This window comes from Pseudomonas sp. NCIMB 10586 (assembly GCF_023127895.1).
GTDB classification, from domain to species: domain Bacteria; phylum Pseudomonadota; class Gammaproteobacteria; order Pseudomonadales; family Pseudomonadaceae; genus Aquipseudomonas; species Aquipseudomonas synxantha_A.
This window is the reverse complement of sequence record NZ_SPKQ01000043.1, coordinates 1-57,176: the sequence shown is the minus strand read 5'-3', so window position 1 is coordinate 57,176 and position 57,176 is coordinate 1. Positions and strand designations below refer to the sequence as shown.

Sequence of the window (57,176 nt, the reverse complement as noted above, 5' to 3'; positions counted from 1 at the left end):
ACCTCTCGCTTACACCGAAGATGAAGAGGCTTTGATACAAGAAGCCATTAGCATCCTTGAGCGCCACGTATTCCACCCGGGGCCTGCTCTAGAATCTCCCGACGATGTTCGCCACTTCCTACAATTGAAACTGGGCCGTGAGAATCATGAAGTGTTTGGCGTGTTGTTTCTCGATACTCACCACCGGCCATTGGCGTTCGAAACGCTTTTCCATGGCACGATAAACGCCTTGAGTGTTCATCCCCGACGTATTGTGCAACGCGCACTGGCACACAACTGCGCAGCCATCATCCTCGTCCATAACCACCCTTCAGGGGTGACTACACCGAGTGCTGCGGATCGACAGTCGGTTATCAGAGTGAAGCACTTGTTGGCCGAGATGGATATTCAGTTGCTTGATGAATTCATCGTTGGCCAGAGCGATATCTATTCGTTTGCTGAACATGGCCAGCTTTAACCGTTGCCCAACGCAAAGCATCTCACCTTTAAACCACTCCACCTCGGCGCAGCAAGCATCCTTGTTGCGCCGTAACTGTGCCCTTGGCAAATGAGATATCGGCTATCCCGGTTTTCCAAATGCCTGTCGAGCCTACGTTTGTTCAACTGAAAGCCTCATTCTTCAGGTGCAAACGATGACCCTCCCCAACGTTAAAAGCTGCCTGCGTCTAGGCATGGCAATGATGGTGTTCAGTTCATATTCTCTCGGCGCAATGGCACTTAACAGCGCGGCCATTACCGCCTCGGTGCTTTCAACAGACTGCCTGCATTACCGCATTGTGGGTCTCTGCTATTGGCTTCGCTGCACGCCCTTCGGCTGCGCTGTGCGCACCTCGCCCAAGGTTGGCCACTACGTCCCCGACGCGGTGGTTTCCAGCTACAGCAACACGGGACAGAATCCTTGGCTGGAGTTGGGCCCGCTGAGCCTCCCCAATCCGACCGCCCGAGGCGGTGGCGACGGGACGAACGCAACCAGCCAGGAAAACAACCTGAGCAAGTTCAAAAATGCTGACGTGATTGGCCACCCTGCCGGAGCGTTGTTCAACCAGTTTGTCGGCCAGTCCGGTTACGCGTGCCCAGGCGCCGGCAAGCCATTGATGCCCTATCTGCTCAGTACCTTGGACACCATCGCTTGGCGCTACAACATCCCTGAAGCCGTGTATCCCGAAGCCTTGACTCCTGGACGGCGCGAGGTGGGTAGCCGCTTCGGCCTCGATCTATGGGGGACGATCTACCCGAGGGGTGGCTTTCTGCATCAAGTGGATGACCACAAAGCCGCAGCGGTTGTGGCGCAACGGGCAGGCGATATAGTCACTCGCACTGGCCAACTGCATGTCTATCAGCCGCTGGTTGCCGCGCCACGTGCCGGTTACTGGCCGGCCGGTGCGCTGCTGGAAAGTGACAGCAACACCGGCAAGTGGCAGGCGCTCGCACCGAGCCCCTCAGCCAGTTGCACTGTGTTTCCGAACAATCTTCCTAACCCCCAGGCAGAGGATGGCGGCTACGCCTGGGCGCTATGGCGACCGTACAGCTGCTGCAAACGCCAGGGGCAAACCTTTCTTGGCAGCACTGATTTCACACGAGAAACGCCATGAGACGCTATCAGCCAACACTCTGGGTCAGCGCACTACTCCTCTCCATCAACTGTGCCCTGGCCAACCCCGCCCCTCGCGTCAACTACAGCGGCAGCGTGATCGGTGACGACGTGCTCTACAGCATCGGTGGCGGCAGCGCGGTGTCGATGGGCGGCGCGGCCAATATGAAGAGCATAGGCGTCGGCGCCGGTTGGAACAGCAATCTGATCTGCGGCGATATGAGTTTGGAGACAACCCTGCAAAACCAACTCAACGGCATCACCAAGGGGTTTCAGTCGATCATGAGCAACGTGATCCAGAACGCGACCAGTGCCGTTGCCTCCCTGCCCGCGTTGATCATTCAACGGGCGGACCCCGGGCTGTACAATCTGCTAACCAACGGCATTCTCCAAGCACGGCTGGACTTTGATCGTTCAAAGTCGACCTGCCGAGCGCTGGCTAATCGCATGGCAGACTTGGCCGGCGGCCAACTCGGTTGGGGTCAAATCGCCGAGGGTATGGCGTTGACCCGGTCCGTCGGCAGTAGAGATGCGGTCGCCGCAGTGGATCAGGCCGAACTGGACAGGGGTAATAAAGGCGTACCTTGGGTCGGCGGGCAAGCTGCTGGTGGTGTCAGTCAGGCGCCTATTCTAGTGATTGCTGACGTCACACGCGCAGGCTACAACCTAGTCAATGGGCGCGAAGTAGACGATCTTTCCCCTATTCCTTCCAGCGTTTGCGCCGATCAACTGAGCTGCCAGACCTGGCCTTCACCGCAAGCCGCCACGCGATGGGCAACCCGTGTGCTGGGCGAACGCGAGCAACGTACCTGCGACAGCTGCACTAAAACCCAAACCACACCGGGAGTGGGCCTGACCCCGCTGATCCAGGAGGAGTACGAGATCAAGCTCGAGGCGCTGCAAGCGCTGATCAATGGCAGCCAGCCCACCACCTTTGTCAATTTGCAGGGTGCCAGTAGTCAATCGTTGCCCATCACGCGCGGCGTCATTGAGGCACTGCGCGATGAGTCGGACCAGGATCTGCTGGCCCGTCGCCTGGCTTCGGAAGTCGCGCTCTCCAGCGTGCTGGAAAAAGCATTGTTGCTGCAGCGCACGTTGCTGACCGGCCGCAACGAACCCAATGTGGCGGCCAACCAGTTGGCGCAGGAGGCCATCTTCGCTGAGAGCGATACGCTGACGCAGGAGATCAACAACCTGAAGACTGAGCTGGAGTTACGTCGCACCCTGGCGAGCAGCTCGCCGTTGGCACTGATACAGCGCCACAGCGCGCGTAGTGATGGATCCAGGGGGATCTATCAGGGTGATCCGATCCGTAATCGTGTGGATGAAATCCAGAAACCACCCGTAACGCGGGATTAACCATTAAAGGCGGTGGGTGTGTCGCCCTGCCCCTGCCGGAAACCCTCAGCCTAAACCGCTGAGATGAGGCCCGGGAACATGACGCTCTACACGGATGACTACCTTGAGTACTACCTCACGCTGGTAGCCTGGATCATCAATAACGGGGTCTGGGAGCTGCTGATTGCGAGTGGCGTCATCGCTCTGCCTTTCTTCGCCATCATCCTGCAAGAATGGCTGCGTGCCCGCACCGAAGGCGCAGATGAAGGCAACAAGGGAGTGCTGTCGACGTTGCGCGTGGAAAACCGCGTATGGGTCGCCATTATCGTCGTGATGTTTGCTGGCATCCCGTTTATCCCCGTCGACTTGAGCACGCTGACCTTCGATGACAGTCGCTCGGCACAATGCCAGATCAAAGTTGCGACGCCCCAGGAGACACGCTGGTCCACTGCCTTCACCGTGCTCAACAATCAGAGTGCCTATGTACCGGTGTGGTGGTTCCTTATGCATTCAGTGTCCAAAGCCGTGACCAGTGCCGCCGTGGCCGCAATCCCCTGCGGCACTGACCTGCGGCAGATGCGTATGGACATCGACGCCACGCGAATCAACGACCCGGTGTTGGCACAGGAAGTCGCGGATTTCAATCATGACTGCTACGGACCTGCCCGGGCGAAGTTGTTCATGAGCCGGCCCGATCTGGATGAAAGCCAGATGGAAGACATCAACTGGATTGGCTCGAATTTTTTCCTGAGAAGCGCTGGTTACTACGACAACTATCGCGCCAAGACGCCGCGCAGTGCCTGGCCCTACGACGCCAATCGGGATGCCGGTTTAGCCCAGGTACCCAGTGGTGGCGGCTACCCGACGTGCCGGCAATGGTGGTCGGATAGCGATACGGGGTTGCGTTCACGGTTATTGGCACAAGTGGATCCGGAGTTGCTGGCCAGTTTTGGCCGCTGGGCGGGTTTTCTCAGTAAAAACCAGGTTGACGATGAGCTGATTCGCGCCATCGCGGCGCCACGCCAGCAGACGTTGAATCAGGGGCAGGTGTACACCGATTACGGCGGGCAAGTGGACATGAAGACTTCCAACATTGCGGCGCGCGGAGCAGCGGACCTAGGGCTGACGATGGGGTCGTTGGGGTTTTTCCCGGCCATGGATGTGGTGCGTCAGGCGCTGCCGATGGTGCTGTCGTTCCTGAAGATGGCGCTGACGATCTGCATACCTTTGGTATTGGTTATTGGTACCTTTGAGCTGAAGGCACTGGTGACCATCAGTTGCGTGCAGTTTGCGCTGTTCTTTGTGGACTTCTGGTTTCAGCTGGCGCGGTGGATCGACAGCACGATTCTGGAGGCTTTGTATGGGTGGAATTCGCCGCAGAGTAATTTTAATCCTTTGATGGGGTTGAATAATTCGTTTGGGGATATGTTGTTGAATTTTGTGATGGCGATGATGTTCATCATACTTCCGGCCTTCTGGTTAGCCGCGTTGACGTGGACCGGATTGCGAGTGGGCAACCTGGCGCAAATGTTGAACACTGGTGTTGACGATGCAAAAGCCGCTGGTAGCAAAGGAGGTGTATCGGGTATGAAGCTGAGCCGATAGAGCTAATCATCCGGAGAACCTGGATCAATACGGATTCCGCCTCGATACAAGCCGTATCCGCTAAGCCCATTCCTCCACTCTGGTTGTTCTTCGCATGGATCAAAGTCTGCTTTCAGAATGCACCAGGCAGCTATGGTAACCGCACAAGTGATTAAGGCGATCCAAAATGCCACATATAAAAAGATGCCTAACACGGTGAGCTTGATCATCCAGAAGACTGTATTCGTGAGTAGCTTCGGCACGCCCTGTCCGTACAGACGTTGCGACAATCGGCGTTCATGGGAGAGGTAACCTCGGCACACCCGCCCGAGCCACACACCTAGTCGCATTGACATTGCACTTCGATGATCTTGTCCCATGAGATTTACTCCAAACTGCCACCTCTAAAAGGTAAGCAGCCCAAAGGGCAAAGGCCAAGGGAAAGGTCACCAAAGGGAAAGGTCCTACCTAAAAAAGGGAAAAGACTCTCACGCCTATACCGTCGCCAGGTCGTAATCATGCTTACTTTTTTCCGACGTCCAAAGAAGTGTCTCGCAGCGGAGAATGGGCCCCTTCCGTTACGTCCCTCGTCTGAACTCACCCTCCCACTGTCCGCCCAAACCCTGCTCGCCACCCCGCGCCGGAAACACATGCTCGACCAAATATGGCAACGCACCTCGCTCTCCCGCAGCCAATTCAAAATCCTGTACCTGCTACCGATTGAACGCTACGCTGCTCTGGTGCAACTGCTTCCTGCCTCCGAAAGCCATCATCACGCCTACCCTGGCGGCACGCTGGACCATGGCCTGGAGGTCGTCGCCTGCGCCCTCAAGTTGCGCCAGTCGCACCTGCTCCCCTACGGTGCCGCGCCAGAAACTCAGGCTGCTCAATCCGAAGCCTGGACAGCTGCAGTCGCTTACGCTGCCCTGCTCCACGACCTGGGGAAAATCGCCGTCGACCTGCACGTGGAATACGGCGATGGCCGCCTCTGGCACCCTTGGCACGGACCGCTAACTCATCCCTACCGCCTACGTTACCGCAAAGATCGCCAGTATCGTCTGCATGGTACTGCCTCCGGCCTGCTTTACACCCAAATACTGGATCCCGCCTTGCTCGATTGGCTCAGCGGCTTCCCCGAACTCTGGCGCGCGCTGCTGTACCTGTTAGCAGGCCATCATGAGTACGCCGGCGAACTCGGAGAACTGGTAATGCGCGCAGACCAAGCCTCCGTAGCGCAAGCCCTCGGTGGTGATCCCAGCAAAGCACTCAGCGCGCCCAAACACGCACTCCAGCGCAAACTACTGGACGGCCTGCGCTACCTGCTCAGCGAAGAGCTCAAACTTAACCAACCCCAGGCCTCCGATGGCTGGCTCACCGATGACTCCCTGTGGCTGGTCAGCAAAACCGTGTGCGACAAACTGCGCGCCCATCTACTAACCCAGGGCATCGAGGGCATCCCGGAAAGCAATACCGCAGTGTTCAACGTGCTGCAGGAACATGGCATCGCCCAACCTAATCCAGAAGGCAAGGCTATCTGGAGCGCAACCGTCACGAGCGATAACGGCTGGTCACACCGATTCACCTTTCTTAAACTGGCGCCGGCACTCATCTGGGAATCCAGTCAGCGACCGCCTGCGTTTGTAGGCACCGTCAGCGTAGAAACCGGTGCGCTTTCAGAGCCAGCGAGCGACCCTTCTAACGAGAACGAGCTCCCTACATCCGATCCACCGGACGACTTATGGGACTTTCTGAGCAGCGAAGATGCGCAACCCCAAAATTCGGGCCAAGATCATCAGAACTCCCCTGGACAACACTTTATGGATTGGCTGACCCTGGGCATTCAGAACCAATCCCTGCGTATCAATGATGCCAAGGCCCTTGTCCATACCGTGGACAACACGCTGTTTCTGGTTACCCCTGGCCTGTTCCAGCGCTACGCCCAGGCACACCCCCACCTGGCCCGTCAGGCCAAACGAGACAAGCTGCCTGACTGGGAGTGGGCACAAAAACACTTTGAACAGTTAAAGCGGCACCGTAAGCAGCCCAACGATCTGAACATCTGGACCTGCAACGTTCAAGGCCCACGTAAATCCAGTCAACTGCACGGCTACCTGTTAATCGATCCTGGCGAGCTGCTCGGCGAATTAACACTGAACAATCCGTATCTGCAGCTCGTCATCACAAACAAGCAGTAGGAAATTACACACAACGATTGCCGAACAATCCGTCAACACGCAGTGCCGCTTCTGGATTGACCGGTCAACCTATCACTTTCACATTTGCAGGTGTGCCTGGCTGATTTGCTCAGCCACATAACCAGCAGCCCGGATCTTCAGGTTGCGCTGCGGTTTACCGCAGAGATCCCGCCCATGATCGCCGCACTTCCGGTGGCGCGATCAATCGATCTTGATCGATGGAAGCCGTTTATCTCCCAACCCCCTACGGGCCTTCCCGTACGGGGTCGGCCTTTGTTACTTTGGAGGTCATATGAAACTCGAAATTGCTCTGTACCAGGCGTTAATGGCAATTAACGTCCCCGAGCAAAAAATCAACGCGGTAATCGAAGCGATGGAGTCAGACTTGAATACGTATCTCGCTACCAAGGTTGATATCGCAAACCTGCACAATCAACTGCAGTCGGAAATTTCACAGCTAGAGGTCAAGTTGACCATTCGCATGGGCGTCATGCTTTCTGCAGCCGTCGGCGTCATGATGGCCTTCATGAAACTCATGCAGTAACGACTTCAAGCGTTGTCTTCTCTGCGGGGGTCACCAGCCATCAAAGGATGGTAATTCCCCGCGTCACCTCGACTTTCCAGAATCAGCCGTTAGCCATCTGCATCAATGCATCTGCAGTGATTTGAATATACTCACGCATCCATACCCTGCCCAACCAATCACCCGGAATACCTTGCACGCCATAATACGCACCGGCTACCTGCCCAACGATTGCCGCCGTAGTGTCCGCATCATCCCCCAGATTCGCAGCCATCAGCACGGCCTCGGCAAAGCTATCTATCTGATGGAAACACCACAGAGCTGCTTCCAATGAAGCAACTGCATAACCTGAGCCTACAATGTCAGCGCGTACCTTTTCCCGATAAGTCCCTTGAGCAATCGCTACCACTTTTGGCTCGATCAAATCGGAGCTGTCCACCTGCAGCACCTGAGCTTTCGCCTCTCCACGTAATGCATTGGCGATCACCTTCGAAAGTACCAAACAGCACTCTACCGCCTCTTGAGCGGCGTGTGTCGTACGGGAGCTAGCGACAGAAAAGTTATGAATTCGATTGGTATCAGGGAAGTAGAACAGCACGACCGGGGCCAGACGCATGATAGAGCCATTGCCGGCCGAGTAACGGTCCGTCGAGCCCGCGTAGGGATCACCTTTACTTTGAAAGTCAGCCAATGCCTGGCGCACCGTCAGACCTATATCGAAGCACACCCCGGTAGAACTCAAATATCCCGATGTCCACCAGTTCAGATAGCGCTCCATCTGATCGACAGCGTCAAAGCAGCCCTTTTTCAATAGGCTTTCCGCCAAGCACAGCGCCATGGACGTGTCATCGGTCCACTTGCCAGGCTAAAGATTGAAAGGACCGCCACCTATCATGTCCATGACAGGAAGAAACGAGCCACGCGGCATAAACTCAACAGAGGTCCCAACGGCATCACCACAGGCCAGGCCTAGCAGGCAGCCCCGAAAACGATCCAACGCAGAGATAGGCATTTGTGATCAGCTCATAGACATCCTAGGTCGCAGCACTATTCCAGCTCTGCCCTACTTGGTATATAGGAAGCGACTGACTGTGGCAGTGAGAATGGGCCCGAGCCATAGCTCATCAGCACAAACAATAATTGCTATGAGGAATAGTGTGACGTTCCGGGCCTAGAACATGTGTCTCGATAAAGCATGGTCATGGTCTTATCGTTGCGCAGAAACCAATACCATCATGGGGCGCTCCGTTTCTTCGGCTAGCGCCGGGTTTGTTTCGATCTGATCCGATGCTGGTCCCCATTCATTGACATGCCGAATAGTAAAACCAGCAGCCATCAGCGCGTTCAGTGTGGTGCCCAAGGTCCGGTGGTACTTGACCACCCCGTCAGCCAGCCAGTTGCTGACGCGCTTACCTTCGTTTTGATAATTGTTGACAGCCCATGACCGTTGACCTTGATCATCAATGAGCCAGCCCTGACGGGCCGGACAGGTGTAGATCGGGTGTTCAGTCGTAAAGACAAACCATCCGCCAAGTTGCAACGCCTGATAGATGGCGGCCAATAACGGAGCGAGGTCAGGAAGGTAATGCAGAGTCAATTGGCTGTACACCAGGTCGAACGCTTGGCTCGGCAGTGTGAGCTGTTCGAGGTCGCGGCGTTGGTAGCTTATGCCGTTGTCATTGGTGAGTTCCCGTGCCCGGGTCAGCATTTTTTCAGACAAGTCCACGCCAAGCACCTCGGCGGCTCCTGCTGCTCGCGCACTGCGGCAAAACCAACCGTATCCACAGCCTAGATCGATGATCCGCTTTCCAGAAAGATCCGGAAGCATAGTCTGGATAGAGGCCCACTCCGGGGCAGCTTCTAAACCGAACTGAGAACGTGGTAGTTGAGCATAACCGTCGAAAAAGGCCTGATTGTCGTAGATATTTTGAGACATATTGAACTCCGAAAGTAATTGAGATCACCTCAAGCAACGGTGTCAGGAAGGCGTGTTGCCCGCTTACGTTTTTTGAATAAATAGACAAATAATTTGGAAACGACATCAGCGATGCCAGATTGAAGATACCGTAACGGCGGAAATGACCTACTAAAAAAACTGGGGCAACTGTCATATTGGATGAGCGCCAGTTACCTGCAGCCTTTTGTCCATTGGACAACAGGCCACAGGTGACCGTGTGGTGTCGGGTTATAACACGTCATCCTAGCCCTGCATTTTATGCCTGCGCGGGCTGCATGAGCCACAGCGAATATTCAACTGTCCCTCGACGTTCAACAGCCCGACTCACGTATTAATCGAGCTCTTATTGAACACGGAGTGGATGATGGATCTACTCAGTAACCCAATTTATTCAGGTCTTCGCGAAAGCATTTGGTTGCCAACTGCCGCGATACCCGAACGAAAAGAATGGGGACTATGACCAGCAACCCAACAAATACAGCAGGGACTTTCGGGCGTAGCCATGTCGCGCTAGCATCCAAGAAATCGTAAGCGCCTGGAATCATTTTTTCTAACATTTGATAGGGTGCTGGAAAGGACCACTGGAACTGCATCGCCGTAGCCGCGGCAATAATTGCAAGCACAATGGCGAGAAGGGTCAGTTCCAATACCAGCACAAGAATGACCTTGGCACGCTGCCACGCTTTGCGCCCGGGGTCATTGATGGGCACGATCTGCACATCCTTGATACGTAAGACATCACCTTCACGAACGGTATCGCTCTGTTTCCACACTACATCACCGAATTCCTTGGAGCGGTATTGGCCGAGAAATCGCTTGTAAAAGGATAACGTCCAACAGGTGTGAGGCGAAAATTTGGTGAGCGCTGCATCGGTAAACAAAAGAGCGCTACGAGGCGTGAGAGCTTTGGTAATACCGACCTTTAGCGGATTGTTCACCCCAATGGCATACAATCGCCCCTGGGTTTTAACCTTGAAATGCCCATTGGGGATATCAAACGCATCAGCCTCAGCTGTTGAATAGTGGATTAATGCTCGCGGGGTTTTAGGTGTGCTCATCTGTCTGCCAATCGTAGATTCACGGGACGCAGTGCTCGTAACGAACAACTGCGACATGGCGAATAAATCGGCCAAGCAACACAAAACTTTATCCAGCGAAGCAACCAGCTAAGACTTAGTCGGCCTAACAGAAAGGTAAATCAGAGCCCCGCATTAACACGGTTCCTCTGACGCAGATAACGCTTATCGAACCAGAATGGCTCGATATGCTCAACAAGGCGTGTCTGCGCCTGTGGGTGGCCCGCATTGATCAAGTAATTGGTCGCATGTGGAATCAACGCAGACGGCACCGGCAACAGCAGCTCCCCTCTTCCGTCCAACCACCTGCGAAGTCGGCTCGTTAGCCTGCCAAGCAACGGGGAACGCAGGTGAAGCACCCATCGACGCCCCTGGCGCAACGTCGATGCGGATCAACTGCAATGTAGAAGGAATATTCGCCAGGCTCAGGCGCATATGCGCCAGCACCTCCACCATTGCCAACGCAGGATGTTCAGCGGCGTAGATGACCGAACGTGGCAAGGTGTGCCGGCGACCGTCAGTATGATGACCACCAAAGCCGCTCAATCCTGGGAAAGCTGAAATACGCCACAACTGCATCAGAAGATGCCGTGCGCAGTGCGTCGGATGTGGGATTCTATCAAGCGTGCGCCAGAGTCCATCACCGACAACTGCATGGGCGAAATTGCAGGTTGGTCGGGCAAGTAATCAGCCGGAGTGTTCAACCATAACAACGCTGCAGCTTCGTCGCCACCGAACAACTCGACTGCCTCGGCGTACACCCGCGTCAAGCGCACCACTCGCTCGGATTCGGCTTCGCTGAAGCGTGTATTGCTGCTCAGTCGGTGCCGGATGGTGCTCTCTGGCGCTACCAGTGAGGACGATAACTTCAGCTTACTGGCGACACGTTTGTAGCTGTGGGTGGAAATACCATTGCCTACGATACGAACGGCATCAGACTCTGAGGTGAGCTTGATATCCAGCAGGCGCGCCATTCGCCCGAAGACGGTTTCCGCAGAGGTTTTGGGTTGCAATACAGCACTCATAAAAATCCCTCCATATGATCGAATTTATACGCCAAATGGCTGTTATCGTACATGGGCAAACCCAGGTAGCGCTCCCAGCAGGACGAGCGGTTTGACGCTGCCAGAATCAATGCTAGTCACGACGCTGAGAGGCTCCAAAAGGCGTCCCAAGGCCCCTTAGCTGTCGCCAGAACTGTTTGCGCTTGTGCCAGCCTCACAGCATCCAACTGCCAATCCGGCACTCTCAACCCACGGTTCCCCAACCCTATCGCCAACAACCGCCCCGCCTTGATCTCCCGACTGACCTGCTCCCGCGACTTACCCGCCAATCGCGCAAATTCTGGCACCGTCAAGTTAGTCGGCGCCTCATACGCCGCCAGCATCGCCAGACGCTCACGCTGAATATTCGAAACCACAGATTCAGCTTCCTTCACCGCCCCCTCCTCCACCGCAACCAGGCCCGCAGCAGCAACCGTGGCATCAGAGGACGCCACGACCTCTTTCGGTACAGCAGCTATGTCATAGACCAACGAAGCGCTAGCCGCACCTACCGCCTCCGGCAGTGAAGCCGTCCCCTCTAGCCGAATCGTCAGCGGTGAACTCGCTGCCTCATGCTTACTCTGTGCCCACAGATCCAACCGATTCGCCCAATCCTGCATCATAGTGCGGCGCTGCTCGATATATCTGGCGTGGTTATAGGTTGCACTGACCTGGTCTGGATCCGCATGGGAAAGCTGCGCATCAATCCAGTTTTTGGGGTAACCAATTTCATGCAGCGCTGTAGAAATGGTGGCGCGCATACCATGCCCTGTTAGCTGGTCAGCGTAGCCCATTCGGTGCAGGGCATTGTTCAAGGTGTTTTCGCTGATTCGCAGTTTTAAGTTGCTGCGATGCGAGAACAGAAACTTCTGTGCGGGCACGACCTGGTCAAGTAGATAGCGGACGATTTCAAGCGCCTGCACGGAGAGCGGGACGACGTAGGGCGGGATATCCCCGGCTGGGGTATTTCGCTTACGCATCTTTAGCTGGAGCTGCTTGACGACTTCCGGTGGAATGACCCACAGCTGTTTCTCCATGTCGAATTGGTCAGGGGTGGCGTAACGCAGTTCGCCTGTGCGAACACCGGTCAGCAGTAGCAGGCGCAAGCCCAGCTTGGTTTGAAGGTGGCCACCGTATTGCCGAATCGCCTTTAGCAGCTCAGGCAGTTGCTCCATCAGTAGATAAGGGTTGTTCGTCACCGGGGGTTTGGGCTGCGCGACAACGTCCAGGTCCGAGGCAGGATTGAGTTCCATACCTTCTACTTTCACCAGAGCATAACGAAAAAGTTGGTTGAACCAAGTGCGGCATTTTTCAGCCATGGTGAAAGCTCGGCGCTGCTCGATGGCACTAAGGATGGCCAGTAGATCGTGCCGAGTGATGCTTTTGATGGGGCGCTCAGCGAGGGTCGGCAAGATGTCTTTTTTGAAGACCCTAATAATTTGCGAGAGCGTGGTTTGGCGTCCTTCTTTCAAGCTCAGGCGACGGAAGTCGATCCAGTCGTTGTAGACCGCTTGAAAAGTGTACTTCTCTTTGGTCTCAACTTCACGGCGCTGCTGCTTACGGTGCTCGCAGGGGTTGATGTTTTGGGCCAGCAGCTTGCGCGCTTCATCACGACGTTCACGCGCCTGTTTCAGGCTGACTGCTGGGTAGCTGCCAAGGGACATGCTGGATTGCCGGCCAGCCCAGTAAAAACGGAACAACCATCGTTTTTTGCCAGCAGCCGTCACCATCAGGGACAGGCCGTCGAAATCACCGATGGTGTAGTTTTTATCGGCAGGTCGGGCGTGCCGAATTGCGATATCTGAGAGAGGCATGGCGAGCTCCTGTTAGAGAGTCAGCACCCGATGCTCATCTTGTGACCTGGGAGAATCCAGCAACAATGCGAATTCGAGTCTGTCCGTTAGACAGTACTTAAAACGATACTTAAACGTACCGGATTACCCTGGATTCCAGTGGCTTTCCGCAGCAACGAAAAGAGACGCCGAAGCGTCTATTTCGTGGATCCCAGCGCCCAGTGGACAGCTGCGGATCAAATTTTGGAGCGGGAAACGAGACTCGAACTCGCGACCCCGACCTTGGCAAGGTCGTGCTCTACCAACTGAGCTATTCCCGCTTGGTGATGCGCATTCTATAGAATCCTCAGCACCCGTCAACCCCTTGATTCAAAAAAGTTTTATTTCTTTTCAACCGTGGTTCGCAGATGAGGCCAGGCGGCGCGCAGGTATTGCAGCATGGACCACAGGGTCAGGCCGGCGGCGATGAGCAGCAAGGCGTAGCCGGTGAGTACCCAGAATGTGAAGTCCGACGGGTTGGCCAGCAGGATGACCAGCGCGAGCATCTGCGCGGCGGTTTTCCATTTGCCCATGTTGGAGACGGCGACGTGGGCGCGGGCGCCGATTTCGGCCATCCACTCGCGCAAGGCCGAGACGACGATCTCGCGGCCGATGATCACGGCGGCTGGCAGGGTCAGCCACAGGTTGCCGTGTTCCTGTACCAGCAGGACCAGGGCAACGGCCACCATGAGTTTATCGGCCACAGGATCGAGGAACGCGCCGAAGGGCGTGCTCTGCTCCAGGCGGCGTGCCAGGTAGCCGTCGAGCCAGTCGGTGGCGGCTGCGAAGGCGAATACCGAGCTGGAGGCGACGTAGCTCCATTCATACGGCAAATAGAACAACAGAATGAAAATCGGGATAAGCAGGACGCGTAGAACGGTAATCAGATTAGGGATATTCATCGGCACAACTGGCTACGAGGTGAGAAGGCATTCTATTCGCTGTGCAGGTTTGCATAAATCAGCTCAGCGAGCTTTTTACTGATACCGGGTGCTTTGGCTATCTCGTCAATGCTGGCACGGGACAGCTCCTGCAAGCCACCAAAATGTTTAAGCAAGTCGCGACGGCGGGTCGGGCCTACCCCCGCAACCCCTTCCAGGGTTGAGGTTCGCCGGGTTTTGCCACGGCGGGCGCGGTGGCCGGTAATGGCGAAACGGTGCGCTTCGTCGCGGATTTGTTGAATCAAGTGCAGTGCGGGTGAGTCGCCCTTCAAAGTGAACTCATGGGCGGCATCATTCAAGTACAACGTTTCAAAACCAGCCTTGCGCGTGGTGCCCTTGGCGACGCCGAGCAGGATCAGGTCGGGCACCGCCAGTTCGTTGAGCACGTCACGGGCCATGGACAACTGGCCCTTGCCGCCGTCTACCAGCAGGATATCGGGCAACTTGCCCTCCCCGTCCTTCAACTTGCTGAAACGCCGCGTGAGCGCCTGGTGCATGGCGGCGTAGTCATCGCCTGCGGTGACGCCTTCGATGTTGTAGCGCCGGTAGTCGGCCTTGATCGGCCCTTCCGGCCCGAATACCACGCAGGAGGCCACGGTGGCCTCGCCGCTGGAGTGGCTGATGTCGTAGCACTCCAGGCGCTGGGGCGGCTCGTCCAGGTTGAGGACTTCGGCCAGGGCGTCGAAGCGTGCGGCAACGTGCTGTCGATTGGCCAGGCGCGCGCTCAGGGCCTGTTCGGCGTTGGTCACGGCCAGTTGCTGCCAGCGGGCACGGGTGCCGCGTACGCGGTGGCTGATGTCCAGCTCGCGGCCGCGCAGCTCGTGAATCGCTTCGATCAAGGTGGGGAAGTCTTCATGCACCACGTTGACGATCAGCTCCGACGGCAGATCGCGCTCAGGGCTGCTGACGTAATAGTGGCCAAGGAACGCAGCCATGACCTCTGCCACGTCTTCGTCGATACCAGTCTGCGGAAAGAAGTTCTTGCTCCCCAACACCCGCCCGCCACGCACGCTGATCAGGTGCACACAGGCGCCGCCCGGGTTGACGAACGCGGCGATAACGTCGACGTCACCGGTGCCGCCTTCCATGCTTTGCTGGTCCTGGACGCGACGCAGCAGAGAGATCTGGTCACGTAGCTCGGCAGCCTTTTCGAAATCCAGGGTGCTGGCCGCCTGCTCCATGGCCCCGGACAGCTCATCAGTGAGCGCATTGCTGCGCCCTTCGAGGAACATCACCGAGTGGCGCACATCCTCGGCGTACTCTGCCGGCTCAACCAGGCCCACACAGGGCGCCTTGCAGCGCTTGATCTGGTATTGCAGGCACGGCCGCGTGCGGTTCTTGTAAAAGCTGTCTTCGCACTGGCGCACAAAAAAGGTTTTTTGCAGCAGGCTCAGGCTTTCACGGATCGCCCCAGCGCTGGGATAAGGCCCGAAGTACTTGCCCTTGAGCTTTTTAGCCCCGCGATGAATGCTCAGGCGCGGGAAGTTGCCATCCGATAAAAACACGTAAGGGTAGGATTTATCGTCACGCAGCAGGATGTTGTAGGGCGGCCGCCATTCCTTGATCAGCGTCTGCTCAAGCAGCAGCGCCTCGGTTTCATTGGCGGTAATGGTGGTTTCGACCTGGGCGATACGCGCCACCAGGGCGGCGGTTTTCGGCGCAAGGCCGGACTTGCGAAAATAACTCGCCAGCCGGTTCTTGAGGTTCTTGGCTTTGCCCACATACAGCAGGCGTGCCTCGCTGTCGAACATGCGGTACACGCCGGGGCGGCCACTGCAGGTCGAGAGAAAGGCACTTGGATCAAACGGCGTAGTCATGTCAGGCGCTGGCGTCCACCATGCCGTGGCGCACCGCGAGCAGGGTCAATTCAACATCACTGCTGATGGCGAGCTTCTCGAAGATGCGATAGCGGTAGGTATTGACGGTCTTGGGCGACAGGCACAGCTTGTCGGAGATCGACTGCACTTTCTGGCAACCGACGATCATCAAGGCGATCTGGATTTCCCGCTCCGACAGCGTATCAAACGGCGAATCGCTGGTGGGCTGGAAGGATTTGATCGCCAACTGTTGGGCGATCTGCGGGCTGATGTAACGCTGGCCGGCAAAGACCAGGCGAATGGCCTGCACCATCTCCGCCAAGCCCGCGCCTTTGGTCAGGTAGCCCGCAGCACCGGCCTGCAGGAGCCGCGTCGGAAACGGGTCTTCCTCGCACACCGTCACTACCACGACCTTGATGTCCGGGTGGCTGCGCAACAGCTTGGTCGTGGCACCAAGACCGCCGATCCCGGGCATCTTGACGTCCATCAACACCACATCGGGTTTCAATTCCCGAGCCTTGATCAGAGACTCCTCCCCTGACTCAGCCTGGCCGACTACTTGCAGGCCGTCGATGTCAGCCAGCATTCGTGTAATGCCTGTACGAACGAGATCATGATCATCGACTACTAGCACCCTAATCAAGCAGACACCTCGCGATATGGTCTTATAGATTGCTGAACACCTTAGCAAAAAAGCTGGGCGCAGACCTAGCCGCAAGCGTCATATATATGGAGTTTGCCTGCTCGGTAGTCGTCCACCGGCTGGCGGACGACCGGATTTATTGGGCAAAAGGTCAGGAATCCTGGGGCGCACGCCCGCCGTTTTCATATTTGCCTTGAGCGTTGGCTTCAACGCCTCCGATTTCACCAAAAACTTTTTGCGGCAGGCCGAGTCGCTCTCTTTCTTGCCTTAAACGCGAACCGATTCCACTCATTTGGATGCATGATCCCATTTTGCACACATCAAGAGGTGACACACTCATCTCTTCGTTGAACGAACTTGAGCGGTTTTGAACCATGCCCGGAATCCGCACCGCTGCACAAGCCAAGGCCTGGCTGGAACATCAAGGGAAGTCGGTTCCTGAATCAGTATGCGCTTATTAGGATTTTGTACAGGGTTTAGCGTACGCGACAGACACGCTCCATCCGCCAGAAACCATCCTCCTCGCCAACAATGCTGAACCCCATGCGTTGATAGAGCCTTCTGGCCGGATTGGTCTTGAACACGGTCAACCGCAACAGCCCCAGCGCCTGTGCCTTCAGCGCTATTTGCTCCAGCACCCAGGTGCCTGCGCCCTGCCCGCGATACGCCTGGAGCAAATGCAACTCGCGGATGTATAGAGCGCCACCATCACGGCTCAGGCTGATAAACCCCAACGTGTGGTCATCTCGGCAAATCAGCCAGTTTTCCCGACCGGCCCAGGCCGTGTCGAAGCCGGCATTGGACCAAATCAGTTGGTTTTGCACGTAGTAGCGGTTCATCGCCTGGTGGGTCAGGGCTCGCGCAAACGGCAGGTCCTGTTCTGTGGCAGCACGCAGGTGAAAAGCCATTTACACGGCCACCACTTGGCCCACCCAATGCTCGTCGTCGCGGCGGGCAATCACCAGCGCTTCGCCGACACCGGGCACCGCTGCAAGCAAACGGCCATCCGCGGCCCAGATCGCACTGCGACCTGCACAGGCCCAGCCACCCGAGGGGCCACCGTGGTTAGCCATCAGCACCAGCAGACGATGCTCCGCGGCATAGCCCTGCAGCAGCGCGCTGTCTTTTGCGTAGCCGCCTTCGCTGATCAGTACGCCTGCTGCGTAGACATTGGCGCCCGCTTGCGCCGCATGACGTGGATGACTGGCGTGGGAGAAGTCGGCGCAAACCGCCAGGGCAATACGGTCATTGCCCCATTGGAGTGCCTCACCACCCTGCCCGGCCGCAAACGCCACGTCTTCGCCTGGATGCAGATGCTGCTTGGTGTACACCGCCAGTGAGCCGTCGGCCCCCAGCACCAGGGCGCCAATCAAAACATCCGCTTGCGGGGCCAGTCGGATCGGCATACCCACCACTGCCGTCAGCTGCAACTCGCGCGCCATCTCGCGCAGGCGCGCCAACACTGGCGCATCGGGAGCGATGGCCAAGTCAGCGGCCAGCGTGGGTTCATAACCGGTCAAAGACAGCTCCGGAAACACCAGCAATTGCACACCCTGCTCTGCCGCAGCCTGCATGAACACCCGGTGCCGTGCGATATTGGCTTCAACGTCGCCGGCAATGGAAAGGGTTTGCGCCGCAGCAAGGGTCAAGGCAGTCATGGTCGCGTCCTGGCAATCATCGTTTATGAGCCACCAGCATAGCGACACTCACCCCATAGCCGTAAGTACCCTCAAGCAATAGAAATTACTGATTGAATCCACCCGTACGCCTCTAGTAAGCTCCCCCCATCATTTGGAGAGCCACCATGTTGCAACTCACCCATACTCAGGTTTGCCCTGCTGCCAGCGCCTTGCGCTCGGTGTCGGCTACCCGCGTGAACGGTTCGAGCGCACTGGCCGGCTTTTATTTTGGGTATTGGTTTAGCCACTGGCGCGCCTGATACCTGAAATCGGCGCCCACTACTCAAGGGGTCGCCTACCAGAGAAATCTAAACCCCCGGTCGGCTCCCCGACCGGGGGTTTTGTTTTTCAGCCGCTAACCATTTTGTTTGTTCAAGAACACTTAAAGGAATCACGCCATGAACTACGCCACTTATTACCGCTTCGACACTTGCACTGCATGGCGATTTAGCCAGCTCCGTTCGGGACAGCCTGCCGCCTCCGATCGGTCACCTATTGGTGGCAAACCAACCCACGTCGCCAGTACGGCCAATTGTCGAACACCCCAGTAGGCCAAGCGCGCGGGAACAACCCGCCGCTTGCCCAGGAAGCCTTGAATATGAACTCCTCCGTCGCCGCTTTGCCCGTCTGCACCCTCAACAGCGCCAATGAAGCCCTGACCCAGCGCCTGCCCAGCTCCCTTGAGCTGAAACACCAGCTGCCCCTCAGCCCGTTCCTCCATGAACAGATCCACGCGCATCGCCAGGCCGTGCGTGCCATCCTCAATGGCGAAGACTCGCGCTTACTGGTGATTGTCGGCCCGTGCTCGATCCACGATCCGCAATCGGCCATGGAATACGCACGCAACCTGAAGAAACTCGCGCTTGAAGTCAGCGACCAGATGCTGCTGGTGATCCGCGCCTACGTCGAAAAACCGCGTACCACCATCGGCTGGAAAGGCCTGGCCTACGACCCGCACCTGGACGGCAGCGATGACATGGCCGCCGGCCTGACCCTGTCCCGCGAACTGATGCGTGAAATGCTGCGCCTGGGCCTGCCAGTCGCCACCGAGCTGTTGCAACCCATGGCTGCCGGCTACTTCGATGACCTGCTCAGTTGGGTCGCCATCGGCGCACGCACCACCGAGTCGCAGATCCACCGCGAGATGGCCAGCGGCCTGGGCATGCCCGTAGGGTTCAAGAACGGCACCGACGGCGGCGTCGCGATTGCCTGTGATGCAATGCGCTCAGCGTCCCACCCGCATCGCCATTTCGGTGTCGACAGCCAAGGCCATCCCGCCATCATCCAGACGCCAGGCAACCCCGACACACACCTGGTACTGCGCGGCGGTCACCGTGGGCCAAACTACGATGTACAGAGCGTGGTCCAGGTGAAACATGACCTGGCCAAGGCCAAAGTGGCGGCGCGGATCATGGTCGATTGCAGCCACGCCAACAGCGGCAAGGACCCACTGCGCCAACCGGCAGTGTTCAATGACGTACTGGAGCAGCGCTTGCAGGGTGATACGTCGCTGATCGGCATGATGCTTGAGAGCCACTTGTTCGAAGGCTGTCAGCCGCTGAGCGCGTCAATGCAATACGGCGTGTCGGTAACCGATGGTTGCCTGGGTTGGGACGGAACCGAGCAGTTGCTGCGCAGTGCGGCCGAACGCCTGCGCGAATCTCACAAAACCAATTGACGGGTGCGGATCAACATGCGGCAGCAGCGTTGAAGCGAAGCTAGGCCCGGGCCACCCGCGCCCGGGACAACTCCCGTAGCCACGGCAGTACCCGCAGGCCATGGGCAGCCTCGGATGGGTCGACGATGTCCATGAAGTGTTCGAGGCTGACGTTGTCCGGCACGCCCGGCAGACGCACCCGCACCGCTGACGTCGCACCGGCAGGCTCGCCCAGGTCGATGTGCTCGTATACCAACACGTGGTGCACTGACTGCTGGAGCCCAATGGCATGGTCCAGCAACCCGGCATTGATGATGAGCGCATCGAAGGGTTCGGCTGGAATGGAGGTCAGAATCTGGACTTCTTCGAGCGTTTGCACCGGCACGATCCGGTAATACCCCAACTGGTTGAGCATTTTCTCGATGTACAGGCGTTGCAGATGCTGTTCATCGGCAATCAGGATGGTCAGTGCTTTGTTTGGCATGGCAAACCCCTGGGGCAGGCAGTGCTCGGCAGTGAGCGTCGCCCATTTTCCAGACATATGCCGACGACAAAATCAGGCATTTTCCCCGTTTACGTAAGAGTTTTCCCAAATCGCCTGAATGGTGATCAACCGCGGTCAAGGCCGATTGCAATACGCGTTCAAGCCTTGCTGCAAAATACCAATCGCTTCACTGACGCCATCAACCGCAGGGCCCAATGCCAGGCGGTCCCGCTGTTCACACACCGCCTCCAATGTTTCACAACACGCGACCAACCCCTGCGCCTTTACCATCCGTGCGCCACCCTTGGCGCGATGGGCCAGGTCGTGCAGCTTGGCAAAGTCGGCCTGGCTTGACAGCTGTGAGAGCAAGGCACGGTCCGTTTCCAGGCTGTCGAGCAACGGCACCAGCAACTCGATAAGCGCGGGGCGATCATCCCCCGTCAATGCGACCAGGGTGCTCAAGTCAAACGCCTGCATTTGTGGCGGGCCCAACTCGGCTGAACGCGAAGCCAATGCCGAGCGCAAGTCGTCCAGCCCGGTGGGTTTGAACAGGCAGCCGTCCATGCCGGCTTGCCGACAGCGCTCGGTTTCCTCCGGCTGGGCGTTGGCGGTGAACCCCAACAGCAGGCAAGGTGCCTGACCCCGTTCACGTTCTTGCGCACGAATCTCGCGCGCCAACTGGTAGCCATTCTTGAACGGCATATTGCAATCGGTGATCACACCGTCGAATTGTCCCGCCCGCCACTGCTCAAACCCTTGGACGCCATCTTCGGCCGTAGTGATCTGGTGGCCCAGGAAGGTCAACTGGCGCGCCAGCAGCAAGCGGTTGGCCGGGTAATCATCCACCACCAGGATGCGCAGTGCGCGGCCCTCTGGCACGGCATCAGCAGTGTGTGCGGCATGGGTCGGCAAGCTGTCCGTCAGGGCCAGCGCCAGTGTCACATCCACCCGGGTGCCCTGCCCCAACACGCTGCTCAAGTGCAACTGGCCGCCCATCATTTCGCACAAGCTGCGGCTGATCACCAACCCCAGGCCAGAACCGCTGCGGGCCGACTGCTGGTTATTGCTGCCCTGGATAAACAGGCTGAACAATCGCTGCTGATCTTTGACGCTGATCCCAATGCCGGTGTCTTGCACCCATAGCTGCACATTCAACCGGTCGCCCTCGACTAGCGCCCGCGCCCCGAGGCTTACCTGGCCGCTGGCGGTAAACTTGATGGCATTGCTCAACAGGTTCGACACCACCTGTTTGAAGCGTAGCGGGTCGACCAGCACCGTCCGCTCAACCAAGGACTCCAGCTGGACTTGCAGCGCCACCCCCTTGGCTCGCGCCAATCCCTCGAACACGCGCGCCACCGATGCCAACAGCTCACGCAGATTGGCCGGCTCCAGGGTCAGCGACAAATGCCCGGACTCGATCCGCGCGATATCGAGAATGTCGCCAATCAACTCCAGCATGCCGCGCGATGCCACGGATGCCACTTCCAAGGCATCCCGGTCGGCCCGCCCCTGTTCGGCATTTTTCAAGGCCAACTCGATCATGCCGATCACGGCGTTCATTGGCGTGCGGATTTCGTGGCTCATGGTCGCCAGGAAGGTAGTCTTGGCGCGGTTAGCGGCGTCGGCATCGTCCTTGGCTTCCTGCAATTGGCCCAGCAAGCGATGACGCTCGCTGACGTCCACCCAACCGGCAATCATGCCCACCACCTTCTCGTCGCCGTCGCGATACGGCAGCATCCATTGGTAAATGGTCAGCACGTCGCCGTTGGGTACCTTGAGTATCCGGTCATGAATCTGCGGCTCGCCGGCGGCCATCAAGCGCAGGTAATCCTCATGAAACGACTGGGCCTGTGGAGGATTGTTGACGTCGGTTTCCATCACCGTCTTGCCGATCACGTCTTCAAGCTTGTAACCAAACACATCGAGGTACGCATTGTTACAGGCCATCAACCGACCCTGGCGGTCGCGTACATAAATCGGATGCGGGGTGCCGTCGATCAATACGCTCATGAACCGCATCTGATCGCTGAGCGCCCGCTCGGCCTGCACGCGCTTACGAATCAGGCTGCGCAAGTAGATGATCCAACCCAGCGTGACCACCAACAACAGTGCGGCCAACCCGAAGCCCTGAATGATCACGTTGCGATAACGCAGCCAGTAGCTGTCCTCGATGATGACTTCGCTGCGCCATTGGCCAATCAATTCATCCATTTCCTGCGGTGTGATGCTCAGCAGTGCCTTGTCCAGGATCGAATACAGCTCCAACTGACTGCGGTTGACCCCGAAGGTCACGCGCGCCGGTTCAGTGCCGACCGTACTGGTGATACGCAAGCGGTCTCGGTAATGCCGGGTGATCAGATAGCGCGCACTGATCAGCGAGTTCACGGCGCCCTCGGCGTCGCCATTGGCCACCAGCGCCATGGCTTGCAGCGGGTTTTCAACGTCGATAAACGCAACCCCTGGAAAGTTTTGCGCTATCTCATCATGCAGGCCATTGCCGGTCACCATGGCCAGGCGTTTGCCAACCATATCCTCCAGCGTGAGCGGGCTATCAGGGCTGTCGCGGGTCACCAGCACAAACGGGCTGGTCAGGTAGGGCCGAGTAAAGCGCACTTTGTCGGCACGTTCCGTACTGGGGGTAACCACCGCCAGCATATCCGCCGTGCCCGCACTGACAATATTGACCTGGCGCGGCAACGAACTGCCCGGGACCACATCGAACTTCAAACCGGTACGCAAGCTGATGCGCGACAACACCTCCGCACTCAGCCCTTCGAATTGCCCCTTGTCACCGATAAAAGACAATGGCAGAAAGTCGTTTAGCACCGCGACTCTGACCCGTGGATTTTTCTGCACCCAGCGTTGTTCATTGGCACTCAAGTGCAGCCGGTCGATGCCCACGATGCCCAGGTTGCCACCGCTCCAGCGGCGCAGGATTTCCATGTGCTCACTGGCGGGAATGGCCTCCAGCGCCGCATTGATGATCTGCAGCAGCCGCGTATTGTCCCGGGTGACGGCAAACGCAAACGGGTTGACCTCCAGGGTGGAAAAATCAGCCATGCGTACATTGTTCAGGTGGTTGCGATTGATCAGGTAATTGCTGCTGATGGCATCGCCCAGGTATACATCGGCGCGACCAAACGCCACGGCGCCAATGGCCTCGAAGGTCGAGGCAAAAAGCTCCAACTGTGCACGGGGGTAAAATGCCCGGACAGCGTCGGGCTGCATATAGTGATACAGCATTGCCACCCGCTTGCCTGCCAGGTCGTCACTCAACGCTTGGCTGTCACCGCTGCGAGTCACCAGGGTCGGTTGATCGTTGGCGTAGGAACGAGACAACTGCAATTGCTTGTCGGCAGCCTCATAGCCATTGGCGGAACCGAGAAAATCCACGTCACCCTGCTTCAGGGCCTGGACCACATCATCACGGGTTTCGTAACGCCGAACCTCGATGGAGATATGCAGGGCCTGGCCAATCAGCGCGGCAAAGTCGGCCGTGATACCTTCGAGTTCGTCGTTGTTATTGGTCAGGTCAAAAGGCACGTAATCGGGGGCAGAAATCCCCATGACCAATGTGCGCCGCTCGCGTAGCCAGCGCCAATCAGCCTCGGTCATCTCTACTTTGGGGATTTCGAGGTGGGAGTGCCCCAACAGTTGCAAAGCCTGGGGCTCTTCAAAGGCCACCGCGATCAGGGGTAATAGGCTCATCCAAAGGATCGCGACGAACCTGGTCAACGCGGTGGTGATCATTTGCAGCTCAGATCAGATGGTTGCGCTGGGCAAACTTGGACAAATGCACCACCGAGGACATACGTAACTTCTCCTTGAGTCGAGTCTTGTAGGTGCTGATGGTCTTGTGGCTCAGCAGCATTTTCGCGGCCACTTCCTTATTGCCCAGCCCCAGGGCCAGCATCTGCAATACGGTCAATTCACGGTCCGACAATGACTCGATCATTTGTCGTTCCGTTTCCTGCAGGTCATCACGGCGTACCGAACTGGTCGGCAAACTGGGGAAGCAGCTGTAGCCCGACCTGATCGCCCTGATGGCTTTGATCAACTCGTCCAACTCCCCGGTCTTGGCCACGAACCCCATCGCTCCGGCACGCATACAGCGGGTAGAAAAGAACACCGCCATGTAAGAGGTGAGCACCAGAATCTTGCACGGCAGGGCCAGTGCCTTGACCCGGCTGATAACCTCCAACCCACCCAGTTTCGGCAGCGCAAGGTCGAGAATGATCAGCTCGGGACGTTGCTCCCTGGCCAACTGCATTGCATCTGCCCCATCACCTGCTTGGTAGATTTCAGTAAACCCTTCCGATTTCAGAAGGTGTTTGACCGTCGCGCAGATAAATGGATGGTCATCCACAATTAATGCTTTGCTCATAAAACTTCCCTATGTGGACAAAATACCCTTACACATAACACCGGGACTGGATACCTGTGAGAAATGACAGTTCCGACGAGCGGCACTGCATACCCTCATGGCGATAACCAGGCGATGTCTGGCCCCTTCAATTAACTCAGCATAACCACGGACGCCGGACCACAACGACCCAACAGCCGCAAGTGCCCAACCTTACCAACGCCAAGATGTTTCAATTGAAGGGATATTCCGGACTATATGTAGGATTTTTCCACAACCAAGCTTAGCCAATCCTGGCGTGCCCAGAGGGATCAGTCGGTGGTACTCGGGCTCCAGAAGGCCTGTACCACCAGGGTTGACGTGGAGATGCGCGTCACCAGTGCATCCAGCTCATCGCCATCGACCGACGTTGCGGCCAGAGTGGCCTCGATTTCCACTTCTTCACTGCCGAATGGTCGCACGTCGACATCGCTGGCCGGGTAGTTACAGCGCGCCAACTCGGCTTCCAACAGGACCATCACTGCCTGTTGCTGGCTGCGCCGCGCAATCACGTAAAGGATGTTGGTGACCTCTGCCGATACCACGTCCAGTGGCTGACGGTTGATGTTGTTGACGATCGGTCGCAGCAAGGTATTGGCCGCCAGCACAAACAGCGTGCCCAGCAATGCCTCAAGGATCAGGTCGGCACCGGCACAGGCGCCCACCGCCGCCGAAGCCCACAGGGTGGCCGCCGTATTGAGGCCGCGCACGTTGCCTTCTTCACGCATGATCACACCGGCCCCCAGGAAGCCGATGCCCGACACCACGTAAGCGACTACACGCACAGCGCCTTCCGCACCACCGAGGCGGTTGGCCATGTCGACAAAAATCGCCGCGCCCACCGCCACCAGCACATTGGTACGCAAGCCCGCGGTGCGCTGGCGGTACTGGCGCTCGAAGCCGATCAAACCACCCAGAATAAACGCCGCGCTGAGGCTGACCACGGTATCGATCAGGGAGTTGAGGTTGATGTTGTTGATTGCCTGCATAAAAAATCTCCATGAATACAGCGGCAAATTGGAAGCACCGCAGGTCCCTGTGGGAGCTGGCTTGCCTGCGATAGCGGCGCGTCAGCCAATGAATCAGGCGACTGATACACCGTCATCGCGGGCAAGCCCGGCTCCCACAGTTTTTGCGGTGTTGCATAAAACGTATTACTGCCAGCCAAACTTGCGGATGTAGTAGCCCTTCACCGCTTGGATCAGCGCCATGTACGCCAGCAAAATCGCGGGCAAAAATACGAAGTACAGCGACGCCAGCGCCTGCAATGTGAAGTAGTGCGCCAGGCTGGGCGGTACTTCGCGGCTGACACTGGCGTCAGTCACAGTCTCAAGCATCTCCAGGCGGAGAAAATGGCCCGCCGGCCGTAAAAGGCAGGCGCGTCCGTAGCATCCAGGCGTTACCCCGGTGCTGGTCAGCGTCGATGAGAGGGATTCAGGCAGGCGCCAGGACGGGCCACTGCCGGGATACCGCTTCTCGCTTTGTGAGGCGAGACAACGGCATCTGGAAAATGCGCGTTACCTTGCCAAGTAGATGCCGGTTACCGAAACCGGCCGACGACTGTCACTCGAACAAGTACCCACTGAGGGTCTCCGCTATTAATGAAAACGCGCGAAGCTTACGCCCCGATGGTGGCCGAGTAAACCGTAGGAAGGTGCCCACATGGAGAACACGAAAATTCTTCAGGATGGGTTCAGGAATGCCTTTCTCAACCCCATCTGCCAGCAAATGTGGGAGGGGGCTTGCTCCCGAAGAGGTGTGTCAGCTACGCATTCACTGCCTGACACACTGAATTCGCAGATACGCCCCAGCTATGGGCCAGGTGCTGTGCTTTCATTCATGAGCTTGCCTGCTATCGGCCGGCGCTTGGACACGATCTTCGAGACTGTAATCGCGCACTACCTGAGCAATACGCAGGTGGTAGTCAGCAAAAACCTGCCGACGGCCTGCTGATTGAGCTGCTCGATGTAGCTCAAGGCTGCGCCACTGCTGGATTGCTTCCTCGTCACGCCAGAATGATAGCGACAGCAGTTTTCCAGGTTCACTCAGGCTCTGGAAACGCTCAACTGAAATGAAACCATCGATTTGAGCCAGCAGGGGCTTGAGTTCGGCAGCGAGGTCGAGATAACGCTGGTAGTGCTCCTCGTGCGGCCAGGCTTCAAAAATAACAGCGATCATTGTTGAGTCTCCTCATCACGCCAGAACTGTGGGATACGGCCATTCAGGGAAGGCAAATAACGCCAGCGATAATCACGGGCAGAAGCGTTGGGCTGTCGATGCAAGAATGCCGAAATCACTTCTGAGGCAATAGCCAATGCCAAGGGTTGGCCTGGACATTGATGTCTGCCTGAGCCGAAGCTGAAGGTTCGTCGTCGCGCCCGCTTGAGCAAGAAGCTGTCGGGGTCTGGGTTGGCGCAGGGGTCTCGGTTGGCAGCAGCGAGCAATAATAAAATGGTATCGCCCGCCTCTAAAACGCTGTCGCCAATCTTGCATCGCCTGGCAACAAACCGCCGAGTGTTTTGTACCGGTGAATCGTGGCGCGCGACCTCTGCCACCCACCCAGCGACAAGCGTCGGTGTGGCTTGCATGCCTTCAAACAGCTCAGGCTTACGTTGGAGCGCTATAAGGGTGTTGCCGATCAGCCCGGCGGTGGCTTCGCAGGTCTGTGACAATAGCCCGATCAGATTCGCGATCAATGCATCATCGTCTTCCCAGGCTGAAGCGTCGTAATCGCTATAAAGACGGCCCAACACACCACTACCTTTATCATCGTTACTCAGCAGCGTTTGGAACATTTGGCTCAGCCGTGCCGCCGCGCAATGGGCTTTACCGAGTTGAGCCTCGTCACTTAACGGCGACAGACAGGCAACAAAATCCCGTGTCAGCGGCACGACTTCCTTTAGCTGGCTGGATGTGAAACCTATCAAGGATGCAATGACCGAAACCGGCAACGTGAACATCCACTCATTCGGGTTATCGCCCGAGATATCAAATGTCTCGACGACCTGCGCCACGAGGCCTGCGATGTTTTGCGTGCCCATCGAGGCCAGGATGGGCTCGATAACCCTGCGCGGGCACTGATGTTGCGTCCCCTCGTTCATGCGCATCAAACGACCGAAAACGTGACCTGCGGCGCCTTGCGCAAGGGCAGTTGGAATCGGCTCGTGCAGTGGACGTACAAGGCAGTCGGGATGTTCCAGAATGGCCTCGACAACGCCGGCGCCACTGGCAATCCATACACCAAGATCTGCATCGAACAACAGTTCCCTTTGCTGCCTGAGGCATGAGTAATAAACGTAGGGATCGACATGAGTAGCGGCTTCAAACGGCGTCATTTTGGCAGTCCTTTTCACAAAGAACGGCTACTATCGAGCAATCGTCCCCCCCACAATTCGCTCAGGAACGAAATATGGATTCCCAAAGCAATGACACTGCTATTTCCCGTGTCGCAGGCGCCATTGCGGAGCCCGCGAGGACGAAAATGCTTTGTTCGCTGATGGACGGTCACGCCCGTACCAGCACCGAATTGGCAGTCATCGCCGATGTCAGTGCATCCACGGCGAGCGCGCACTTGGCAAGGCTCAAAGAGGACGGTTTGATAAAACTGCACACGCAGGGCAGGCACCGCTACTTCAGCCTGGCAGACGCGCACGTGGCCCAAGCTATTGAAGCTCTCATGGTGATCAGCCGAAACGCGCAGACCCAGTTCGTTTCGACGGCCCCCGGTCGATTGCAGTTGGCGCGGACCTGTTATGACCACATGGCAGGATCCCTGGCTGTACAACTGCACGACTATTTCATCGACGCCGGCTGGTTGAGCATGCCGGTCGCTGGTGACGGTACTTATCAGCTTAGCGTGGAGGGCGAAAAAGCGATGACGGGGCTCGGTGTCGAGATAGAAACCGTAAGGGCGCAGCGACGTCGTTTCGCTTGCTCATGCCTGGATTGGAGCATGCGCCGCCCTCACCTCGCCGGCGCACTGGGGGCCGCTGTTCTACAAGCCGTTATAAGCCGCAAATGGGTGATCCAGGACCTTGATAGTCGAGCATTGGCCTTGACGCCCAAGGGGCGAAAGGAGCTGTACGGCAGATTTGGGATCACGGTTGAAAGCAAGGAGCTGGAGAAATCAGGCGCCGCCTCCATATGAGGCCATATTCAATCTCTTCAATCATCCCGCGTCAGCACTTCCAGCAATTCAATCTCGAAACGCAGGTTGCTGTTTGGCTTGATATGCACGCCCATCGAGCGTTCGCCATAGGCCAGGTGCGCCGGTACGTACAAGGTGCGCAGGCCGCCAACCTGCATGCCCATCAAGCCCTGGTCCCAACCCTTGATCACGCGACCGGTACCGATAACACACTGGAACGGTTTGCCCCGCTCCCAAGACGAATCGAACACCGTGCCATCTTCCAGGGTGCCGGTGTATTGGGTGGTGATCAGCGCGCCCTTGACCACGGTTTTGCCGGTGCCCAGGCGGATGTCAGTGACTTGCAGTTCGTCGTTGCTCATGGGGGGCTCATTGAAGGGTGAAAGGCTGGGGTTTTCCCAGATTCGGCTGGGTTTGGCAAGCGTAGGAACAGTCGGAACAATGACATTTCCCTTTAACTTGCAGGACGCTTCCGAGAGAATCCCAACCGCTTGCGCCGTTCGAATCACGTGGCTAGTCTTCGTCGGTCACTGCCAATTAGATAGCCGTCCGCTGTCAGGCTGCCAACAGCCTCGCCACAGAACCAGCGCCGTACCGCAATCTACTGTGGGAGGGGGCTTGCCCCCGATGGCGGCGCATCAGCCCCTGCATCATTGACTGACACCCTGCTATCGGGAGCAAGCCCCCTCCCACATATTGATTTGCGTGCAGCCCCGGTTTCTACAACCAATGCCAGAACCGGCTCCAGAAGCCTCGCCCCAACTCATCCTTGCACCCGGCATATTGCCGCGCATACATCTGCGAACGCGCCTGCACCTTGCTCGCCACCGGTAGCAACCAGGCTTTGCTGGCGTAGGTGCGCTGGCGGTAGCCGCCCCAACCTTCGTGGTAGTTCAGGTATTGACCATAGGCGTCGTATTTGTAGACGCCATTGATGGTGTAAGTCTTGTCCATGTACCAGCCGATAAAATCGATGGCGTCGTCGAAGTCTTCGCGATCAGCGCCGCTGCGGCCGGTGGCTTTGCGGTAGTCGTTCCACACTTCATCCTTGGCTTGGGCGTAGCCCGCAGCGGTGGACACTCGGCCCCAGGGGATGATCCACAACAGGTATTTACGCGGGGTCTTGGCGTCGTAGCGAAAGCCCGACTCCTGATACATGATCGCAAACGGCACCTGGATCGGCACGCCCCAGCGCTTTTGCGTGACCTTGGCGGCGTCGTACCAGTCATCTTTTTCGCGAAAGATGCCGCACAGGTCATTGGGCGTGCGTGGCGGCGAGGTGCCACACGCCGCCAACAGAGAAGTGAGTAATAACAGTCCAACGGCTTTGCCTGCGCTCAAGGGGCACCTTTGCGGGATACGGGTAAAAGGCCAGCATTTTACCCGTTCCCACAGACGGCGTCCTTGCCGCAGACAGTTTTACGCCAAAGGCACGCGACGGGTAGTCAACGCGATACGACCAATAAAGAAGCTCAAAGCCGCGCCCAACAGCAGCATGGCCAAGGTGCTCCATGCAGCGCGGGACAATTGCTTGGCGGCCACTTCACCGGCTTCACGGGCTTTTTGTTCAGCCTGTTTTTTCAGCTCATCGACCTTCTGCATGGCTTGCTGATAAGCCTGGGCATAGTTGTCGACAATCTGGGTGGCTTCTTCTTTGCTCTTGCCGGTACGGGCCGCGACGATGTTGACCAGGGCCTCTTTATCCGCTGCATTCAAGGCTGGCTCGCCGGACGCTTTCACGCGCTCGAACCACTGCTTGAGCTCGTCACCGGCCTGGGCAGGGTTGGTCGCTGCATCGGTGGCCGATTGTTTGCCATCGGCAGCCGCCTGGTCGGCTTTTTGCTCAACGTTGGCCGGGTCCAATTCCGCCTTGCCGCTTTGCTTGAGCAAGGTATCGAGTTGGCCTTGCAGGCTGTTCCAGTCCAGCTCGATCCCCTGCTCGTTCAACTGCTGCTTGATGCTGTTGCCGATCCCCGGCGCTGCGGCCGCAATGCCACTTCCGGCAGCAGACAAGCCTTTACCCACGACGTTGCCGGCGGTGCCGACGACGCTGGAAGCCAAGCCTGCCAACAGCCAGGTGGTCAGCAAGGTGGTCAGGGTCCAGGTCAGCACCCCGTGCAGGCCGCCACGATCCGGCGCCGTGCGTCCAGCCACAAACGCACCCAACGCAATGGCGACCAAGGTCGAGACAAACAACCAGATACCCGCACCCGTGCCGAAGCCGCTCAACGGGTTACCTGCTTCCATCGGGTCAACGGCGCTGGCGCCGATAGCCGTACCCAACACACTCAACACCAGGTAGGTCACCAGTGCGATTGCACTACCGGCCAATACCGAGCTCCATGACACACGAAATAGCGATCGATTGGTTTCATAGACAGTGGTCATACAAAGGTCCTTTTCAAATTTAGAAGCAAGGCAATGCGCCTTGTTGAGTGTGAGTGTGGCGAAACGACATACGTTCAGTCCTGGCTCATATGCACCAGGCCGTGTGGTGCATTCGCACTCCTCCCAAGGCAAATTCTCTGCACTATCCTGAAGCCGGGATGTCGTATTCGAATGCACTCAAGCCTCGCCCCTTCGGAGACGTTATGACCCACGATGTTCTCGCCAAAGAAACCAATCGCCGCCAGTTGCAGCAGATCATTTCCGGGTTGTCCGACGGTGTGATTCTGGCCGAGGTCGACCAGACCATCCTCTGGGCCAATGACGCTGCCTTGACCATGCACGGGGTCAGCGCCGTCGAGGACCTGGGCGCCAATACCGAGGCCTACGCCGAGCGTTTCGCCTTGCGCTATCGCAATAACCATCCTTTACAGCTGGACAGCTACCCGTTAAGCCGCGTGGCCGCTGGTGAAGAGTTCAGCGATGTGGTGGTGGAAGTCACCCCTGCCGCCGACGAGAGTCGCTACTGGGTGCACCGCTTGCGTAGCCTGGTGCTGACCGACGCGCAGGGTGAGCCGGAGTTGCTGGTGCTGATCCTCAGCGACGCCACCGAATGGGCGAGCGCCGAGCAACGCTTTGAAAAAACCTTCAACGCCAACCCCGCACCCGCCGTGATCTGCCGCCTCAGCGACCTGCGCTACATCAAGGTCAACCAGGGTTTTCTGGAGATGACCGGCTACAACCGTGACCAGGTCATCGGCAAATCCGTGTATGAACTGGACGTGCTGGAACAGGCCGAGCGCAAGGACCTGGCGATCCAGCGCCTGGGCGAAGGCGCAACTATTCCGCAGATGCAGGCCGAACTGAGATTGCCCGAAGGTGGCAGCAAACTGGTGATCGTCGCCGGCCAACCGTTGGACATGAACGAGGAAGACTGCATGTTGTTTTCCTTCACTGACCTTGAGCCGCGACGCAAAGCGGAAATTGCCTTGCGACAGAGTGAAGAGCGCTTCGCCAAATCCTTCCGCCTGACGCCGGTGCCGACCCTGGTGTGCAGCGCCGACAACCGCCAGGTGGTGGATGTCAACGAAGCCTTCATGACCATCACCGGCTACATCAGCGAGGAGTTGATCGGCAAATCCATCGAAGACATCAACTTTATCGACAGCCCCCAGGCCGGCGCGCAGTTGTTCGCCACCCTGGAAAAAGCCGGCAACCTGGACGGCCAGGACCTCAAGGTGCGCAAGAAAGGCAACGAGGTGATCGACTGCGTGGTGTCCGCCGACACGGTGATCATCCAGGACGTGCCCTGCTACCTGATGGTGCTGATGAACATCACCGAACGCAAACGTTCGGAGCTGGAACTGGTGGCGGCCATCGAGGAAGTCATGCAGGACGCGTCCTGGTTCAGCCAGACCCTGATCGAGAAACTGGCCAACGCCAAGAGCGTCAACAGCCCCAACCTGCCGAACGTCTCATTCACCGACCTGACCGCCCGTGAGCGTGATGTGCTGGGCCTGATCTGCGAGGGCCTGGCAGACAAGGAAATCGCCTCGCGCCTGAAACTGGCGCCCAATACCGTACGCAACCACGTGGCCACGGTGTATTCCAAGCTGGGGGTGCACAGCCGCAGCGCGGCCATCGTGTGGGCCCGTGAACGCGGGCTGTTCGCCGGTGAATTGCGCCTTAAAAACAAACCCTGACCCTTGCAAATGCACTAGTGCACCTAGTGCGAATTCGCCTTATGGCGCGAGGGTGCACGCCATAACCTTCAAGGGATCGTATTTATGCCTTGAAGGAATCTGCATGTTTACCCTCTCTCAACTGCGCAACTGCATCGAAGAAGGCCTGTCACCGCTGACGTGCGAATTCACCCTGTGCCGGGATGCGTCCTTGACCCTCAAGGTCTACGACGCAGAAACCGGCCGTGTCGACCTGGTGGTTACCGGCATCAGCACCAACCGCCTGCAAACCCCGCAGGAAGTGGCGAAGATGGTGGATGAGTTGCGCTACGAACTGCAAAGCAACAACGTCGGCAAGCTCACGCTGGATGATTTGCCTTCATCGCCGCTCCCATGAAATAGAACACCCCGCCGCCAATGATAAACGCCCCCAGCATATAGAACATGTAGTGGGCCGGCAGGCTGGCCAGCACCAGCCCACACAGCACCGGCCCCAGCGCGGCACCGAGATTGGACAGGTTCTGCGCCCCGTAATACATGCCCCGCAGGTGGTCCGGGGCGATTCGGTCGATAAACATGTACTCGGCCGGGAACACGATGATTTCCCCTACGGTAAACACCGCCATTGCCAATACCCACCACAACACGCTGGTGGACAGCGCGAAACCGATCAACCCCAGCATGAACATGCTCAAGCCCGCGATCAGCCATTGGCTGAGATAGCGATGCGAAATGCGCCGACCAATCAGGTACTGCAAGGCAATCACCAGCACGGCGTTGGTGGTCAGCACTGCGCTGATCACGGTGTAGGTGTATTCGGCGGTGGTGGTGGTTACCAGGTATTGAGACAGGTAGGCCGTGAACTGGCCGAACACCACCGCACTGAGCAAACCGCCGAGGGTGAAACACACCAGGCGACGATCTTGCAGCAGCACACGGGCGACGGCCAGAAACGGCACCGGTTTTTGCGTGGCATCCACAGTGGCCAAGGTGCGGTCGCCCCACCGCCAATACAGCAGGAAAAAACCGAGCCCCAACAGCGCCGACAGAATAAACGGCAGGCTGATATCCAGCTTGGCCACCATCGCCCCGAAGGCCGGCCCCACGGCATAACCGATATTGGTGAGGGTATATTTGATTGAAAACACTTCACTGCGTGCGTCTTCGGGCAACAGGCTGGCGAAGCCGGCTTTCACCGCAATGTCGATGACCGCGTAGGCCAGGTTGATCAGGATCAGGCAGCCATAGAACGCCCAGATATCCTGCGCCAACAGCGTGCCGATAAACCCCAGTACAAACACCAGGCTCAATGCGAGCAACAGCCGATAGCTGTTGATGCGGTCGACCAGGAAGCCGCCGTACACGCTGAGCAGCGAGCCGACGATCAGCGAACTGCCGATCACCAGGCCAACCTGGGTAATGTCCAGGGCGAAGTGGCTGGTGAGGTAGATCACCAGGTAGGGAAAGGTGATGGCCTTGGCCAACGTCAGCAGCAAGGTGGCGCACAGCAGCAGATTCACCGTGCGGGGGTAGGTTCTTATTGTGGCAAGCATCCTGCTTCTTTCCTGTGAAGGTAACGCGACCATTGCGGTCGGTTACCTTAACGCATGAACCACGAAACGAGCAGGTGGCCCGGCAGAATTATTTCTTGACCGGCGTAATTTCAAGGATGGTGCCGTTGGTGGTTTTGAGCAGGACGTACTTGTCGCCTACACGCGCCCATTGGCTCTCATCCTCAGGCTGTTTGAGGCCGCGCTTTTTCCAGTCTTTAATCGCTGATTCCTCGCGCATCAACATGTCCGGGGCGCGATCACCTTCTTTCAAATCACGGGCGTTGATGTTTGAAGGTTGCACGGTTTCCTGAGGGGTATCGCCGGCCTGCACTACAGCGCTGGCGGTGGAAAAGCTGGCAGCGACCAGCAGGCAAGCGGCTAAGGTTTTCGACTTCATGGGTGCTCCTTCAATTAATGGTGCGTACCCAGGTTCCGACCGCGGCGGCGCAGAATCATTCAGCCCGCTCAGTTTCCCCTGTGGCCAGCTCGGCCTTGCTGACCCATAAAGTCCGGCCAACAATTGTCCCACCCGATCCGCATCCGATCGCGTGCTACACCCCTGCAGCTCCTGTTCCAGCAAGAATAAATACGCTTCAAACTCCCTCCCGATTGCCTCCATGAAATTAATCATGTAATTTTTCATGAAATTATTCGAACTAAATTTCATGAACCAGCAACAAGAACTCGCCACTCTCGCGACCCTGATCCACGACCTGCGCAAGCACAAGAAACTCACCCTGGCGCAATTGGCACAAAAGATCGAGCGCTCGGTGGGGTTTGTGTCCCAAGTGGAACGCGGGTTGTCGCAACCCACCGTCGCCGACCTGACCGCCATCAGCCATGCCCTCGATGTGCCCACCACCTATTTCTACAGCCTGCCCAAACCCAAGGCGGTGGACTGGGTGACCCGCCCCAACGAGCGGCGCACGGTGTATTACGCCAATGGCATCACCGACATCCTGGTGTCGCCGAGCATGAACGGCGCGTTCTCGATGCTCGACAGCTTGTTGGCCCCCGGTGCCAACAGCGGCGAGCAAAGCATGAGCGATCGCGCCGAGCAGGCTGGCTTTGTGCTGGAGGGCGAGCTAACCCTGTGGGTTGAGGGTGAGCCCGATGCAGTCACCCTCTACGAAGGCGACAGTTTCCACCTGGCCAGTTTCGCCCACTGCCGCTACGCCAACCTGACCGACCTGCCCGCCCGCGTCCTGTGGGTTTACAACTAGGAGCTGCACCCGTGAAAAGCCCATCTGCAACGTTGCTGGCCGAAGTACGGACCTTTCGCCAGAACCACCCCGACGTGCGTTATGTCGACCTGATCGCCCTGGACATTCCCGGGCATTTCTACGGCAAGCGCTACCCGGTGGAGATGCTTGAAAAAGTCGCTGCCGGCAGCCCGTTGAAGTTGCCGCAGAACGCGGTATTGCTGGGGGCTCAGGGCGGGTTGTTCAAGATTGGCGACTACTGCTTCAACGACGGTGACCCGGATGCCAATCGCCGCCTGGTACCGGGCACATTGAAGCCGGTTAGCTGGGAATCGCAGCCCTTGGGGCAAATGCTCATCACCTCGGACGGCACCGCAGCGCCGATCGAATTCGAGCCCCGCGAAGTATTGGCCAAGGTGCTGGAACGCTTGCAGCACAAGGGCATCCACCCGGTGGTAGCGTTTGAGCTGGAGTTTTACCTGTTCGATAAAAAGCTCGACAACGGCCTGCCGCAATTTGCCCGGGACCCGCTCAGTGGTGACGCCGACGACCAGCCCAACCTGCATATCGAGCGGCTCTCGCGCTTCAGCGAAGTGCTCGACGACATGGCGCAAACCGCCCAGGAACAGGGTATCGACATCACCGTGATCACGGCCGAGATTGGTCCCGGCCAGTTCGAGATCAACTTTGGCCACTGCGACGACGGCTTGCGCGCCGCCGACTGGGCCGCGCTGTTCTGCCGCAGCACCCGGGGCGTGGCACTCAAGCACGGTTACCGCGCCAGTTTCATGGCCAAGCCCTACCTGCAATTTCCCGGCAGCGGCATGCATGTGCATGTCAGCCTCTACGACGCGGCGGGCAATAACCTGCTTGCCGCCCATCAACAGCAACCGCTGCGCCACGCCGTGGCCGGTTGCCTGGAGCTGCTGCCGCATTGCATGCCGATCTTCGCGCCCAACCACAATGCCTTGCGCCGCCTGGGTGGCACCGTCAACGCCGCCACCCGCGCCAGTTGGGGCTTTGAAGACCGTGACGCGTGCGTGCGCATCCCCGAGTCCGACCCGCGCAACCTGCGGATCGAGCACCGCCTGGCCAGCGCCGACGCCAACCCCTACCTGGTGCTGGCGGCGATCCTGATGGGCCTGGGGCATGGGCTTGAGGCCAAGCGCGAGCCGATCACATCGCTGAACGAAGACCGTAACAGCGGTACCGATTTCCCGGTGGAGATGCTCGACGCCGTGCGCGCCATGCAGCAGCAACCGGTAGTGCGCGACAAGCTGGGCGCGGAATTTGTCGATGTATATTGCGAGAACAAGCGCCAGGATCACTTGGCTTTCCAGCAAGAGATTCATGCGCGGGAATATCGCTGGTTTCTTTAAAAACTACCGAAACTGACTTGCCCAAAACCTGACTTAAATCAAAGAAAGGCTCTAGCACGGGCCTTTCAGACGGATAAATTGTCGAACAATCCTGGCTTTTGCCGTTGAGACCCATTATCATCCGGCGCCTTCTCGCTACCCGCCGGGTAGCTGTTTCAATGTGTCACCCGAGGCGCCCATGTACCGTTTTTCGTTTCACCGCCCTTTGATTGCCATCAGTCTGGGGCTTGTTTCCCATTCCGTCAGCGCTGCCCTGCAACCTATTGCCGAAGCGCCGTTGGCCAACGACACCGAATTGCACTGCCACTTCAACCGCGACGCCAGTACCGACTGCACCACCACTTACCGCTACACGATCCTCAAGCCCAACGGCCGCGAAATGCTTTCGCGCATCGACTTCGATTACTCCGAAGGCGATACCTTTGAGGTGATCAGCGCACAGTCCACCCAGCCTGGCGCCAAGCCGGTCCCCCTGGCGGCCACTCAAATCGACACGCGCAGCGCGCCCAACCCGGACCAGGGCTTCAGCCGCGACAAACAAACCTCCCTGGCCTTCCCCAACTTGCGCGTGGGCACAAAGATCCGCTACACCGTACGCCAGCACTACCCGGCCAAACCGCTGATGACCCAGTTCCATTACGTGCTCAAGTTCGGCCCCGGCGCGGCCCGCCGTGATCGCTTCAAGGCGCGCTTTACCGCCGAACGCCCGATCCAGTGGCGCAGTGAAATGTTCGACGCGTTCAACGTGACCCCTTCGAGCAACGGCAAGACCCTGGACGTGGCGCTTAAAGCCCCGATCTACCTCAACTACATCAATGAATCCTCCGCTGCCGCCCTGCTGCGCATCCCACGCCTGGAAGTCGGTAGCGCCGTGGAACGCCAGGCTTACTTCGGTGATTTCGCCCAGCGTTACAACCAGATTCTCGGCGCCAACCTGCCGGCGCAAGCCGCCGCCGCCGTGGCCGCCGCACGCAGCCTGGCACCGGCCGAGCAAGTGGCTGCGCTGATGCAGCACATCAATGATCACTACCGCTACCTGGGTGACTGGCGGGCCAGCGAGCGTGGTTATGTGCCATTCAGCCTGGCGGAAATCGAGCAGCATGGCTACGGCGACTGCAAGGACCTGGCGACGCTGCTGACGGCCATGCTCAAGGCCAGTGGCATCAAGGCCGAGACCGCGTGGGTGAGCCGTGGCGATGTGGTCGACTCCTTGCTGATTCCGGGTACCCAGGCGCCTAACCACGCCATCGTGCGTGCCGAAGTGAATGACCAGGTGTGGTGGCTTGACCCGACCAATCCGGTCTTCGCCCCGGGCCAGATCATGCCCGACATTCAGGACCGCTGGGTGCTGGTCAACGACGCCCAGGGCCAGGTGCGCGAAGAGCGCATCCCGCTGGAGCGGCCCGAAGTTTCGATCCGCCTGGACAAACAAGTGCAGTACGGCAAAGAGGGAGATGGCGCGGTGAAGGCGACTATCACCTTCAGCCGCCTGCCGCTGATGCAAATGAGCGTCGCCGACCGCCAGCAAGGCACCACCGCCACCGACCAGAATATCTGCGCCAACTTCGGCAACGACATCAGCGACTGCCAGATCACCCGTGAACCTACCGGCTTTGTGGTGCATGACGGTTATAGCGTCACCGCGCGCATGAATGATCAGCGCGCCCTGGAAAAACTGGCCAATGACTATGTCTACACCGACCCGTCGTTGAAAGACCGGTGGGAGGGCTACATCAACTATCGCCGCCAGGGGCAGCAGGCCGACCTTTACTTGGGCAACCCGGAAACCTACGACTACACCTACACCCTGACAGGCGGGAAGATGGAAAAAGCCATCCCCGGCTGCACAGTGCGCTCGCCCTGGTACGACCTGGACCTGGACGGAAAACTGCAGGATGGCTCGCTGCGCTACCACTATCGCCTGAGCCAGAAGAAACGCTGGCTGACCCATGCTGAAGTGGCCAGTGATGCGTTCGGCAAGATGATTGACGAGGCTCGGGCGTGTGCCGAGCAGGTGCATCAGGTAGTCAAGCTCTAAAATCAAACTCAGATCAAATGTGGGAGCTGGCTTGCCTGCGATGGCGGCGGGTCAGCTTGCACATGAGTGACTGATACACCGCCATCGCAGGCAAGCCAGCTCGCACCTTTTAGTCCGTGTGTGTCAGCGGGATTCGCCGAGTAGTAAATGCTGCTCCCGTGCACACAACTCCACCACATAATCCCACAACACCCGCAACCGCACAGACTTGTGCAGCTCTCGGCGCGAGCTGATCCAGTAGCTGCGCTGGATGCTCTCTGCCGGCAGCAACGGCACCAAATCCTTGTCGCCCGCCGCCATAAAGCATGGCAACACGGCAATGCCCAACCCCGAACGCGCCGCCTGGTGCTGGGCGATCACGCTGGTGCTGTGGAACACCACCTTGGGGTTGCGACAGAAGCTGTTGAGGAACTTCAGTTCCTGGCTGAACAGCAGGTCATCGACGTAATCGATCCAGGCATGGGCGGCGAGGTCTTCGCGCTTTTCGATCGGCGGGTTGCGCGCAAGATAAACGCGGCTGGCATACAGCGCCAGACGGTAGTCGGTGAGTTTGCGTGTCACCAATTGATCGACGCTGGGGCGTTCCAGGTGGATGCTGATCTCCGCTTCGCGATTGAGGATGCTGACAAAACGCGGTACGGCCACCAGCTCCACTTCCAGACCTGGGTAACGCTCGAACAACCCGCCCATGCGCCCGGCGAGGAACATCACGCCCAGACCTTCGGCCACCCCCAGACGTATCTTGCCCAAGGGCGCGGCTGAGTGGGTGAGTTCGTCTTCGGCCAGCAGCGCCACGTTCTCCATGACTTCGGCATGTTTGAGCAGCGCCTCGCCCGCGGGTGTCAATTCGTAGCCTTGGGCGTGTTGCACAAACAGCGCGGTGCCGAGGCTTTTCTCGATGGCCTCGATATGCCGGGCCACGGTGGCATGCGTGGTTTTCAAGCGTTGCGCGGCGGTGAGCAGGCGGCCACTGCGCTGCAACTCGAGAAAAAACCGCAGGTCATTCCAGTCGAACATATCGCCTCCATTGCCTGAGCCCGGACCGCGCTGTTTAAAAACGCACAGCAGCTGGGTAAAAACTAACATTTTTAAGACGAAAACTAACAACTAGGATGGGGCCAACAAGAAAAACAAGCGAGCCCCCAGATGCCCATTGCAACTGCTGAATACGATTACATCGTGGTCGGCGCCGGCCCCGCCGGTTGCCTGCTGGCCAATCGTTTGTCCGCCAACCCGGCCCACCGCGTCCTGCTGCTCGAAGCCGGTGGCCGCGACAATTACCCCTGGATCCATATCCCCGTCGGCTACCTGTTCTGCATCGGCAACCCGCGCACCGACTGGTGCTTCAAAACCGAGGCGCAAGCCGGCCTGCAAGGTCGCGCCCTGAGCTACCCACGGGGCAAAGTGCTCGGCGGCTGCTCGTCCATCAACGGCATGATCTACATGCGCGGCCAAGCCCAGGACTACGACGGCTGGGCGGCAGCAGGCAACCCGGGCTGGGCCTGGAAGGATGTGTTGCCGCTGTTCAAACACAGCGAAAACCACTTTGCCGGTGGCTCGGAATTCCACAGCGATGGTGGCGAGTGGCGCGTCGAGCAGCAGCGCCTGTCGTGGCCAATCCTCGATGCGTTTCGTGAGGCGGCAGCCCAGAGCGGCATCGCCAACATCAATGATTTCAACCAGGGCGACAACGAAGGCTGCGGCTACTTCCAGGTCAACCAGAAGGCCGGGGTGCGCTGGAATGCGGCGAAGGCGTTTCTCAAGCCGATCCGCCAACGCCCCAACCTGACTGTGTTGACGGAGGTGGAGGTCGACCGTGTGCTGCTGGAAAACGGCCGAGCCTCCCAGGTTGTCGGGCGCCAACACGGCCGAAAGCTCAGCTGGAAAGCGCGCAAGGAGATCATATTGTGCGCCGGTGCCGTGGGCTCACCGGGCATTCTGCAGCGTTCCGGGATCGGCCCCACCAACGTGCTCAAACCGTTGGGCATTGATGTGGTGCATGAACTGCCGGGCGTGGGCGGCAACCTGCAAGATCACCTTCAACTGCGTCTGATCTACAAACTGGAAAATGCGCGCACCCTGAACCAGATCGCCGGCACGCTGTGGGGCAAGATGGGCATGGGCCTGCGCTACCTGTACGACCGCAGCGGTCCGCTGTCGATGGCGCCCAGCCAGCTTGGCGCATTTGCCCGCTCCGGGCCGGAGCAGACGTCGGCCAACCTTGAATACCATGTGCAGCCGCTGTCCCTGGAGCGCTTTGGCGAACCGTTGCACGGCTTCCCGGCGTTTACCGCGTCGGTCTGCGACCTGCGCCCGCAAAGCCGCGGCCGCGTGGATATTCGCTCGGCCAACCCGGCGGATGCCCCGCTGATACAACCCAACTACCTCAGCCACCCCGAGGACTTGCGCGTGGCCGCCGACGCCATCCGCCTGACCCGGCGCATCGTCGCCGCGCCCGCCTTGAGCCAGTTCAAGCCGGTGGAATACCTGCCTGGCGATGCGCTGCAAACAGAAGCACAACTGCACGAAGCCGCGGCACGCATCGGCACCACCATTTTCCACCCGGTGGGCACCTGCCGCATGGGCGATGACAAGGACGCCGTGGTCGACAGCCAACTGCGTGTGCATGGCATCCCCGGGCTGCGCATTGCCGATGCGTCGATCATGCCGCGCATCACCTCCGGCAATACCTGCTCACCGACGCTGATGATCGCCGAGAAGGCCGCGCAGTTGATCCTTTCACCGAACACTGTAGGCGCGAGCTTGCTCGCGAAAAACCCACCCGCACCGCGCACCGCAGGGCACCCCGCGTAATCGTTGACGATATATGAAGAAAAACAGCGGCGCCGAAGTTGGCGCCGACAGTGGGACAACAATAAATAATCACTGTGAGGGACACCCAATGTCAGAACATGCTCAACCCCTGGGCTCGGCGGCCAGTGCAAGCACTGCCAGCGAATCAAGAAAAGTCATCTTCGCCTCGTCCCTGGGGACGGTGTTCGAGTGGTATGACTTTTTCCTCTACGGCGCCCTGGCGGCGGTGATCAGCAAGCAGTTCTTTGCCGGGGTCAACGACACCACTGCGTTTATCTTTGCCTTGATGGCCTTCGCCGCAGGCTTCGTGGTGCGCCCGTTCGGAGCATTGGTGTTCGGCCGCCTGGGCGACATGATCGGGCGCAAGTACACCTTCCTGGTCACCATCATTTTGATGGGCGTGGCAACCTTCTGCGTCGGGCTGCTGCCGACCTACGCCAGCATCGGCATTGCCGCACCGATCATCCTGATCGTACTGCGTATGTTGCAGGGCCTGGCGCTGGGCGGCGAGTACGGCGGCGCGGCCACCTATGTGGCCGAACATGCGCCACCTGGCAAGCGCGGCCTGCATACCAGCTGGATTCAATCCACCGCCACCCTCGGCCTGCTGCTGTCGTTGCTGGTGGTGCTGGCCTGCCGTTACTTCACAGGCGATCAGTTCGAAGTGTGGGGCTGGCGCATCCCGTTCCTGTTTTCCATCGTGCTGCTGGGCATCTCGACCTGGATCCGCATGAGCCTGCACGAATCGCCGTCCTTCCTGAAAATGAAAGAGGAAGGCAAGGCCTGCAAGGCGCCGATCCGCGAGTCGTTCGGTAAATGGGAAAACCTCAAGGTCGTACTGATTGCCCTGTTCAGTATCAACGGCGGGCAGGCCGTGACCTTTTACGCGGCGCAGTTCTATGTGCTGTTCTTCCTGACCCAGTTCCTGCGCATGGACCCGGCCCTGGCCAATATGTTGCTGATCATCAGCGTGGTGATTGGCGCGCCGTTCTTTATCCTGTTTGGCTGGCTGTCGGACAAGGTCGGGCGCAAGCCGGTGCTGATGCTCGGCCTGCTGCTGGCGACCGCGCTGTACTTCCCGATCTTCAAGGGCCTGGCGCACTACACCAACCCAGCGATGGACCAGGCCAGCCGACAGGCGCCGATTACCGTGCTGGCCGACCCGGCCACCTGTACTTTCCAGTTCGACCCGGTGGGCAAGGCGCGTTTTGACAGCCCATGCGACAAGGTCAAGACCTTCCTGGTCAAGCAGGGCCTGCCCTACAGCAGCGCCGCCGCTCCGGCAGGCAGCCCGGTGCAGGTGAGCGTGGGTGATGTGCGCATCGACGGCTTTGACGAGGCGGCACTGCGTGGCGCCGTGACCCTGGCCGGCTACCCGTCTTCGGCGGACGTGGCCCAGGTCAACAAGGTGATGGTGGTGGTGCTGATCGTCGTGCTGATCCTGATCGCGGCCATGTGCTACGGGCCATTGGCGGCGCTGATGGTGGAGCTGTTTCCGACGCGTATCCGCTACACGTCGATGTCCCTGCCCTACCATATCGGCAACGGCTGGTTTGGCGGGTTCCTGCCGACCGTATCCTTTGCCCTGGTGGTGTATACCGGCGATATCTTCTATGGCCTGTGGTACCCGGTGGTGGTGACTGGGGTGAGCTTGATCGTCGGTTTGTTCTGCCTCAAAGAAACCCGGCATGTGGATATCGATAACAACTGAGTTCGTTTGAACACCGAAGATCCCTTGTGGGAGGGAGCAAGCCCCCCTCCCACATTTTGGTTGTTGTTGCTCACACAAATTGCTGTACATCCATACAGATAATGGTTGCTCAAATCCTTTTGACTAAGCATCCTGCAAGGCATCAACCCGATCTGATGTGATGACCATGCGGCTGTACCTCTGTGAAAAACCCTCCCAGGCCAAGGATATCGCGGCCGTGCTCGGCGCCACACGCCGCGGCGACGGCTGCTGGCTGGGCAACGGGGTTACTGTCACCTGGTGCATCGGGCACCTGTTGGAAACTGCCCCGCCCGACGCCTACGACGCCAAATACAAACGCTGGGTGCTGGCCGACCTGCCGATCGTTCCGGAAAAATGGAAGATGCTGGTCAAGCCCAAGACCGCCAGCCAGTACAAGGCGGTCAAGCGCTTGCTGGGGGAAGCCCAGGAGCTGGTGATCGCCACCGATGCTGACCGTGAGGGCGAGATGATCGCCCGTGAACTGGTGGAGCATTGCCGCTACCGTGGGCCGATCCAGCGGCTATGGCTATCGGCACTGGACGAGGCCTCCATTCGCAAGGCCCTGGCGGCGCTCAAGCCGGGCGCCGAAACCTTCAGCCTGTATCACTCGGCCCTGGGCCGCTCCCGCGCCGACTGGCTGATCGGTATGAACATGAGCCGCCTGTTTACCCTACTGGGGCGCCAATCCGGCTATCAGGGCGTATTGCCGGTAGGCCGGGTGCAAACCCCGACCCTGCGCCTGGTGGTGGACCGTGATCGCAGCATCGCCGATTTCGTACCGGTGGCGTATTGGGCCATTGATGTCGACCTGCGTCACGAAAGCATGACCTTCACCGCCCAGTGGCGCGCCAATGAAGATGCCTGCGATGATCAGGGCCGTTGCCTCAACCCGCAACTGGCGCGGGACGCTGCCGACGCCATGGGCAACGCGAACACGGCGCGGCTGGTAAAGCTGCGCACCGAACGCATGCGCGAAGTTGCCCCCCTGCCCTTTGACCTCGGCACACTGCAGGAAATCTGTTCCAAAAAGCTCGGCCTGGGCGCCCAGGAAACCCTGGATATTGCCCAATCCCTCTACGAAACTCATAAGGTCATCACCTACCCGCGCAGCGATTGCGGCTACCTGCCGTTGAGCCAGCACAGTGAGGCGCCAAAGATCCTCTCGGCGCTGGGCCGTGCGGATGCGGCGGTCAACGAATTGATGCCGCACATCGACCCTCAACGCCGCTCGCGGGCCTGGAATGACGCCAAGGTCAGCGCCCACCACGGCATCATCCCCACGGGCGCCGGCAAGGATGTCAGCCAACTGACCGGCAAACACCGTGCGGTCTACACCTTGATACGCGCGCGCTACCTGGCGCAGTTCCTGCCCAACCATGAATACGACCGCACCCAGGCAGATTTCGACTGTGCCGGCCAGGCATTGCGTGCGGTGGGCAAGGTCATCATCGAAGCCGGCTGGAAACGCGCCTTGCCCGAATCACTGGCACCCGCCAAAGGCCGTGAAGCGCCCGTGCCCCAGGCCTTGCCGACGCTGGTGCAGGGCCAGGACTACGCCGTGGCCAAGGTCAACCTCAAGGACCTGTGGACCCAACCGCCCAAGCCCTTTACCGAAGGCGACCTGATCAAGGCGATGAAAAACGTCGCCAAACTGGTGCAAGACCCGCTGCTCAAGCAAAAGCTCAAGGACACCACCGGCATCGGCACCGAAGCCACTCGCGCCGGGATCATCCAGGGCTTGCTGGACCGCGGTTACCTGGTGAAAAACGGCAAAGCCCTGTCGGCAACCCCAGCCGCGTTCAGCCTGATTGACGCGGTGCCCCGCGCCATTGCCGACCCAGGCACCACCGCCATCTGGGAGCAAGCGCTGGACATGGTGCAAAGCGGCGAAATGAGCCTGGAAGAATTCGTTGCCAAGCAGGCGGCGTGGATGAGCAAGCAGGTGGCGCGCTGTAACGGTATGCGCATGACCATCACCGGCCCCGCCAGCCCGGCAGGTCGAGGTGCCACGCCCTGGAAGAAGAAACGCAAGAGCGCTCCACGCAAGGCTGCGGCCAGTCCAAAGCGCACAAAGAAACCGACAACGGCGGGCTAGAACGCGTAAAAATCCGGCAAATGACGTTTTTCGACAGGTTTAACGCCGCTTTGGGTCTTGCCCTGCCGCAGGCCGTCTAGGATTCTTTAGGGGACCCTGACTACCTAATAACAACACCGGAGTGGCCGCCATGAAAACCGTCGCACAATTGCTCAAAGCCAAGGATCAGAAAAACCAGGACGTCCACACCATTCAATGGGACCACACGGTGTTCGAAGCGCTGGTGCGGATGTCGGAGAAAAACGTCGGTGCCTTGCCAGTCGTCAAGGAAGGTGCGGTCGTAGGGATCATCAGCGAGCGTGATTACGCACGTAAACTCATTCTCAAAGGCCTGTCGTCGGTGACCACTCGGGTCGACGATGTTATGAGCTCTCCCGTCATCACCGTCGACACCCATAAAAGTGTCGAGGAATGCATGAACATCATGACCGACAGTCACCTGCGCCACCTACCGGTGGTCGAAGACGGCGAACTGTTGGGCCTGCTGTCCATCGGTGACTTGGTGAAGGAAGCCATCGCCGAACAGGCCGATCTGATCAAACAGCTGGAGCAATACATCCGCGGCGAATAGGAGACACCATGCTCGACACGCTTGAACATCAGGCAGACCACCTCGAAATCCTGCACCGGGCTATGGCTGAACGACGCTTTTTAGCCTTGACCGGCGCAGGCATCAGCACCTCGTCGGGCATCCCGGATTACCGCGACAGTGAAGGTGTACGCCGGGGCAAAGCACCGATGATGTACCAGGAATTTCTTGCCACCCCGGATGCGCGACGCCGTTACTGGGCACGGGCGATGCTGGGTTGGCCGCGTGTGCGCATTGCGCAGCCGAACAAGGCTCACCTGGCACTGGCGACACTGCAACACCATGGCCATATCAGCGGGCTGATCACGCAGAACGTCGACACCCTGCATGACCAGGCCGGCAGCCATGACGTGATCGAGTTGCACGGCAGCTTGCATCGGGTGCTGTGCCTGGATTGCCAACTGCGCAGCGAGCGCGATGTGATCCAGCGGCAAATGGAAGTTGATAACCCGCATATGGCGCAGGTTCACGCCGTGCAAGCGCCGGATGGCGACACCTTGCTCGATCCGGCGTTTGAACAACACTTCCAGGTGCCCCACTGCCCCCATTGCAACGGCGAGCGGCTCAAACCTGACGTGGTGTTCTTTGGCGAGAATGTCGCACCGGCGACGGCGCTGAAGGCGATGGCGGCGGTAGAACACGCTGAGGGCCTGCTGGTGGTGGGGTCGTCACTGATGGCCTATTCGGCGTTCCGATTGTGCAAGGCCATGGTCGAGCAGCGTAAGCCGGTGATTGCGATCAATCTGGGCAAGACACGCGGGGATGAGCTGCTGCAGGTTAAAATCCAGGCCTCCTGCGAGCAGCTACTGCCGTTGCTCGTCGACCGGCTCCTACAGGAGGGTTGAAACGCCCGACCTGCACCTCCAAAAAATGACGCCCAAGTCACGTTTTCCCGCATTCCCCCGCCCCCACAACAAATTATGTAGTGATCAAAAATAATCACTACATAATCGTTGACGTAACCTTTTTGTCCTTGCATGATCTAGACGTCTCCCGGATCGGGAGCGTTGGTAACAAGCGTTTTGAACAGGCTCGTCTGACCGCCGAGCTGTTTTTCCGGATGTGCACTGCCCACAAGGCAGATTGATGAAGCTGACCAGCCCCGAAAGGGTCCGGTACAAGGAGCTAAAACGCTGCTTGTCTTCGTTATGAAAGCGTTGCGTAGCAGTTCATCAGCAAGACTACATGCATCAGGTTCAAGACCCTGCCCGTATTCGGCAGACCGTCACTGACGCCCGGTTTTCGGAACCGGAGACAACTACGCAGTTTTAACGAATCAATTGATAGATCGCCAACTGGTCAAGGGGCTTACACATGAATCTGAACAACCAACCAACTATCGATGAATTGGCTGAGATGTTCGCAGCGCAGAAAGACACACTCGACGACCATATCCTGTGGATTGGCAAATCGGGCGAAGTGCAAATTGACTGCCTGGCGCCCCATACCGAAGAAGCCGAGTTCGACCGCAATAACCGTGAACTGGCGGCGCGCCTGAAGATGTACCGCCGTGGCCAGGGCTATGTCGGAAAGAAGGCTGCGGCTGATCGAAACTTTATCGAGCAGGTGTTCGATACACTCAACAATGCCTGGGCATCTTTCAAAGACAGCTCGCAAGTTAAAGTGATCGACCGCTACTACTAAGTATTACTCAATCAATGCGGGAGCTGGCTTGCCAGCTCCCGCATTTTTTATAACGTTAGAAAGTTGGAAACCTGCCCTTCCCCGCCTCATCCCGAAAAATATCGAACAACACTTGCGCCGCCGCCGACAACTCATGGCCCGGTTTGGTCAACACGCCAATTGGCCGCTCGATCACCGGGCCGGTCAAGGTAATGCAATGAGCACCCGCCTCCTCCATCTGCCGGGCACATAACGCTGGCACGGCGCTGACGCCCAGCCCGCTGGCGACCATCTTCCCCACGGTCGCCAGTTGATGGCTTTCCAACGCTACGGGCAATTTCATCTGCAAGGCGCCAAGGTGTTCTTCCAACATCACACGTACCGTGGAGGGGCGTTGCAACGTGATAAACGGTTGCTCCAGCAAGGTTTTCCAATCGATCTCGGCACGCTGAGCCAACGGCGAATCCCCTGGCACCACGGCGATAAAGCGATCCAGATATAACGGCGTAAATGCCAACGATGACCCTTCGGACGGCTCGAATGCCACGCCCAACTCCACCTGGCGGTCGCGCACCATCTCCAGCACTTGCTCGTTGATCAGGTCATGCACCGTCACGTTCACCTGAGGGTAACGTGCGCGGAAGATCTTCAGGATCGGCGGCAACAGGTTACCGGCAAACGACGGCATGGCCGCCACCGTCACGCGCCCGCGTTGCAGGGTAAAACGCTGGCGCAGTTCGTCCTCGGCGTTGTCCCAGTCGGCAATCAACCGGCGCGCCAGGGGCAACAGCGATTCGCCCTCCGGGGTCAACGCGACGTTACGGGTATTGCGGCTGAACAGGCGCCCGCCCAACCCTTCTTCCAACCCCTTGATGGTCAAGCTCAGTGCCGACTGAGAAAGGTGCAGGCGCTCGCAGGCAGCAGCAAAACTCAGACTCTGAGCAACGGCGAGAAAGGCACGCATCTGTTTGACGGTCATGAGGCAGCTCCAGACAGCAGTTGGACTATGCTGTTTTCTAAATCAATCAACCTTAAAAAACAACTTAACAAATCAATCCACTGGCGCAACACTCAACGCACTGGCTGGACCACAAACAATAAAAGAGGTGCATATGGCAGGTTTCGATAAACGCGTGGCGTCCTATGAAGAAGCACTGGCAGGCCTGGAAGACGGCATGACCGTGCTCTCCGGCGGTTTTGGCCTGTGTGGCATTCCGGAAAACCTCATTGCCGAGATCAAGCGCAAAGGCACCCGCGACCTGACGGTGGTTTCCAACAACTGCGGCGTCGATGGCTTCGGCCTGGGCGTGCTGCTCGAAGAAAAACAGATCAGCAAGGTGATCGCCTCTTATGTGGGTGAAAACGCCTTGTTCGAGAAGCAACTGCTCAGCGGCGAAATCGAAGTAGTCCTCACCCCCCAGGGCACCCTCGCGGAAAAAATGCGCGCAGGCGGAGCCGGCATCCCGGCCTTCTTCACCGCCACCGGCGTCGGCACCCCAGTTGCCGAAGGCAAGGAGACCCGCGAATTCAACGGCCGCCCGTATTTGATGGAAGAGTCCATCACCGGCGATTTCGCCATCGTCAAAGGCTGGAAAGCCGACCACTTCGGCAACGTCATCTACCGCCACACCGCCCAGAACTTCAACCCGCTGGCCGCCACTGCGGGCAAGATCACCGTGGTCGAAGTGGAGGAAATCGTCGAACCGGGCGAGCTGGACCCGGCGCAGATCCACACCCCTGGCATCTACGTCGACCGGATCATCTGCGGCACCTTCGAGAAGCGCATCGAACAGCGCACCGTCCGCAAATAATCCACGTCCAGAACAATAAGAGGAAACAACCATGGCTCTTACCCGCGAACAAATGGCTCAACGCGTCGCCCGCGAAATGCAGGACGGTTACTACGTGAACCTGGGCATCGGCATTCCGACCCTGGTGGCCAATTACATCCCCGACGGCATGGAAGTGATGCTGCAATCGGAAAACGGCCTGCTCGGCATGGGACCGTTTCCTACCGAAGAAACCATTGATGCCGACATGATCAACGCCGGCAAGCAAACCGTGACCGCGCGTATCGGTGCCTCGATCTTTTCTTCCGCCGAATCCTTCGCGATGATTCGCGGCGGGCATGTCGACCTCACGGTACTCGGCGCGTTTGAAGTGGACGTACAAGGCAACATTGCCTCGTGGATGATCCCCGGCAAGCTGGTCAAGGGCATGGGCGGTGCGATGGACCTGGTGGCCGGTGCGGAAAATATCATCGTGATCATGACCCACGCGTCCAAAGACGGTGAGTCCAAATTGCTCAGCCAATGCAGCCTGCCGCTGACCGGCGCCAACTGCATCAAGCGTGTGCTGACCGACCTTGCGTACCTGGAAATCGAAAATGGCGCTTTTGTCCTCAAGGAACGCGCACCTGGCGTCAGTGTTGAAGAGATTGTGAGCAAGACCGCCGGTAAACTGATCGTCCCGGACCACGTTCCAGAAATGCACTTCCAGTGAGGACAGATTCCATGCAAGACGTCGTGATTGTTGCTGCCACCCGCACCGCCGTGGGCAGCTTCCAAGGTTCGCTGGCGAACATCCCGGCCCCGGAACTGGGTGCCGCCGTGATCCGTCGCCTGCTGGAGCAGACCGGCCTGGACCCGGCCCAAGTCGATGAAGTGATCCTCGGCCAGGTGCTCACTGCAGGCAGCGGCCAGAACCCGGCGCGCCAGGCTTCGATCCTCGCCGGCCTGCCCCACGCCGTGCCGAGCCTGACCCTGAACAAGGTTTGCGGCTCGGGCCTCAAGGCCCTGCACCTGGGCGCACAGGCCATTCGTTGCGGCGACGCCGAGGTGATCATTGCCGGCGGCATGGAAAACATGAGCCTGGCACCCTACGTACTACCCGCCGCGCGCACCGGTTTGCGCATGGGCCACGCGAAGATGATCGACAGCATGATCACCGACGGCCTGTGGGACGCATTCAACGACTACCACATGGGCATCACCGCCGAGAACCTGGTAGACAAGTACGGCATCAGCCGTGAAGCCCAGGATGCGTTCGCCGCCGCCTCCCAGCAAAAAGCCGCCGCTGCCATTGAGGCCGGACGTTTTGCCGACGAGATCACCCCGATCCTGATTCCCCAGCGCAAAGGCGACCCGGTGGCTTTCGCGGTGGACGAACAACCCCGCGCCGGTACCACGGCCGAGTCCCTGGCCAAGCTCAAGCCGGCGTTCAAGAAAGACGGCAGCGTCACCGCCGGCAACGCCTCCAGCCTCAACGACGGCGCCGCCGCCGTGCTGCTGATGAGCGCCGACAAAGCCCGCGCCCTCGGCTTGCCTGTACTTGCGCGTATCGCCAGCTACGCCAATGCGGGCGTAGACCCGGCCATCATGGGCATCGGTCCGGTATCGGCCACTCGCCGCTGCCTGGACAAGGCCGGCTGGCAGTTGGCAGACCTGGACCTGATCGAAGCCAACGAAGCCTTCGCTGCGCAATCTTTGGCAGTGGGCAAAGAGCTGGAATGGGACGCCGATAAAGTCAACGTCAACGGCGGCGCGATCGCCATCGGCCACCCGATTGGCGCCTCAGGCTGCCGCGTGCTGGTGACCCTGCTGCATGAAATGATCAAGCGCGACGCCAAAAAAGGTTTGGCGACGCTGTGCATCGGCGGCGGCCAAGGCGTGGCCCTGGCACTCGAACGCAGCTGAATCGGATCGCTATTGTGGCGAGGGAGCTTGCTCCCGTTGGGCTGCGTAGTAGCCCCATGCCAATAAGAGCAACACAGAAAAGGCCCGGTTCCACGAAAAGCCAGGCCTTTTCTTTTATCGATTCCCTACCTGTAAGCACTCGGTCAGACGGTGGGAGCTGGCTTGCCTGCGATAGCGGTGTGTCAGTCAAATTATTGCTGACTGATACACCGCTATCGCAGGCAAGCCAGCTCCCACATTTGATCTCATTGCCTGTCACCCTGTGGCACCGCAAACACCGCACTCGCACGCAGCACAATGCGCTCCTGCACTTGCAAACTCAGCGTCGCAAACGCCATCTGCCGCCCGCGCTTGTGGCTTTCCAAACGTACCACCATCCACTCCCCCACCTGCACGGCGCCCAGGTAGTCCAAGGTCATGCTGGCAGTAATCAACGGCAGCGGTGGCTCACTGGAAAACGCCATGGCGTATCCCATGCCAATATCGGCCAGGCAAATCCCCGGCAATGCTTTGCGTTAATGGACCAGACCGGCTTTAATCGCGATCAATTTCTCCTGCACATTTCAAGGAAACGTAATGCGCCACCTGGACGGCAATTCCCACCCGCTTCGCGCGCCGCTGTTGATTTTGCTCGCTGGCCTGGCCTTGGCCGGTTGCTCACCCAAGGACCACTCTCGCGCCACGGTCATCAATGGCGAACAGGGCAAGGCCGGGGCGCAACTGGCCTATGAGCATGAACTGACCCTGGCCCTGCCCGGCGCCCTGCTCGCGCCGCGTATGCAGGCCACCCGCGAGGCGTGTGAAACGGCACGCTTTGGTGCCTGCAATATCCTTGGCATTACCGAAGACAGCAACGGCGGCCAGATCATCCTGCGGATCGCACCCACGGGTGTGGAACCGATGGTCGCCCTCGCGGCTGAAGGCGGCAAACTCGGCCAGCGCATCACTACCGCCGAAGACCTGGCCGATGCGGTCGACGATGTGCGCCGCCGCCAGCAGCGCCTGCAAGCCCAGCAGCAACGCCTCGACGAACTGGCCAAGCGCAAGGATATCAACGTCAGTGACTTGATCGTTCTGAGCAAGGAGCAAGCAAGTACTGAAAATGAGTTGCAGGCATTGGCCCAGGTTGCCGCCGGCCAGCAACGCCGCCTCGATACCAATCGCGTGACCCTGAATTTCCGCTCTTCTGACGGTGCGAACCAAGCGTCACGTTTCAGCCGGATGTTCAGCCACCTGGGAGACAACCTGGTGAACGGCACGGCAGACGCCCTGGAGCGTGCCAGCTATGTGCTGCCGTTTGTGATCCTGGCGTTCCCGGTGGTGTGGCTGTGGGTTGGGTTGTGGCGCCGGTTCGTCAAGCGTCGAAGCTGATCAGCGCTTGATACAGCGCTGATAGCGCTCATCCACACGCTTGGCAAACCAGGCCGTGGTCAGGTTGCGGGTGATCTTCGGGCTCTTGAGCACAATGCCCGGCAGGATCGCCCGTGGCAGCGGTTTGCCGGCCGCCTGGTCGGCCAGGCTGAAGACGCGCTTGTACAACGTAGTGTCCTCGAAATCCAACTGGTCGCCCTGCTCCAACTGGCTGCGGATGCTCGGGTTGCGCATGTCCAGCTTCGCCCCCAGTGAGCGCACTGCCAGTTCGGTGGTGCCGGGCAGCAGGGAGCCATAGCGGATCAAGTCCCCATCCAGCGCCAGCTCTTTACCCGTCACGCGGCTGACCGCGGCCTGGAACGCAGCATTGCGGCTGGCGTACCAACCGGCATTGAAATCGGCAAAGCGGTACAGCGGCTGGTCGTAGCTCACCGGGTAGCCGAGCAAATGGGCGATGCCGAAGTACATACCGCCGCGACGGGTGAACACTTCACGGCGAATCGTACCGTCCACCGTGTAGGGATAACCCCGCGCCTGTTTTTGTGCAAAGTCGATACTGACCTGCATCGGGCCTGCGGTGTGCACCGGGTTGAAGCCGCCAAACAAGGTATTACCCAGGGGCGCCATGCTGATGAAGTCATCGAAGATCGCGCTCAAGTCCTTCTCCGTGCGTGCGGCATTCAAGCGGTCGGCGTAGGTTTTGCCGGTGGGCGAACGCAATTGCAGGGCGCTGCGTACCACGAACGCGGGCACATGCACCTTGCCGGCGCGACGCAGGATTTCATCCTCGGCGATCTTGCCCATGCCCGGCACAGGCGGGTCGACCTGATAGGTAGACTCCTGCTCGGTCACCGCCAGCACGGCGCAGATGTTTTCGGTGCTGGGGTAGATTTTCTGGGTGTCGAAGGCGGTGTAGATGTCCTGGGCCCAACCGTTGCGGTCCGACACCTTGGCCGGCAGCAGGCGCACGATCTGCGCCTTCACCTCGGCCTCACTGCGCTCGGGTTGCTGCGGGCCACGGGAAGTGGAACAACCGGCCAGTACCAGCAAAGGCATGAGGCAAAAGAGCAGACGACTTGGATACATGAGGCTTCCTTGGTTAACGACAGACCGGGCAGTGCAGATATCGACAGGTAAGTCTAACCGGGGTTCGTCGGTGAGCCGAAGCGGATGCCTGGCTTTAGCTGAAACATCCCACATAACTGCCGGATAAGCGCTACTCCCCTGCCCTGTGAACCGCTGCAAAGTCCCTCGCCTGATTGAACAGTGCGAGGGATTGCAGATGGTTGTTTTCGTTACGCCCCCGGTTGATGGGGTTGGCGCTTGAACCCGGTCATTGGCAGGCTGGCCCTGACCCCAATGAACGTGAAAACGGTCGACGTTGAAGGCGTCTTCCGTGACTTTCGCGATTGCTTGAACACCTTTGACGATTGGGCCAATAGCTTCTGGAGCTTCTCGGCGCTGGAGCTTGAGCAGGTGTTCAAGGTCGGCGATGAGGTAACGCTCGTTGCCCCGATCAATCGCTCCCTGTTTCCCAGCAGCACCGTCGCCACCTGCCGGGCCAACGGTACGTTGACCCTGGTGCATATGTTCCAGAGCACGCGGTTCGTGCCGATCGGCGACACAGCGGTGATGCTGCAACGCGTTGATCCAAACGGCGGTCCGCTGGGCGAGCCCATCCACAAGACCATCGGCCCGAGCGGCATCCTTGAGATCACCGAGTGTGATCGCAACCAGCAATATCGGGTGAGCTTTTACCCCAACGTTTCCCAGGATCACCTCAAGGCGCTGTATGCCTCCTACCAGTCGGTGATCGCAGCGCTGGAAGCCCGGCTGCGCAAAGAGTGGACCGACACTTTCCAAGCCCAGTGGAAAAGTTACGCAGACGCTCGCCCGCTTGAGCGGCGCCGCCTGCTGGAGGCGGCCTTTGCCAGCGGCATGGTCAAGGCGCTTTACAGCCTGTGGGACAACATTGGCGAGCTGTCGGCGCTGCTGGCGGACCTCAAGCCCAACAGCGAAAAACTGCTGCAATACCTTTCTCAAACTGAGCTCGATGAACTGCTGACACTGAGCAGTGACGCGATCGCCCAGGGCTTGCTGGTGCTCAGTGATGAGCCGCTGTTGTTTATCTATCTATCGGCGCTGGTCAGCTGGATGCGCATGCTCCCGCCGCCGGAGATGGCTGAACTGTGGGGCGAAATTACCGGTGAGGTCCTGATCAATCTGCTGCTGATTCGCGTCTTGGGTGCGATGGGCGTAGTGGTGCGATTGGGGGCTGGTGTGCTCAGTCACGTCAAATCCGGGCGCGCACGAGCGTTGTTGGAATTGCTGGCCAAGCAAGTAGTGGGGCCAGGGTTGGGGCCGCATGTCGAGGTCGCCAAGCCTGTGTTGCTGAGCAGTGCCGCGACGCCGATCAGGGTGGTGCCGGCTGTACCGTTGAAGGCTGGGGATCAACTGGTTTCGAACCCGGTGCCCGCAGTGCGAAGCAAGGCCCGGCAGACCATATTGGTCCGACAGGAGCACGTCGATGATGCGCCGGCTGTGGCTTCGAATCCGAAGGGGGATGCGGCGGCACCTGCGGACAAGACGGTTACTAACGGCTGCCCGGTGTCGATGGTCACCGGCGAGGAATTATTGACCCTCACTGATGGTGCGCTGGACGGTGTTTTGCCGTTTGAGTGGACGCGGTTGTATCGCACCAGTGCGGTGGGTGTGGATTGCGGGTTGGGGTTTGGCTGGAGCCATGCGCTGGCGCACAGGCTTTGTGTGTCGGGCGATTCGGTGGTGTGGATCGACCATGAGAACCGCTCGACCACCCTGCCCTTGCCTACAGCGGCTCGACCCGCGATCACCAATAGTCTTGCCGAAGCGGCAATCTACTTGGGCTCGACGCCTGATGAACTGGTGCTGGCCCACGCGTCGCGGTTCTATCACTTTCGCGACGGTGTACTGACTGCGGTCAGCGATGCGTATGACAACCGTCTACGCATTTGCCGTGATCATTCCGGGCGAATTGAGCGGCTGGATAACGGTGCTGGTCGCTCGCTGCTGTTGCGCTATGAGCTGGACCGCATCGTCGCAGTGGACTACCAGGTTCATCGCGCCACAGGGCGCGAGCCCTACGTCTGGGAGACCGAGCAGAACGTCGTTTCCTACGCCTATGACGAAGATGGACGACTGGTTTGCGCGACCAATGCCGTCGGTGAAAGCGAGCGTTATCGGTACGACGATCAGCACGTCATTGTTGAGCGGCAGTTGGCCGGTGGGGCGAGTTTCTTTTGGGAGTGGGAAGGCTCCGGCAAGGCGGCGCGTTGCGTCCGGCACTGGGCGAGCTTTTCGCAGATGGACACGCGCTATGCCTGGGGGGATGACGGTCGTGTCACCGTGCATAACGCCGATGGCAGCCAGGAAGTCTATGTCCACGACGACCGAGCGCGGTTGGTGCAGCGCATCGATCCGGACGGCGCGCAGCATTTCAAATCCTACGATGCCAAGGGGCGGCTGACCGTCGAACAGGATCCGCTGGGCGCGGTAACGGCCTATCAGTACGACGAAGCTGGGCGCCTGGTGGCTTTGTTTCCGGGGGATGATGAGCCGACGTCTTACGAGCATGACAACGGTTTTGTTCGGGTTGTGAGGCGTGGGGAGGTGGTCTGGAAATACGAGCGTAATAAGCAAGGCGATGTTACGCGTAGGACCGATCCTGACGGCGAGGTTACCGATTACAGCTACAACAAACACGGGCAACTGACCGGGGTTTGGTACCCGGATCATAGTTGCCATCGGCTGGTGTGGAATGAGCGAGGACAGTTGCTGGAAGAGCAATTGCCCAATGGTGGGATCAAACGTTATCGCTATGACGACCTGGGGCGGCAAGTTGCCCGCGAGGATGAGCATGGCGCGCTGACCGGTTATGAATGGGACGCTGTCGGTCGCCTGCTGAAACTGATCCAGCCCGGCGGCGCTTGCCGGGAGTTCAGCTACAACCCCTACGGAAAAATCATCGCCGAACGCGATGAACTCGGCCACGTCACCCGCTACGAATATGCCGATGGCCTGCACCTGATCAGCCGCCGTATCAACGCCGACGGCACCCAGGTCAAATACCG

Annotated in this window: 50 protein-coding genes, 1 tRNA gene and 4 pseudogenes (1 of these 55 running past the window's edge); 25 read left to right on the top strand and 30 right to left on the bottom strand. The window is 58.8% G+C overall.

Annotated features, from left to right (window positions below; all coding sequences use genetic code 11):
• From E4P01_RS19200 to E4P01_RS19185, 4 genes are all read left to right on the top strand, one after another.
• A protein-coding gene (locus tag E4P01_RS19200; RefSeq protein ID WP_216091047.1) for a JAB domain-containing protein crosses the window boundary here: on the top strand, positions 1 to 457 show its 3' portion. 41 nt of this gene lie to the left of the window's left edge; 457 of the gene's 498 nt are visible here — the last part of the coding sequence; its start codon lies beyond the left edge, outside the window; the stop codon is at positions 455 to 457.
• Positions 458 to 632: 175 nt separating this feature from the next.
• Positions 633 to 1,592, top strand: a complete 960-nt coding sequence (locus E4P01_RS19195) for a TIGR03756 family integrating conjugative element protein (protein WP_216091046.1) — start codon at positions 633 to 635, stop codon at positions 1,590 to 1,592.
• A complete protein-coding gene (locus E4P01_RS19190) occupies positions 1,589 to 2,950 on the top strand; it encodes an integrating conjugative element protein (RefSeq protein ID WP_216091045.1) in 1,362 nt (453 codons plus the stop codon). Before E4P01_RS19195 ends, E4P01_RS19190 begins: the two co-directional genes overlap by 4 nt.
• A gap of 78 nt (positions 2,951 to 3,028) precedes the next feature.
• Positions 3,029 to 4,534 carry a conjugal transfer protein TraG N-terminal domain-containing protein gene (locus E4P01_RS19185; protein ID WP_078820883.1) on the top strand — a complete coding sequence of 502 codons (1,506 nt, stop codon included), beginning with the start codon at positions 3,029 to 3,031 and terminating at the stop codon, positions 4,532 to 4,534.
• Between the two features lie 2 nt (positions 4,535 to 4,536).
• On the opposite strand, the gene E4P01_RS19180 is transcribed toward E4P01_RS19185, so the two are convergent.
• Complete coding sequence (locus E4P01_RS19180) at positions 4,537 to 4,893, bottom strand: DUF3742 family protein (RefSeq protein ID WP_078820882.1); 357 nt, start codon at positions 4,891 to 4,893, stop codon at positions 4,537 to 4,539.
• Between the two features lie 138 nt (positions 4,894 to 5,031).
• Here E4P01_RS19180 and mobH point away from each other — a divergent pair, with 138 nt between their 5' ends.
• Positions 5,032 to 6,708 (top strand): MobH family relaxase, encoded by a 1,677-nt coding sequence (mobH, locus tag E4P01_RS19175; RefSeq protein ID WP_078820881.1) that lies wholly within the window; start codon positions 5,032 to 5,034, stop codon positions 6,706 to 6,708.
• 292 nt (positions 6,709 to 7,000) lie between these two features.
• A complete protein-coding gene (locus E4P01_RS19170) occupies positions 7,001 to 7,252 on the top strand; it encodes a hypothetical protein (protein WP_060767493.1) in 252 nt (83 codons plus the stop codon).
• Between the two features lie 82 nt (positions 7,253 to 7,334).
• Here the strand turns inward: E4P01_RS19170 and E4P01_RS19165 are convergent.
• From E4P01_RS19165 to E4P01_RS19115, 11 genes and pseudogenes are all read right to left on the bottom strand, one after another.
• Positions 7,335 to 8,243: pseudogene (locus tag E4P01_RS19165) on the bottom strand (ADP-ribosylglycohydrolase family protein).
• A gap of 195 nt (positions 8,244 to 8,438) precedes the next feature.
• Positions 8,439 to 9,167 (bottom strand): class I SAM-dependent methyltransferase, encoded by a 729-nt coding sequence (locus E4P01_RS19160; protein WP_073453529.1) that lies wholly within the window; start codon positions 9,165 to 9,167, stop codon positions 8,439 to 8,441.
• 395 nt (positions 9,168 to 9,562) lie between these two features.
• Positions 9,563 to 10,246 carry a hypothetical protein gene (locus tag E4P01_RS19155; RefSeq protein ID WP_143508430.1) on the bottom strand — a complete coding sequence of 228 codons (684 nt, stop codon included), beginning with the start codon at positions 10,244 to 10,246 and terminating at the stop codon, positions 9,563 to 9,565.
• Between the two features lie 210 nt (positions 10,247 to 10,456).
• Positions 10,457 to 10,843 (bottom strand): RES family NAD+ phosphorylase, encoded by a 387-nt coding sequence (locus E4P01_RS19150; RefSeq protein ID WP_216091044.1) that lies wholly within the window; start codon positions 10,841 to 10,843, stop codon positions 10,457 to 10,459.
• Positions 10,843 to 11,289, bottom strand: coding sequence for an antitoxin Xre/MbcA/ParS toxin-binding domain-containing protein (locus tag E4P01_RS19145; protein WP_216091043.1), 447 nt, complete (start codon positions 11,287 to 11,289; stop codon positions 10,843 to 10,845). The genes E4P01_RS19150 and E4P01_RS19145 overlap by 1 nt, the downstream gene beginning before the upstream one ends.
• A gap of 116 nt (positions 11,290 to 11,405) precedes the next feature.
• A complete protein-coding gene (locus E4P01_RS19140) occupies positions 11,406 to 13,121 on the bottom strand; it encodes an integrase arm-type DNA-binding domain-containing protein (protein WP_060767500.1) in 1,716 nt (571 codons plus the stop codon).
• A gap of 223 nt (positions 13,122 to 13,344) precedes the next feature.
• A tRNA-Gly gene (locus E4P01_RS19135) sits at positions 13,345 to 13,420 on the bottom strand.
• A 60-nt stretch (positions 13,421 to 13,480) separates the two neighbouring features.
• On the bottom strand, positions 13,481 to 14,041 hold the full coding sequence (pgsA, locus tag E4P01_RS19130; RefSeq protein ID WP_044273195.1) for a CDP-diacylglycerol--glycerol-3-phosphate 3-phosphatidyltransferase: 561 nt from the start codon (positions 14,039 to 14,041) through the stop codon (positions 13,481 to 13,483).
• 32 nt (positions 14,042 to 14,073) lie between these two features.
• A complete protein-coding gene (uvrC, locus tag E4P01_RS19125; protein WP_216091042.1) occupies positions 14,074 to 15,897 on the bottom strand; it encodes an excinuclease ABC subunit UvrC in 1,824 nt (607 codons plus the stop codon).
• Between the two features lies 1 nt (position 15,898).
• The gene (uvrY, locus tag E4P01_RS19120) at positions 15,899 to 16,540 is read right to left on the bottom strand and encodes a UvrY/SirA/GacA family response regulator transcription factor (protein WP_005786991.1); all 642 of its coding nucleotides are present in this window, start codon (positions 16,538 to 16,540) and stop codon (positions 15,899 to 15,901) included.
• Positions 16,541 to 16,700: 160 nt separating this feature from the next.
• A pseudogene (locus E4P01_RS19115) lies at positions 16,701 to 16,832 on the bottom strand (transcriptional regulator); the annotation flags it as partial.
• Positions 16,833 to 16,914: 82 nt separating this feature from the next.
• Here E4P01_RS19115 and E4P01_RS19110 point away from each other — a divergent pair.
• Positions 16,915 to 16,977, top strand: a pseudogene (locus E4P01_RS19110) (DNA-binding protein); the annotation flags it as partial.
• Between the two features lie 39 nt (positions 16,978 to 17,016).
• On the opposite strand, the gene E4P01_RS19105 reads toward E4P01_RS19110, so the two are convergent.
• Positions 17,017 to 17,448 (bottom strand): GNAT family N-acetyltransferase, encoded by a 432-nt coding sequence (locus tag E4P01_RS19105; RefSeq protein WP_216091041.1) that lies wholly within the window; start codon positions 17,446 to 17,448, stop codon positions 17,017 to 17,019.
• Positions 17,449 to 18,198, bottom strand: coding sequence for a carbon-nitrogen hydrolase family protein (locus tag E4P01_RS19100; protein ID WP_216091040.1), 750 nt, complete (start codon positions 18,196 to 18,198; stop codon positions 17,449 to 17,451). It abuts the gene before it with no gap.
• A gap of 619 nt (positions 18,199 to 18,817) precedes the next feature.
• Here E4P01_RS19100 and E4P01_RS19095 point away from each other — a divergent pair.
• Complete coding sequence (locus tag E4P01_RS19095) at positions 18,818 to 19,897, top strand: 3-deoxy-7-phosphoheptulonate synthase (RefSeq protein WP_216091039.1); 1,080 nt, start codon at positions 18,818 to 18,820, stop codon at positions 19,895 to 19,897.
• A 40-nt stretch (positions 19,898 to 19,937) separates the two neighbouring features.
• Here E4P01_RS19095 and E4P01_RS19090 read toward each other — a convergent pair whose 3' ends face one another.
• From E4P01_RS19090 to E4P01_RS19060, 7 genes are all read right to left on the bottom strand, one after another.
• Complete coding sequence (locus E4P01_RS19090; RefSeq protein ID WP_216091038.1) at positions 19,938 to 20,360, bottom strand: chemotaxis protein CheY; 423 nt, start codon at positions 20,358 to 20,360, stop codon at positions 19,938 to 19,940.
• Between the two features lie 135 nt (positions 20,361 to 20,495).
• Entirely contained in the window at positions 20,496 to 24,068 is a 3,573-nt protein-coding gene (locus tag E4P01_RS19085; protein ID WP_248130110.1) for a transporter substrate-binding domain-containing protein, read from the bottom strand.
• 49 nt (positions 24,069 to 24,117) lie between these two features.
• Positions 24,118 to 24,744 carry a response regulator transcription factor gene (locus E4P01_RS19080; protein WP_032876719.1) on the bottom strand — a complete coding sequence of 209 codons (627 nt, stop codon included), beginning with the start codon at positions 24,742 to 24,744 and terminating at the stop codon, positions 24,118 to 24,120.
• A 290-nt stretch (positions 24,745 to 25,034) separates the two neighbouring features.
• On the bottom strand, positions 25,035 to 25,751 hold the full coding sequence (locus E4P01_RS19075; protein ID WP_005786976.1) for an MgtC/SapB family protein: 717 nt from the start codon (positions 25,749 to 25,751) through the stop codon (positions 25,035 to 25,037).
• A gap of 165 nt (positions 25,752 to 25,916) precedes the next feature.
• The gene (locus E4P01_RS19070; RefSeq protein ID WP_216092241.1) at positions 25,917 to 26,087 is read right to left on the bottom strand and encodes a hypothetical protein; all 171 of its coding nucleotides are present in this window, start codon (positions 26,085 to 26,087) and stop codon (positions 25,917 to 25,919) included.
• Positions 26,088 to 26,595: 508 nt separating this feature from the next.
• Positions 26,596 to 26,940 carry an antibiotic biosynthesis monooxygenase gene (locus E4P01_RS19065; RefSeq protein WP_032876723.1) on the bottom strand — a complete coding sequence of 115 codons (345 nt, stop codon included), beginning with the start codon at positions 26,938 to 26,940 and terminating at the stop codon, positions 26,596 to 26,598.
• On the bottom strand, positions 26,937 to 28,097 hold the full coding sequence (locus E4P01_RS19060; protein WP_216091036.1) for a cytochrome P450: 1,161 nt from the start codon (positions 28,095 to 28,097) through the stop codon (positions 26,937 to 26,939). Before E4P01_RS19060 ends, E4P01_RS19065 begins: the two co-directional genes overlap by 4 nt.
• A 74-nt stretch (positions 28,098 to 28,171) precedes the next feature.
• Here E4P01_RS19060 and E4P01_RS19055 point away from each other — a divergent pair, with 74 nt between their 5' ends.
• A complete protein-coding gene (locus E4P01_RS19055) occupies positions 28,172 to 28,909 on the top strand; it encodes a helix-turn-helix transcriptional regulator (protein ID WP_078820870.1) in 738 nt (245 codons plus the stop codon).
• Between the two features lie 17 nt (positions 28,910 to 28,926).
• Here E4P01_RS19055 and E4P01_RS19050 read toward each other — a convergent pair whose 3' ends face one another.
• From E4P01_RS19050 to E4P01_RS19040, 3 genes are all read right to left on the bottom strand, one after another.
• Positions 28,927 to 29,271: an FKBP-type peptidyl-prolyl cis-trans isomerase gene (locus tag E4P01_RS19050; protein ID WP_078820869.1), complete on the bottom strand. Its 345-nt coding sequence runs from the start codon at positions 29,269 to 29,271 to the stop codon at positions 28,927 to 28,929.
• A 358-nt stretch (positions 29,272 to 29,629) separates the two neighbouring features.
• The gene (locus E4P01_RS19045) at positions 29,630 to 30,250 is read right to left on the bottom strand and encodes a lipoprotein (protein WP_032876738.1); all 621 of its coding nucleotides are present in this window, start codon (positions 30,248 to 30,250) and stop codon (positions 29,630 to 29,632) included.
• Between the two features lie 78 nt (positions 30,251 to 30,328).
• Positions 30,329 to 31,297: a hypothetical protein gene (locus E4P01_RS19040; RefSeq protein WP_019821429.1), complete on the bottom strand. Its 969-nt coding sequence runs from the start codon at positions 31,295 to 31,297 to the stop codon at positions 30,329 to 30,331.
• A 203-nt stretch (positions 31,298 to 31,500) separates the two neighbouring features.
• On the opposite strand from E4P01_RS19040, the gene E4P01_RS19035 reads away from it, so the two are divergent.
• Both E4P01_RS19035 and E4P01_RS19030 read left to right on the top strand, forming a co-directional pair.
• On the top strand, positions 31,501 to 32,997 hold the full coding sequence (locus E4P01_RS19035) for a helix-turn-helix transcriptional regulator (protein ID WP_032876741.1): 1,497 nt from the start codon (positions 31,501 to 31,503) through the stop codon (positions 32,995 to 32,997).
• Between the two features lie 103 nt (positions 32,998 to 33,100).
• Positions 33,101 to 33,373: a DUF1652 domain-containing protein gene (locus E4P01_RS19030; RefSeq protein ID WP_005786957.1), complete on the top strand. Its 273-nt coding sequence runs from the start codon at positions 33,101 to 33,103 to the stop codon at positions 33,371 to 33,373.
• Here E4P01_RS19030 and E4P01_RS19025 read toward each other — a convergent pair.
• A complete protein-coding gene (locus tag E4P01_RS19025) occupies positions 33,336 to 34,529 on the bottom strand; it encodes an MFS transporter (protein ID WP_032876744.1) in 1,194 nt (397 codons plus the stop codon). The genes E4P01_RS19030 and E4P01_RS19025 overlap by 38 nt on opposite strands.
• A gap of 88 nt (positions 34,530 to 34,617) precedes the next feature.
• The gene (locus tag E4P01_RS19020) at positions 34,618 to 34,926 is read right to left on the bottom strand and encodes an RcnB family protein (RefSeq protein WP_005786954.1); all 309 of its coding nucleotides are present in this window, start codon (positions 34,924 to 34,926) and stop codon (positions 34,618 to 34,620) included.
• A 268-nt stretch (positions 34,927 to 35,194) separates the two neighbouring features.
• On the opposite strand from E4P01_RS19020, the gene E4P01_RS19015 reads away from it, so the two are divergent.
• The 3 genes from E4P01_RS19015 (at position 35,195) to E4P01_RS19005 (ending at position 39,148) form a co-directional block, all read left to right on the top strand.
• On the top strand, positions 35,195 to 35,752 hold the full coding sequence (locus E4P01_RS19015) for an XRE family transcriptional regulator (protein WP_216091035.1): 558 nt from the start codon (positions 35,195 to 35,197) through the stop codon (positions 35,750 to 35,752).
• Between the two features lie 11 nt (positions 35,753 to 35,763).
• Positions 35,764 to 37,110 (top strand): glutamine synthetase family protein, encoded by a 1,347-nt coding sequence (locus E4P01_RS19010; RefSeq protein ID WP_216091034.1) that lies wholly within the window; start codon positions 35,764 to 35,766, stop codon positions 37,108 to 37,110.
• 178 nt (positions 37,111 to 37,288) lie between these two features.
• Positions 37,289 to 39,148: a DUF3857 domain-containing transglutaminase family protein gene (locus E4P01_RS19005; protein ID WP_216091033.1), complete on the top strand. Its 1,860-nt coding sequence runs from the start codon at positions 37,289 to 37,291 to the stop codon at positions 39,146 to 39,148.
• Between the two features lie 123 nt (positions 39,149 to 39,271).
• Here the strand turns inward: E4P01_RS19005 and E4P01_RS19000 are convergent, their stop codons facing one another.
• Positions 39,272 to 40,165: a LysR family transcriptional regulator gene (locus E4P01_RS19000; RefSeq protein WP_216091032.1), complete on the bottom strand. Its 894-nt coding sequence runs from the start codon at positions 40,163 to 40,165 to the stop codon at positions 39,272 to 39,274.
• Between the two features lie 129 nt (positions 40,166 to 40,294).
• Between E4P01_RS19000 and E4P01_RS18995 the strand changes: the two genes are divergently transcribed.
• The 6 genes from E4P01_RS18995 to E4P01_RS18970 all read left to right on the top strand — a co-directional run bounded on the left by E4P01_RS18995 (position 40,295) and on the right by E4P01_RS18970 (position 48,022).
• Positions 40,295 to 41,962 carry a GMC family oxidoreductase N-terminal domain-containing protein gene (locus E4P01_RS18995; RefSeq protein ID WP_078820866.1) on the top strand — a complete coding sequence of 556 codons (1,668 nt, stop codon included), beginning with the start codon at positions 40,295 to 40,297 and terminating at the stop codon, positions 41,960 to 41,962.
• 88 nt (positions 41,963 to 42,050) lie between these two features.
• Positions 42,051 to 43,673, top strand: a complete 1,623-nt coding sequence (locus E4P01_RS18990) for an MFS transporter (RefSeq protein WP_216091031.1) — start codon at positions 42,051 to 42,053, stop codon at positions 43,671 to 43,673.
• 166 nt (positions 43,674 to 43,839) lie between these two features.
• Positions 43,840 to 45,789: a DNA topoisomerase III gene (locus tag E4P01_RS18985; protein WP_216091030.1), complete on the top strand. Its 1,950-nt coding sequence runs from the start codon at positions 43,840 to 43,842 to the stop codon at positions 45,787 to 45,789.
• A gap of 130 nt (positions 45,790 to 45,919) precedes the next feature.
• Positions 45,920 to 46,360, top strand: coding sequence for a CBS domain-containing protein (locus E4P01_RS18980; protein ID WP_103735350.1), 441 nt, complete (start codon positions 45,920 to 45,922; stop codon positions 46,358 to 46,360).
• An 8-nt stretch (positions 46,361 to 46,368) separates the two neighbouring features.
• Entirely contained in the window at positions 46,369 to 47,223 is an 855-nt protein-coding gene (locus E4P01_RS18975) for an NAD-dependent protein deacetylase (protein WP_216091029.1), read from the top strand.
• Between the two features lie 469 nt (positions 47,224 to 47,692).
• A complete protein-coding gene (locus E4P01_RS18970; protein WP_003190335.1) occupies positions 47,693 to 48,022 on the top strand; it encodes a hypothetical protein in 330 nt (109 codons plus the stop codon).
• Positions 48,023 to 48,077: 55 nt separating this feature from the next.
• On the opposite strand, the gene E4P01_RS18965 is transcribed toward E4P01_RS18970, so the two are convergent.
• Positions 48,078 to 48,980 (bottom strand): LysR family transcriptional regulator, encoded by a 903-nt coding sequence (locus tag E4P01_RS18965; protein WP_032876764.1) that lies wholly within the window; start codon positions 48,978 to 48,980, stop codon positions 48,078 to 48,080.
• Positions 48,981 to 49,113: 133 nt separating this feature from the next.
• Between E4P01_RS18965 and E4P01_RS18960 the strand changes: the two genes are divergently transcribed.
• From E4P01_RS18960 to E4P01_RS18950, 3 genes are read left to right on the top strand one after another with little or no spacing between them, the layout of a single operon-like run.
• The gene (locus E4P01_RS18960; RefSeq protein WP_010211319.1) at positions 49,114 to 49,812 is read left to right on the top strand and encodes a CoA transferase subunit A; all 699 of its coding nucleotides are present in this window, start codon (positions 49,114 to 49,116) and stop codon (positions 49,810 to 49,812) included.
• A gap of 31 nt (positions 49,813 to 49,843) precedes the next feature.
• Entirely contained in the window at positions 49,844 to 50,503 is a 660-nt protein-coding gene (locus tag E4P01_RS18955; RefSeq protein ID WP_005786928.1) for a CoA transferase subunit B, read from the top strand.
• Positions 50,504 to 50,514: 11 nt separating this feature from the next.
• The gene (locus E4P01_RS18950; protein ID WP_005786925.1) at positions 50,515 to 51,696 is read left to right on the top strand and encodes an acetyl-CoA C-acetyltransferase; all 1,182 of its coding nucleotides are present in this window, start codon (positions 50,515 to 50,517) and stop codon (positions 51,694 to 51,696) included.
• A 245-nt stretch (positions 51,697 to 51,941) separates the two neighbouring features.
• On the opposite strand, the pseudogene E4P01_RS18945 reads toward E4P01_RS18950, so the two are convergent.
• Positions 51,942 to 52,187 (bottom strand): annotated as a pseudogene (locus E4P01_RS18945) (acyl-CoA thioesterase domain-containing protein); the annotation flags it as partial.
• Between the two features lie 85 nt (positions 52,188 to 52,272).
• Here E4P01_RS18945 and E4P01_RS18940 point away from each other — a divergent pair.
• Positions 52,273 to 53,067, top strand: a complete 795-nt coding sequence (locus tag E4P01_RS18940; RefSeq protein WP_216091028.1) for a DUF4349 domain-containing protein — start codon at positions 52,273 to 52,275, stop codon at positions 53,065 to 53,067.
• Here E4P01_RS18940 and E4P01_RS18935 read toward each other — a convergent pair whose 3' ends face one another.
• Complete coding sequence (locus tag E4P01_RS18935; protein ID WP_216091027.1) at positions 53,068 to 54,153, bottom strand: DUF1615 domain-containing protein; 1,086 nt, start codon at positions 54,151 to 54,153, stop codon at positions 53,068 to 53,070. It abuts the gene before it with no gap.
• Positions 54,154 to 54,390: 237 nt separating this feature from the next.
• On the opposite strand from E4P01_RS18935, the gene E4P01_RS18930 reads away from it, so the two are divergent.
• The coding region (locus tag E4P01_RS18930; protein WP_248130109.1) for a DUF6531 domain-containing protein at positions 54,391 to 57,176 on the top strand (2,786 nt) is incomplete at its 3' end.

What these genes read in the sequence shown, in the direction of transcription:
- E4P01_RS19195 (WP_216091046.1), top strand. Translation starts at nt 633, where the DNA reads ATGACCCTCCCCAACGTTAAAAGCTGCCTGCGTCTAGGCATGGCAATG.
- E4P01_RS19190 (WP_216091045.1), top strand. Translation starts at nt 1,589, where the DNA reads ATGAGACGCTATCAGCCAACACTCTGGGTCAGCGCACTACTCCTCTCC.
- E4P01_RS19185 (WP_078820883.1), top strand. Translation starts at nt 3,029, where the DNA reads ATGACGCTCTACACGGATGACTACCTTGAGTACTACCTCACGCTGGTA.
- E4P01_RS19180 (WP_078820882.1), bottom strand. Translation starts at nt 4,893, where the DNA reads ATGGGACAAGATCATCGAAGTGCAATGTCAATGCGACTAGGTGTGTGG.
- mobH (WP_078820881.1), top strand. Translation starts at nt 5,032, where the DNA reads ATGCTTACTTTTTTCCGACGTCCAAAGAAGTGTCTCGCAGCGGAGAAT.
- E4P01_RS19170 (WP_060767493.1), top strand. Translation starts at nt 7,001, where the DNA reads ATGAAACTCGAAATTGCTCTGTACCAGGCGTTAATGGCAATTAACGTC.
- E4P01_RS19160 (WP_073453529.1), bottom strand. Translation starts at nt 9,167, where the DNA reads ATGTCTCAAAATATCTACGACAATCAGGCCTTTTTCGACGGTTATGCT.
- E4P01_RS19155 (WP_143508430.1), bottom strand. Translation starts at nt 10,246, where the DNA reads ATGAGCACACCTAAAACCCCGCGAGCATTAATCCACTATTCAACAGCT.
- E4P01_RS19150 (WP_216091044.1), bottom strand. Translation starts at nt 10,843, where the DNA reads ATGCAGTTGTGGCGTATTTCAGCTTTCCCAGGATTGAGCGGCTTTGGT.
- E4P01_RS19145 (WP_216091043.1), bottom strand. Translation starts at nt 11,289, where the DNA reads ATGAGTGCTGTATTGCAACCCAAAACCTCTGCGGAAACCGTCTTCGGG.
- E4P01_RS19140 (WP_060767500.1), bottom strand. Translation starts at nt 13,121, where the DNA reads ATGCCTCTCTCAGATATCGCAATTCGGCACGCCCGACCTGCCGATAAA.
- pgsA (WP_044273195.1), bottom strand. Translation starts at nt 14,041, where the DNA reads ATGAATATCCCTAATCTGATTACCGTTCTACGCGTCCTGCTTATCCCG.
- uvrC (WP_216091042.1), bottom strand. Translation starts at nt 15,897, where the DNA reads ATGACTACGCCGTTTGATCCAAGTGCCTTTCTCTCGACCTGCAGTGGC.
- E4P01_RS19105 (WP_216091041.1), bottom strand. Translation starts at nt 17,448, where the DNA reads ATGGCTTTTCACCTGCGTGCTGCCACAGAACAGGACCTGCCGTTTGCG.
- E4P01_RS19100 (WP_216091040.1), bottom strand. Translation starts at nt 18,198, where the DNA reads ATGACTGCCTTGACCCTTGCTGCGGCGCAAACCCTTTCCATTGCCGGC.
- E4P01_RS19095 (WP_216091039.1), top strand. Translation starts at nt 18,818, where the DNA reads ATGAACTCCTCCGTCGCCGCTTTGCCCGTCTGCACCCTCAACAGCGCC.
- E4P01_RS19090 (WP_216091038.1), bottom strand. Translation starts at nt 20,360, where the DNA reads ATGCCAAACAAAGCACTGACCATCCTGATTGCCGATGAACAGCATCTG.
- E4P01_RS19085 (WP_248130110.1), bottom strand. Translation starts at nt 24,068, where the DNA reads ATGAGCCTATTACCCCTGATCGCGGTGGCCTTTGAAGAGCCCCAGGCT.
- E4P01_RS19080 (WP_032876719.1), bottom strand. Translation starts at nt 24,744, where the DNA reads ATGAGCAAAGCATTAATTGTGGATGACCATCCATTTATCTGCGCGACG.
- E4P01_RS19075 (WP_005786976.1), bottom strand. Translation starts at nt 25,751, where the DNA reads ATGCAGGCAATCAACAACATCAACCTCAACTCCCTGATCGATACCGTG.
- E4P01_RS19065 (WP_032876723.1), bottom strand. Translation starts at nt 26,940, where the DNA reads ATGATCGCTGTTATTTTTGAAGCCTGGCCGCACGAGGAGCACTACCAG.
- E4P01_RS19060 (WP_216091036.1), bottom strand. Translation starts at nt 28,097, where the DNA reads ATGACGCCGTTTGAAGCCGCTACTCATGTCGATCCCTACGTTTATTAC.
- E4P01_RS19055 (WP_078820870.1), top strand. Translation starts at nt 28,172, where the DNA reads ATGGATTCCCAAAGCAATGACACTGCTATTTCCCGTGTCGCAGGCGCC.
- E4P01_RS19050 (WP_078820869.1), bottom strand. Translation starts at nt 29,271, where the DNA reads ATGAGCAACGACGAACTGCAAGTCACTGACATCCGCCTGGGCACCGGC.
- E4P01_RS19040 (WP_019821429.1), bottom strand. Translation starts at nt 31,297, where the DNA reads ATGACCACTGTCTATGAAACCAATCGATCGCTATTTCGTGTGTCATGG.
- E4P01_RS19035 (WP_032876741.1), top strand. Translation starts at nt 31,501, where the DNA reads ATGACCCACGATGTTCTCGCCAAAGAAACCAATCGCCGCCAGTTGCAG.
- E4P01_RS19030 (WP_005786957.1), top strand. Translation starts at nt 33,101, where the DNA reads ATGTTTACCCTCTCTCAACTGCGCAACTGCATCGAAGAAGGCCTGTCA.
- E4P01_RS19025 (WP_032876744.1), bottom strand. Translation starts at nt 34,529, where the DNA reads ATGCTTGCCACAATAAGAACCTACCCCCGCACGGTGAATCTGCTGCTG.
- E4P01_RS19020 (WP_005786954.1), bottom strand. Translation starts at nt 34,926, where the DNA reads ATGAAGTCGAAAACCTTAGCCGCTTGCCTGCTGGTCGCTGCCAGCTTT.
- E4P01_RS19015 (WP_216091035.1), top strand. Translation starts at nt 35,195, where the DNA reads ATGAACCAGCAACAAGAACTCGCCACTCTCGCGACCCTGATCCACGAC.
- E4P01_RS19005 (WP_216091033.1), top strand. Translation starts at nt 37,289, where the DNA reads ATGTACCGTTTTTCGTTTCACCGCCCTTTGATTGCCATCAGTCTGGGG.
- E4P01_RS19000 (WP_216091032.1), bottom strand. Translation starts at nt 40,165, where the DNA reads ATGTTCGACTGGAATGACCTGCGGTTTTTTCTCGAGTTGCAGCGCAGT.
- E4P01_RS18995 (WP_078820866.1), top strand. Translation starts at nt 40,295, where the DNA reads ATGCCCATTGCAACTGCTGAATACGATTACATCGTGGTCGGCGCCGGC.
- E4P01_RS18990 (WP_216091031.1), top strand. Translation starts at nt 42,051, where the DNA reads ATGTCAGAACATGCTCAACCCCTGGGCTCGGCGGCCAGTGCAAGCACT.
- E4P01_RS18985 (WP_216091030.1), top strand. Translation starts at nt 43,840, where the DNA reads ATGCGGCTGTACCTCTGTGAAAAACCCTCCCAGGCCAAGGATATCGCG.
- E4P01_RS18980 (WP_103735350.1), top strand. Translation starts at nt 45,920, where the DNA reads ATGAAAACCGTCGCACAATTGCTCAAAGCCAAGGATCAGAAAAACCAG.
- E4P01_RS18975 (WP_216091029.1), top strand. Translation starts at nt 46,369, where the DNA reads ATGCTCGACACGCTTGAACATCAGGCAGACCACCTCGAAATCCTGCAC.
- E4P01_RS18970 (WP_003190335.1), top strand. Translation starts at nt 47,693, where the DNA reads ATGAATCTGAACAACCAACCAACTATCGATGAATTGGCTGAGATGTTC.
- E4P01_RS18965 (WP_032876764.1), bottom strand. Translation starts at nt 48,980, where the DNA reads ATGACCGTCAAACAGATGCGTGCCTTTCTCGCCGTTGCTCAGAGTCTG.
- E4P01_RS18960 (WP_010211319.1), top strand. Translation starts at nt 49,114, where the DNA reads ATGGCAGGTTTCGATAAACGCGTGGCGTCCTATGAAGAAGCACTGGCA.
- E4P01_RS18955 (WP_005786928.1), top strand. Translation starts at nt 49,844, where the DNA reads ATGGCTCTTACCCGCGAACAAATGGCTCAACGCGTCGCCCGCGAAATG.
- E4P01_RS18950 (WP_005786925.1), top strand. Translation starts at nt 50,515, where the DNA reads ATGCAAGACGTCGTGATTGTTGCTGCCACCCGCACCGCCGTGGGCAGC.
- E4P01_RS18940 (WP_216091028.1), top strand. Translation starts at nt 52,273, where the DNA reads ATGCGCCACCTGGACGGCAATTCCCACCCGCTTCGCGCGCCGCTGTTG.
- E4P01_RS18935 (WP_216091027.1), bottom strand. Translation starts at nt 54,153, where the DNA reads ATGTATCCAAGTCGTCTGCTCTTTTGCCTCATGCCTTTGCTGGTACTG.